The following is a 57,671-nucleotide window of genomic DNA, read 5'->3' on the forward strand; positions in this document are numbered from 1 at the left end:
TGGTCTCCGTGATCTCGATCTCCAGGCCGGCCGGCGGCAGTTCGAGCGAGCGCAGGACGTGGCGCACCTCGGTCACCAGCCGGCTTTCGGCCAGTTGGGCCGCGAACAGGTTGATGGCCACGCGCGGCGCCTGCGGCAGCGTCAGCGACCAGGCACGCGCCTGCGCGCAGGCGGTCTGCAGCAGCCACATGCCGACGTCGCTGGCCACGCTGCTGGCCGCCAGGGCATCGATAAAACTGGCCGGCGCGAGCAGGCCGCGGGTCGGATGGCGCCAGCGCAGCAGCGCCTCGGCTCCGTGGATATGGCCGGTGCGCAGATCGACCTGAGGCTGGTAGTGCAGTTCGAACTGCCGCTGCGCATACGCTTCGTGCAGGGCCTGGACCAGCGACAGCCGCGTGGTCACGTCCTGCCGCATCTGCGGCTTGAAAAACCGGATGGTGCGTCCGCCGTCATGCTTGGCGCGGGCCAGCGCCAGGCTGGCGGCCGCGAGCGCGTCCGACGCAAGATCGCCGGCCGCCGGCATCACGCATGCGCCGACGCTGGCGAGCACGTGGTGGCGGCGCCCGCTGTGCTCGTGCGGCGCGGTCAGCATGGAAAGGATGGCGGCGCCGACGTGCCGCACCAGGGTCGGATCGGAAATGGACGGCAGCAACACCGAGAACTCGTCGCTGCCGATACGGCCGATCACGGCATCGCGCGGGGAAGCATCGCGCAGCCGGCGTGCCACGCCCTGCAGGATCAGATCGCCCTCGGCATGGCCGTGCATGTCGTTGAAGGCGCGGAAATCGTCAATGCCGATCAGCAGCAATGCGCAGCGGGGCACTGCCTCGCTATGCAGGCGTGCCTCCAGCCGTTTTAGGAATCCCAGGCGATTCCCGACCCCGGTCAGCGGATCGGTCTCCCCGTCTGGCGAAGCGCCAGCCGCCTTCGCCCCCGACTTGGCCACCATCCCTGCCTCATTTGCGATTATCGACATTGTTACCAGATCTGCGATTCTGGAAGTGTGACGAAAACCATAAAAAAAGCAAGCGCTTCCGGCAAACCGGCCCGCGCACCAATGCAGCCTAGCAACGCCCGGCGTTCGACCGGCCCCCGGCGTTGAAACGCCTCCGGCGTTACAGTACCCTACCGCGCATCGCCACGCAGCCGGCGATGAGGCCGTCGCGGCTGCCTTTGAAAAAGAACGGAAACGGGAACCGAACCTTGAACCACTGGACTATCCGAACGCGCATCCTGGCAAGCTTTACCTTCATCCTGCTGGTCATGGCGCTGATGGGAGTAGTGGCCTACAACCGGCTGTCGGCAATCGAACGGGAAACCAATCTGATGCTCAAGGACGCCTTGCCGGGCCTGAACTACAGCACCGGCATCCGCGGCGCCTGGGGCGAGGTCTATGTCCTCGCCTGGGAGACGGTCAAAGCCGGCACCGAGAGCCAGCGCCAGGGGTACCAGCAGCAAAGCGCCGAAGTCCGCCAGCGGCTGGACCGGCTCGAGCAGCAATACGAGAGCACCATCACGCGTGACAACGACCGCGCCACCTTCAACCAGTACAAGGCGGCGCGCAGCCGGTACGACCAGCTGGCGCTGCCGCTCACGCAATCCGCGAGCTGGAAGGGTGGCGAGGCAGCCGAAGCGCTGCTGCGCGGCGAGGCGAACCAGCACTGGGCGGAAGTGCGCAGGCTCGCCCAGACCCTGGTGGATGACAACAACGCGGTGAACGAGAAGGCCGCGCACGGCATCAATGCGGCCGTCAGTTCGGCCAAGATCGGCATCGAAGTCGCCCTGCTCGTGGCAGTCGCCATGTCGGCCATCTGCGGCTACCTGCTGCTGCGCGCTATTACCGTGCCGATGCGCTCCATCGTCGGCCTGCTGGCCGGCATCCGCGGCGGCGACCTGCGCCTGCGCATGGCGCTGGGCCGCGGCGACGAGTTCCAGGACGTCGAACAAGGCTTCAACCAGATGACGGGCGAGTTGACCTCGCTGGTCGGCCAGGCACAGCGCTCGGCAATCCAGGTCACCACCTCGGTCAACGAGATTGCGGCGACCGCCCGCCAGCAGCAGGCCACGGCCACCGAAACCGCCGCCACCACGACGCAGATCGGCGCCACGTCGCGCGAGATCTCCGCCACCGCGCGCGACCTGGTCCGCACCATCAACGAGGTGTCTAACGCGGCCGAGCAGACCGCCGGGCTGGCGGGTACCGGCCAGGTCGGACTGTCGCGCATGGAAGCCACCATGCAGCACGTGATGGACGCGGCTGGCTCGGTCAATGCCAAGCTCGCCACGCTCAACGAAAAGGCCGGCAATATCAACCAGGTGGTCACGACGATCGCCAAGGTGGCGGACCAGACTAACCTGCTTTCGCTCAACGCCGCCATCGAGGCCGAAAAGGCCGGCGAATACGGGCGCGGCTTTTCGGTGGTCGCCACCGAAATCCGCCGGCTGGCCGACCAGACTGCTGTTGCCACCTACGACATCGAACAGATGGTGCGCGAGATCCAGTCCGCCGTCGCCGCGGGCGTGATGGGCATGGACAAGTTTTCGGAAGAGGTGCGCCGCGGCATGTCCGACGTGACCCAGGTCGGCGACCAGCTGTCGCAGATCATCGGGCAGGTGCAGTCGCTCGCGCCCCGCGTGCTGATGGTCAATGAAGGCATGCAGGCACAGGCTGGCGGCGCCGAGCAGATCAACCAGGCGCTCATGCAGCTTTCCGAAGCCGCGCAGCAGACGGTCGAGTCGCTGCGCCAGTCGAGCCAGGCCATCGACGAGCTGACGCTGGTGGCCAACGAGCTGCGCAGCGGCGTGTCGCGCTTCAAGGTCTAGCGCCGTGGAGCGGGAGGCCACGCGCCGATGAAACTGTTCCTGCTGTTCCGGCTGGGCCATGACCACTATGCGCTGGATGCGACCGAGGTCGCCGAGGTCCTGCCCCTGACCGCGCTCAAGCAGATTCCCGGCAGCCCCACATGGGTGGCGGGGGTGCTGTCGCGCCAGGGTCAATCCGTGCCGGTGATCGACCTGCGCGCGCTCGCCACGGGCGTGCCCGCGGCACTGCGCACGAGTACGCGCACCGTGCTGGTCCACTACCGCCGCACACCTGGTGACGCGCCACGCCTGCTCGGGCTGCGCCTCGAGCACGCCACCGAGACCCTGCGTTGCGAGCCGGAGTCGTTCGTCGACACCGGCATCGATGCCGGCACGGCGCGCTACCTCGGGCCGGTACGCCACGACGAACAGCGCGGCCTGGTGCAATGGGTGCGGGTCAACGCCTTGCTGCCCGATGACGTCCACGCCAATCTGTTCGATGCGGCGCGCGACGTCTGCCAGGCATCCGCGCCATGAGCACGGCCACCCATATCGAAGCACTGCTCAGGGCCCGCATCGGACTTGACGCGCGGTCCATCGGACCCGGCGCGCTCGAACGCGCACTGCGCGAGCGCCAGGCCGCGCTGCAGGCGCACGACGAGGCGGCCTACTGGAACCTGCTCCACAGCCAGCCGGACGAGTTCCAGGCGCTGATCGAAGCCGTGGTGGTTCCGGAAACCTGGTTCTTCCGGCACAGAGAAGCATTGATGGCCCTTGGCCGCTTTGCCGCCGAGCGCGTGTTTGGCGACCACGCGCGGCACTTACGCGTGCTGAGCCTGCCCTGCGCCAGCGGTGAGGAGCCGTATTCCATCGCGATGGCCCTGCTCGATGCTGGCATTCCGGCGGCGCGCTTTCGCATCGACGCGCTGGATATCAGCGCGCGCGCGCTGGCCCGCGCGCGCGCCGGCATTTTCGGCAGCAACGCGTTTCGCGGCGCGCCGCTCGATTTCCGCGAGCGCTACTTCACGCCGTGTCCGGGAGGATATGCGCTGGATGCGCGCGTGCGCGAGCTGGTGCAGCTGCGGCTCGGCAACATCGTCGACGCAAACCTGCTGGCCGGCGAGGCACCGTACGATTTCGTGTTCTGCCGCAACCTGCTGATCTATTTCGATGCCGACGTGCAGCGGCGTGCCGTGCAAACGCTGGCGCGGCTGACCGCGAGCGACGGCATGATCTTCGTCGGCCCTGCTGAAGCGAGCCTGCTGAGCGCGCAAGGGTTGCCCTCCGCCGGCGTGCCGCTGGCCTTTGCGTTTCGCAAGGCAACGCCTGGCGAAGCACGGAGCGAGCAACCGCTGCAAGCCAGCGCCGCACCGGCGCCTGCCGGCATGCCGCCGCGCCCGGTTTCGCTGCGTGTGCAACCAGCGCCGGCCGTGCGCGAGCCTGCGCCGGTTCGCGCGCCGCGCGCCGCTGCCCCGACGCCTACCCCGCTCGCTCGCATCTCGGCGCTTGCCGACCGCGGCGACCTCGCAGCCGCCACCGCTGCGTGCGAAGCACTGATTGCCATCCAGGGCCCGAGCGCCGATGCCTGCTGCATGCTCGGCGTGCTCCACGACGCGGCCGGCCTCACGTCGAGCGCGCGCGACGCATATCGCCGCGCGATCTACCTTGACCCGGGCCATCAGGAAGCCCTCCATCATCTGGCCGCGCTGCTCGATACCGAGGGCGACCACGCCGGCGCCGCGCGCCTGCGCCAGCGCGCGCAGCGCCATACCCGTACCGCCTAGCCATGGCCGACGCTCAAACCCTTCCCGCCAACGTGCAGATCGACGATTGCTGGCGCCGCATCGGCGTCCGTGGCGACGGCAGTTGCACGCTGCTCGCGACGCATATCCATTGCCGCAACTGCCCGACCTATTCGCGCGCCGCCACGGCGCTGCTCGATGGGCAGGCGATGACCGGGCTTCCCGTCGCCCGCCCGCACAGCGAGCCGGACGCCGAGCCTGCAGGGTCGGGCTTGTCCTGCCTGATCTTCCGCGTCGGAGAAGAATGGCTGGCCCTGCCCACAGAGGCCATTGGCGAAGTCACAGCGCCATGCCCCGTGCACTCGCTCCCGCACCGCCGCGACGCCGCCGTGCTGGGCGTGGCGAGCGTGCGCGGCAGCCTGTTGGCCTGTCTGTCGCTGGCTCGGTTGTTCGGCACCGGGGAGGAATCCGATACGCAGGCAGGCGCCCGGCAAGGGCAGCGCTTCCTGGTGCTGGGGCAAGGCCGCGGTGCCATTGCACTGCCAGTGGCCGAAGTCAGTGGCGTACGCCGCTTGCGCAACAACGCGCTGCTGCCGCTGCCGGCCACGCTGGCCAGGGCGTCCACGCGCTACAGCCAGGCGTTGTTCGAAGACCAGGGCCGCAACGTGGGCCTGCTTGACGCCGCGCTGGTGCGCCAGGCACTGACACGGAGCCTTGCATGAATGCCGACCAGTTGCGCGACGCCTCGCTGCTGGAACTGTTTGCGCTAGAGGCCGAGTCCCAGGCCGAAGTCCTCAATGCAGGCCTGCTCGCGCTGGAGCGCGACCCCGCTGCGGCAAGCCATCTCGATGCCTGCATGCGTGCGGCGCATTCCATCAAGGGCGCGGCGCGCATTGTCGGGCTCGACGGCGGTGTGCGCCTTGCTCATGCGATGGAAGACTGCCTGGTAGCCGCGCAGGGCGGCATGCCGCTGAGCGCCGCGCATATCGACGCCTTGCTGCAAGGCACCGACCTGCTGCAGCGCATCGGCCAGCCACCCGATGGCGATCCGGCCTGGGCGGATCGTCAAGGACGTACCCAGATCGATGCCGTGGTGCAACGCCTGCAGGCGCTGCCGGGCGGAAACTTGCCCACAGCACCCGTTGCTCCGCCCGTATCCGTCGCAGAGCCTGAACCGCCGTCGCTTCCTGTGCTTCCTGTGGCCGACGCGCTGGCACCCTCGCCGCCATCGATGCCATCGGCGGCAACCGGCCCCGAGCAACAGGAGCGCATGCTGCGCGTCGGCGCCGAATCGCTCGACCAGTTGCTCGCGTTGTCCGGTGAAGCCATGGTCGAATCGCACTGGCTGCGCCCGTTCGCCAAGGCCATGCTGCAGGCGCGTCGCCAACAGGCGCGCGCGCTGCAGGCACTCGACACACTGCGCGATGCGCTGGCCGGCAGCGGCGCCGATGCAGGCGCCATGGCGGCCTTGTCCGATGCACGGCAGTTGCTCGAAGACGGCGCGCAACACTTGTCGCAACGGCAGGAAGAACTGGACCAGTACGAGCACCGCACCGCGCGCCTCGCGCGGCGGCTCTATGACACCGCTCTCGCCTGCCGCATGCGGCCGCTGTCCGATGGGCTGGCCGGCTATGCGCGCATGGTGCGCGACCTCGCGCGTTCGCTCGGCAAGGCGGCGCACCTCGAACTGGTCGGCGCCGGCACGCAGGTCGACCGCGACATCCTTGAAGCACTGGATGCGCCGCTGGCGCACCTGCTGCGCAACGCTGTCGACCATGGCATCGAGCCATCCGATGTCCGTGTCGCGCAGGGCAAGCCCGCCGAGGGGCGCATCCTGCTGCAGGCGCGCCACAATGCAGGCCGGCTGGTGATCGAAATTGGCGACGACGGTGCCGGCGTCGATCTCGCCGCCCTGCGCCAGGCCATCGTGCGCAGGCGCCTGGCCAGCGAGGACACCGCGGCGCGGCTGTCAGAGGCTGAACTTCTTGAGTTCCTGCTGCTGCCCGGCTTCAGCATGCGCGAGACCGTGTCCGAAGTATCGGGACGCGGCGTCGGACTGGATGCCGTGCAGGAAATGGTGCGCCGCGTTCGCGGCAGCCTGCGGCTGGCGCAGTCGCCGGGCGGCGGCCTGCAGTTTCACCTCGAACTGCCGCTTACGCTGTCAGTCGTGCGCGCCTTGCTCGTGGAAGTGGCCGGCGAAGCGTATGCGTTTCCGCTCGGCCATGTGCTGAGCGCGGCATCGGTACCCCGGCACGACGTGGCGCAGACCGAAAGCCACCAGCATTTCCAGTACACCGGCCGCGCGGTAGGGCTGGTCAGCGCCGCGCAGGTGCTGCAGCGTCCGGAACATCCGCTCGATGGCGACCACATCCCCGTCGTCATCATCGGCGAACAGGAGCGCGTCTATGGCATTGCCGTGGACCGCATGCTCGGCGAGCGCCTGCTGGTGGTCCAGCCGCTTGCGCCGGCGCTTGGCAAGATCAAGGACATCGCCGCTGGTGCGCTGACCGACGACGGCACGCCAGTGCTGATCTTCGATGTGGACGATCTCGTACGCTCGGTGGAGAAACTCGTCACCGACGGGCGCATCGAGCACGTACGCCAGACCGGCACGGCAATCGCGCAAGTTCGGCGCAAGCGCGTGCTGGTCGTCGACGACTCGCTCACCGTGCGCGAGCTGGAGCGCAAGCTGCTGGCCAGCCGCGGCTATGACGTCGCGGTCGCCGTCGATGGCATGGACGGCTGGAACGTGCTGCGCGCCGAGCCATTCGATCTCGTCATTACGGACATCGACATGCCGCGTATGGACGGCATCGAGCTTGTCACACTGATCCGCAAGGAACCCCGCATGCAGCAGTTGCCGGTTATGGTCGTGTCGTACAAGGACCGCGAACAGGACCGCCAGCGCGGCCTGGAAGCCGGCGCGGATTACTACCTGGCCAAAGGCAGTTTCCACGACGCTGCGCTGCTCGACGCAGTGCACGACCTGATCGGCGAGGCAAGCACATGAAAGTCGGCATCGTCAACGATTCGGCACTGGCTGTCGCCGCGCTGCGCCGCGCGATTGCGCTGGACCCGGCGTTCGAGATCGTCTGGGTCGCCGGCGATGGCGAGCAGGCGGTACAGCTCGCCGCCTCCCATACGCCCGACGTGATCCTGATGGACCTGCTGATGCCGGTGATGGACGGCGTCGAAGCCACGCGCCGCATCATGGCGGCCACGCCGTGCCCCATCGTCGTGGTCACGACCGACCTCGGCCGCAACGCCACGCAGGTGTTCGACGCCATGGGCCACGGCGCGATCGACGCCGTGGACACCCCCACGCTGACCGAGTCCGACGCCAAGCTGACCGCGGGGCCGCTGCTGCGCAAGATGCGCAATATCGGGCGCTTGGTCGCCGGCCGTGCGGCACCGCGCCCTGCCATCACGGAAATGCCGGGCACATTGGCGGCATCGCGCCTGGTAGCCATCGGCGCCTCGGCAGGCGGGCCGGCGGCGCTGGCCAAGCTGCTTGGCGCCCTGCCCGCCGACTTTTGCGCGGCGGTGGTCGCCGTCCAGCACGTCGATGAAGCGTTCGCTCCCGGCATGGCCGACTGGCTCGACAGCCAGTGCGCGCTGCCGGTACGCGTGGCGGCGCCGGGCGAAACTCCACAGGCCGGCACGGTACTCATCGCGGGCACCAACAATCATCTGCGGCTGCTAGGGTCAAACCGCATGGCCTATACCGAACAGCCCAGCGAATATCTGTATCGGCCGTCCATCGACGTGTTCTTCGAAAGCGTGGTGGAGTACTGGCGCGGACAGGCCATCGGCGTACTGCTGACCGGCATGGGCCGCGACGGCGCCAGCGGCCTCAAGGCCATGCGCGACCATGGTTGCCTGACCATCGCGCAGGACCAGGCCACCAGCGCCGTCTATGGCATGCCCAAGGCAGCCGCAGCGATGGGCGCCGCCAGCGAGATCCTGCCGCTCACGGCCATTGCGCCGCGCCTGGTGCAGGCCTGCTGCAGCGTGCGCCCGCCGCCGGGCTGACAGGCGCAGCAAGAAAACCGATATCAACGAGACGACACAGATCGCCGATGCTCAACCAGGACGTTTGGGGCCGAGCCATCAAGGAAGCCAGCATGCAACAACCCGATAACACTGCCATCACCGCTATCACCGACACCCCCGCAGCCAACAGCTATCCCGTCATGGTGCTGCTGGTGGACGACCAGGCGATGATTGGCGAGGCCGTACGCCGCGCACTGGCCTCAGAGCCGGACATCGATTTCCACTACTGTGCGACGCCGGACGATGCTGTCGCCGTCGCCGAGCGCACCCGCCCGACCGTGATCCTGCAGGATCTGGTCATGCCAGGCGTGGACGGCCTGACACTGGTGCGCCGCTACCGCGACAACGCGGCCACGCGCGACATCCCGATCATCGTGCTATCCACCAAGGAAGAAGCGGCGATGAAAAGCGCGGCGTTTTCCGCTGGCGCCAACGACTATCTGGTGAAACTGCCGGACAGCATCGAACTGGTTGCGCGCATCCGCTATCACTCGCGCTCGTACCTGAACCTGCTGCAGCGTGACGAGGCCTATCGCGCGTTGCGGCAAAGCCAGCAGCAACTGCTCGAAACCAATCTCGAACTGCAGCGGCTCACCAACTCGGACGGGCTCACGGGGCTGTCCAACCGGCGCTATTTCGACGAGTACCTGAACGCGGAATGGAAGCGAGCCCAGCGCGAGCAGAGCCAGCTCGCGCTGCTGATGATCGACGTGGACGCGTTCAAAGCCTACAACGATACGTACGGGCATGTAGCCGGCGACGAAGTCCTGCGGCGCGTGGCCGCTGTGCTGCGCGACAATTGTTCGCGCCCGGCCGACCTGCCTGCGCGCTTTGGTGGCGAGGAATTTTCGATGGTCCTTCCGTCCACGTCGCCAGGCGGTGCGCGACTGTTTGCGGAGAAAGTCAGGCGCGCGATTGAATCGCTCGGCATCGCGCACAGCGGCGCGGACACCGGCGGCTTCCTGACCGTCAGCATCGGCGCCGCGGTGCTCGTGCCGGAAGACGGCCAACCGAGCAGCCGGCTGGTGGAAGTTGCGGATGCGGGGCTGTACGAAGCCAAGCGGAACGGGCGCAACCAGGTGGTCATGGCGTGGCCCAGAGCATAGCGGGACGCTGAGCCGTTTATTGATTCGCTGTTCCTGTCGCCCGGCAGGAACACCGCTAGCCGATCCTCCTGTCGGAATCCTCCGACACCGATTTCGGAGGTCCGCGCCTGCCTCCTCCCAAAGTTCCTTCCTATCGTTGCAATAAGGCCACACGCATTAAGCAAAAGTCTCATCGGCCTGTTGGCACGCCCTGCCTCCTGCAGCCGCCGCATTGGCGCGGCCGTGCTGCCTCTCGCTCCTGATACAACGCAACGGAAGAGGTGACACTATGTTCCGCTTAAAGACCAGTATTGTTCTCAGCCTCGCGATTGCCGCTACGGCAGCCCTCTCGGCTTGCGGTGGAGGCGGCGATGATGGTGTGGCCGCCCGCGTTGGCCTCAGCAAGCCGACTGTGCGAGTGATCCATGCCATACCGGGAGGCCCGAATGTCGACGTTCTGCAGAACGGCGCGAAGACCAATCTGCTGAACGAGCCCTACAAGTTCGTGTCGACCTACCGCAGCGTTGACGAAGGGAACCAGCTCTTTTCGTTCAACGTGGCCGGCACGAGCACTGAACTCGGCCGGGCAACCATCAACACCCATACGGGCCACAAGTACACTGCGGTAGCCATGCCGGGCAGCGAAAGCGCCGCGGACGTCGTGCAGATCGATGATCCGTTCGAGAAAGGACTCTTTTCGGACAAGGCACGAGTACGCGCGCTCAACGCATCGTTCAATGCGCAGAACGTGGATATCTACCTGACGACACCGGCTGTCGACCTGAACTCGGTAACGCCGACGTTCGCGGCTGTCGCGTTCAAGTCTGCCGTGCCGGCATCCGGCCAGGACTCCATCGACCTGAACGGTGGCACCTACCGTCTGCGTATCACGACGGCGGGCAGCAAGACGGTGATCTTCGATTCCGGCACGCTGACGCTGGCTAACAATGCCGACTGGCTGATTACCACGCTTCCGGTGGACGGCATCAAGGCCACGCTGCCGAACCGCATCAAGGTGCTGGTTGCACGCGGTGATGATGAGTCGCAGGCTGGGTTGGAACTGGTGACGCAGCCATCGCAGTGATGTTGTTGACTTGAAAAGCAAGAGGCCCGCGAATGCGGGCCTCTTTTTTGTGGTGCCTCGCCGAACTGCGGGTCGGATCAATCATTCCACCCCACCATCCCTCTTAAGAACATCCAGATGCGACAGATAGCGATCAAGCTCGTCGCGACCGCTGTCAGTGATGCAATACACCCGGCCACTGCCTTCCACCAACTCAGCCGTAATCGCACGCGCGATCATCAGGCTGCGCAGGATCGGCCGCAGCGAGCGGATGTTCAGTTCGATCCCATACTCACGCAAGCGGTCGACCAGGTTCATCACGGTCGACGGGCTCGCATGTACGAGCTTGAGGATAAAAATCCGGGAAAAGACCCGGTCAAGGGAAGGCGATTTCATGGGCGCTGGCGAAGCTCCCACCCCGTCACGGAGCGGAGTCACTGTTCATCTTGCGCGGCCCATGACTGCAACCGCAGTCGGGCACTCTCTTCTTGGTCCATCGTCGCGGAGACTTGCTCCGCTGCAAGAAAAAACGGGGTGCACGAAGGCACCCCGAATGCTTGCGTATGCACGCCACCGTCGGGCGGCGCGGCTCCGGAGCGCTTGGGGGGCTACTCCTCCTGGAACGCTTCCTCGCGCTTGGCCTTGATCGACGGCAGGGCCACCACAGCGACCAGTGCCGCAGCAGCGATCAGCAGGCCCATCGACAGCGGACGGGTTACGAACACGGTGAAGTCACCACGCGACAACAGCAGCGAACGGCGGAAGTTCTCTTCCATCATCGGTCCCAGCACGAAACCCAGCAGCAGCGGAGCGGGTTCGCACTTGAGCTTCAGGAACAGGTAGCCGATCACGCCGAAGCCGGCAGCCATGAACACATCGAAGGTCTGGTTGTTGACCGAGTACACGCCAATGCCGCAGAACACGAGAATGGCCGGGTACAGGAAGCGATACGGCACGGTCAGCAGCTTCACCCAGATGCCGATCATCGGCAGGTTCAGGACGATGAGCATCAGGTTGCCGATCCACATCGAGGCGATCAGGCCCCAGAACAGCGCCGGGTTGCTGGTCATCACCTGCGGGCCGGGCTGGATGTTGTGGATGGTCATGGCACCAACCATCAGCGCCATCACCGCGTTCGGCGGAATGCCCAGCGTCAGCAGCGGGATAAACGAGGTCTGTGCCGCGGCGTTGTTGGCCGATTCCGGACCTGCCACGCCTTCAATGGCGCCCTTGCCGAACTCGTGCGAGTACTTCGAGGTCTTCTTCTCCAGCGAGTAAGCCGCGAACGAAGCCAGCGCCGCACCACCGCCTGGCAGGATACCCAGTGCCGAGCCCAGCAGCGTGCCGCGCAGCACGGCAGGCGCCATGCGCTTGAAGTCGTCCTTGGTCGGCCAGAGATTGGTCACCGCGTCGGTGAAGGTTTCGCGGGCTTCCTTCTGCTCGAGGTTTGCGATGATTTCCGCGAAACCGAACATACCCATTGCCAGCGCGACGAAGTCGATGCCGTCAGTCAGTTCGGGCACGTCGAACGAGAAGCGCGCCGCGCCCGAGTTCACGTCGGTACCGATCAGGCCCATCAGCAGGCCCAGCACGATCATCGCGACCGCCTTGGGCAGCGAGCCCGAAGCCAGCACCACGGCACCGATCAGGCCCAGCACCATCAGCGAGAAGTACTCGGCGGGGCCGAACTTGAAGGCCAGTTCCGACAGCGGCGTGGCGAACGCGGCCAGGATCAGCGTGGCCACGCAGCCGGCGAAGAACGAGCCGAGGCCGGATGTGGCCAGCGCCACCCCTGCTCGTCCTCGTCGTGCCATCTGGTAGCCATCGATGGTGGTCACCACCGACGACGATTCACCGGGCAGGTTCACCAGAATCGCGGTGGTCGAGCCACCGTACTGTGCGCCGTAATAAATACCGGCCAGCATGATCAGTGCGGCCACCGGCGGCAGCGTGTACGTCACCGGCAGCAGCATGGCGATGGTGGCCAGCGGCCCCAGGCCCGGCAGCACGCCGATCAGCGTCCCGAGCACGCAGCCCAGGAACGCATAGGCGAGATTCTGCAGCGACAGCGCCGTCGAGAATCCCAGTGAAAGGTGTTCAATCAATTCCATCTCGGCGCTCCCTTAACCGGTGATGAATGCAGGCCACACCGGCATCTGCAGGTTGATGCCGTACACGAAGGCACCGAGGCTGATCAGGACCAGCACGACGCTGTTGAGCAGCGCCCCCTTCCAGCTGAACTCGTGGCTGGCCATCGACGACACCAGCACCAGCACGAACACGGAAAGCACCATGCCGAGCGGCTTGAGCAGCAGGCCGAACAGCACGACCGAGCCGAGAATCCACAGCAGCGTCTTCAGGTCCCAGCGTGCGAGGTGGTCTTGCTCGCCCTTGCTCGACAGCGACGAGATCAGCACCAGCGCGCCGAGCACGGCCAGGACCAGCCCGAGCAGGAATGGAAAGTATCCGGGCCCCATTTTCGCGGCGGTTCCCATGGAATAGCCGCGTGCGACCCAGGAAAAGCCCAGACCGACCAGAATAAACATCAGGCCGGAGGCAAAGTCCTTTTGGCTACGTATGCGCAAAACGATTCTCCTCAAAGTTCACAAAATGCCGTGCCGGTGCCGCGCCTTGGCTCAGTCGCGGAGTGCTGCATGCAAACGCATGCCCCGACGGTTGATCGGAACCTTAAAGACGGGATCTTTCAGCCTCCTTTCATTTGTGTTGGATTAGGGGTATTCACCGATGCGCCACGATGAAACCAACCAGGCATGCGAGTTCGCACACGAATACATCACGCCATGATGCATTCGTGTGGCAGCAGAAACAGCGAAGAAGGAAGACAGGAACAACAACAGACGCGCGCCGTTGCCATGCGGCATCGGCGCGGTATCAGGAAGGAAAACGTGTAGGTGCGAATGCCACCGGCGGACCAGCGAACGAGTGCATCCGTGCCGCGGAAAACGGCAGCGGACGCAACGATGCCATGCCGATCTTTCGATTCCCTTTCAACGTACGGTTTCCACGGTTCGGGGCGGCATGTCGTCCGCTTCGGATACCGGGCCGGCGTCCTCGCACGGCGTGCCCATGCTGGTATCAGGCGCCTGCCCCACTGCCTCAGGCGCATGGGCCGGCACGGGCAGGATATGGCTCGCGCGCCAGTTGCCTAAGCGATAGTAGCCAGCCGCCAGCGCGACCGACACGACGGAACCCAGCGGAAAACTCCACCAGATCGCATCGGCACCCCAGTTCTTGCCAACGCTCCATGCAAACGGCAATCGGATCACCCACATCGACAGGAACAGGATGACCAGCGGCGCCATGACGGCACCCGTGGCGCGCACCGTGCCGAAGATCACGATGGTGAAGCCGAACAGGATGAACGACCACAGCACAATGAGGTTGATATGCTGCGCGATGCCGATGGCCACGCTGTCCGTGCCGAGAAACAGGCCGAGCGAGTTGCGGTCGAACAGGTAGACGAGACCGACCAGCGCACCAGTCATTGCCAGGTTGAACAGCAGACCCACGCGCGTGATGCGCGTGACGCGATGCCACAGGCCCGCGCCGACGTTTTGCGCGACCATGGATGAAACACTCGCACCGACCGCCAGCGCTGGCATCTGCACGTACGTCCAAAGCTGGGATGCCACACCGTATGCAGCAGTCGTCTGCGACCCGTAGGCATTGACCAGCGACATCATCACGATCGCCGACGACGAGATCACCACCATCTGCAAACCCATCGGCAAGCCCTTGGCCACCAGCGCGCGGATGATGGCCGGGTCCGGCTTCAGCAGCGCCAGTTGTTCGCGGTGCAGCAGCAGGAAATGGCGGCGGCGATAAAGCAACGCAATCATCGCGACAAGGCTCGTGAGCTGCGCGATCAGCGTGGCCAGCGCCGAGCCCGCGATGCCGAGCGCAGGCAGCGGTCCCACGCCGAAAATCAGCAACGGATTGAGCACCACGTCGAGCACCGCCGACAACAGCATGAAGTAGAACGGCGTGCGCGAATCGCCGGCGCCACGCAGCGTCATCATGACGAAGTTGTAGAAGTACATGAACGGCAGCGCAACGAAGATAATGCGCAGGTACGTCACGGCCAGCGGCGCGGCATCGTGCGGGGTCTGCATCGCCGCCAGGATGTCCGGGGTGAAGATGAAGCCGAAGATCGATGCGGCCACGGACAACAGCACGAAGAACGTGGTGCTGGTGCCGACGATCGCACGCGCCTCACCCAGGTCGCGCGCGCCGACCGCCTGCCCGATCATGATGGTGTTGGCCATGCTGATGCCGAACACCACGCCCAGCAGGAAGAACAGGATGATGTTGGCGTTTGATGTGGCGGTGAGCGCGGCTTCGCCAAGATAGCGCCCGACCCAGACGGAATTGATCGAAGCATTGAGCGACTGCAGGATGTTGCTGCCAAGCACCGGCAGCGAAAACATCAGCAGGGTCCGGCCGATAGGGCCGGTGGTGAGTCTGGCATCAGGCTTCATAGCGTCCTTGCGCAAACAGGTTAGCCTGCCAGCATACGCGATCCCGACGGCTCGCGTTGCGTGCCTTGCCAACCGCCCGGATCGCGCGTCTAATGGATAAAGCCGGGCTCGGGCAGACCAGGGCGGCAGGAGGCTATATGCGCTGCACAAATTGCGGGTTCGAGAACCTCGCAAAGGCCAACTTCTGCGAGGAGTGCGGTGCCGGGCTGCCACGGACCTGCCCGCAATGCGGCGAGCCCGCCGGCCCGACTGCAAAATTCTGCCGCGGCTGCGGCGCCGCGCTGGCCGGCCTGGCCGCCTCGCAGCCTTCCGCTTCTGCCCAGGTTGCCGCCCCGGTCCAATACACCCCACCCCACCTTGCCGAGCGCATTCTTGCCGAACGCGCGGCCATGGAAGCGCGCGGGGAAGCCGCGGGCGAACGCAAGACGATCACGGCGCTGTTCGCCGACATGGCTGGTTCCACGGCACTCACGCAAGACCTGGACCCGGAGGAAGCCCGGCGCCTGATCGACCCGGTCGCCACGCTGATGATGGAGGCCGTGCACCACTATGAGGGCTACGTCGCCAAGTTTCTCGGCGACGGCATCCTCGCGCTGTTCGGCGCGCCGATTGCTCACGAGGACCACGCGCTGCGAGCCCTGTATGCGGCACTGCGCATGCAGGAGGCGATGCGTCGCCACAGCGACCGTGTCCGGCTCGAGCTGGGCATCCCTTTGCAAATCCGGGTTGGCATTCATACCGGCGAAGTCGTGGTGCGCTCGATCCGCAAGGACGACCTGCACACCGACTACGACCCGGTGGGGCATACCATCCACATCGCCTCGCGCATGGAAGGCGTGGCCACGCCGGCGTCGATCCTGATCAGCGAGTCGACCCACAAGCTCACCGAGGGTTACTTCGAGTTCAAGGCGCTCGGCACCACACATGTCAAGGGCGTGCGCGAGCCCTTGCCAGTCTACGAGGTACTGGGACTCGGCCCGTTGCGCACGCGCCTGCAGGTGGCCGCGCACCGCGGGCTGGCCCGGTTCGTGGGCCGCCAGGCAGAGCTGGAGCAATTGCACGCCGCGCTCGACCTGGCGAAGGCCGGCAGCGGGCAGATCGTCGGCGTGGTCGGAGAGGCCGGCGTAGGCAAGTCGCGGCTCTTCCACGAATTCAAGGCTAGATCGCGGCAAGGCTGCCTGGTGCTGGAAACGTTCTCGGTCTCGCACGGCAAGGCCTTTGCCTACCTGCCGCTAATCGAACTGCTGAAGAACTATTTTCAGGTCGCGGCACAGGACAACGACCGCGTCTGCCGCGAGAAGGTCACAGGCAGGCTGCTGACGCTGGATCGTTCGCTGGAACCGCATCTGCCTTACCTGCTCTACCTGCTCGGCAGCAGCGATCCCGACTCGACGCTGCCGACCATGGATGCCACGATCCGGCGCCAGCGCACCTTCGAAGCCATCGCGCAGCTGCTGGTGCGCGAAAGCCAGAACCAGCCGCTCGCCCTGATCTTCGAGGACCTGCAGTGGCTCGATAGCGAGACCGAAGGCTTCCTCAATATCCTCGTCGATCATGTGCCAGCCGCCAGCATCCTGCTGCAGGTGAACTACCGACCCGAGTATGCGCACGAGTGGCACGGCCGGGGCGCCTATACGCAGCTTCATCTCGAACCACTGGGCCCCGCCGAGGCACAGGGACTGCTGACTGCGCTGCTCGGCGACGATCGCAGCCTGGTGCCGCTCAAGCGGCTGATCCTCGACAAGACCGAAGGCAACCCGTTCTTCATGGAGGAAGTGGTCCAGACGCTGACCGAGGAAGGGGTACTGCTGGGCGTGTCCGGCAGTTTCCGCATCGAACAGGCGCCCGCGCTGCTGCATATTCCTACTACCGTGCAGGGCGTGCTGGCCGCGCGTATCGACCGCTTGCCCGTGGCGCAGAAGGAATTGCTGCAGACGCTCGCGGTCATCGGCAAGGAATTCTCGCTGAGCCTCATTCGCCATGTCACCGGTGCAGACGACAACGCGCTGCGGCCATTACTGACCGCACTGCAGGCGGCGGACTTCATCTACGAGCAACCGGCCTTCCCCGATGTGGAATACGCGTTCAAGCATGGGCTGACGCAGGAAGTCGCTGGCCACAGCCTGCTGACCGAGCGGCGCAGCGCACTGCACGAGCGCACCGCGCATGCGATCGAGTCGCTGTTTCCGGGCCGGCTCAAGGATTACTGCGGCGAGCTCGCCCACCACTACAGCCTCAGCGGCAATGTGCCGAAGGCGATCGAATACCTGCACTACGCCGGCCAGCAGGCGCTGGAACGCTCTGCCCTGCCCGAAGCCATCGGCCACCTTGGCGATGCCATTGCGCTGCTCAAGCGGCTGCCCGACACGCCCGAGCGCTTGCGGCAGGAACTCTCGCTGCTGCTGACGCTGGGACCGGCGCTGATCGCGACACGCGGGCAGGCCGCCACCGAGGTCGAAGCCAACTACCGGCGCGCGCTGGCACTGTGCGAACAGGGCGAGCCCACGCCACAGGTCTTTTCCGCGCAGCTCGGGTTATGGGCGTTCTACCAGCTGCGCGCGCAGTACAACGTGTCGCTGCCGCTCGGCAGACGGCTGCTCGGCATGGCCATACGCTCGCAGAAGCCCGATCAGCTCGCCGAAGGGCATCGCGTGCAGGGATCGACGACCTTCCGCCTGGGCCAGATCAGCGCTGCGCGCGACCACATGGAACAGGTGCTGACCGTACAGCGGCCGGACCAGTCCTCCTATGATTTCCTGCTGGGCTATGGGCGCGACCCGGCCGTGCATGCCATGGCCACGCTGGGGTGGATCCTGTGGTACCAGGGTCTGCCGGACCTGGCGCGCGCACGCTCGCTGGAAGCCCTGGCGCTGTCGCGGCAGCGCCCTGACGCATTCAACCTTGCCCTTTGCCTGATCTTTGCGGCCGAGGTGCACGTGTGCCGGCGTGAGGTGCAGCAGGTACGCGAGTTCGCCGAAGCCGCCACCGACATTTCCGGCGAGCAGGGCTTTCCGATCTACCTGGCATGGGGCAAAGTGCTGCAGGGCTGGGCGATGGCCGAGCGCGGAATCCACCAGGCGGGCATCGCCCTGATGCTGGAGGGACTGGACGCCTACGCCGCCACCGGCGCGTCGCTGGCCAGACCCAGCCTGTTGGGGCTGTTGGCCGATGCGCATAGCATGGCCGGCGACTTCCGGACCGGCCTGGCGCTGGTGGATGAAGCCATGTCGATCACCGAACAGACCGGCGAACGGCTCGACGCTTCCGGCCTGCTGCGCCAGAAGGGAGAACTGGTCCTGGCCGAGTCCGGCGACGGCACGCTGGCCTGCGAGGAGGCGGAAGACTGCTTCCACAAGGCCATCGCCACGGCGCGCCAGCAGGGCGCCAGGTCGCTCGAACTGCGCGCGGCGCTAAGCCTCGCGCGGCTGTGGCGCCGCAAGGGAAAGGCCGATGCCGCGCGCCAGGTGCTAGCCGGCATCTATGGCGTGTTCCGCGAAGGCTTCGATACGCTCGATCTGAAACAGGCCCGGGCCTTTCTGGACGAGGTCGGCTGAACGGCAGCCGCCGCGGAGAACGCGCATGAACCGGATCCAGACCCGCTTCGAATCATTGTGGTCGCGCTGCGGCGGCCGCCGCGCGCAGGATACGTACCAAGAGCTGGCACAGTATTACGAGGGACCGGGAAGGTATTACCACACCCTGTACCACGTGCGCCGCTGCCTGCGCGACCTCGACTGGGGACACACGCGGATTCCGGACGTCGACACGGTGGAGCTGGCACTCTGGTGCCATGACGTGATCTATGTACCGGGTGCATCCGACAACGAGGCGCGCAGCGCGCAATGGTTCCTGGGCCGGGCCGACGGCCAGATCGCCGAGGCGGATCGCATTGCCGCCATGATCCTGGACACCACGCACATGCGCGTACCGTCCGACCCTGCCGGCTGCTTTACGGTGGACATCGACCTGGCGACCCTGGGCAGCCACAACGCCCGCTTTCGCCGCAACGCGAAGCTGCTGCGCGCCGAACGTCCCGACCTGGACGACACCGCTTACGACAAGGCCGAGCGCAAGTACCTGAGCAGGCTGCTGACGCGCCCTCGCCTCTACCACACCGACCTGTTCCACGACCGCTACGAGGCGGCGGCGCGGCGCAATCTTGCGTTGCGGCTGGCGCAGCCCGCGCCGGGCTGAGCAGTGCAAACGCACCGAGGCAAACGCTCAGAGAAATTCTCCGCTGATGTCCACGCTGGACCGCTGCCCGACGTGCTCGTAATTGTGCTCGAGCCACGTGCCGGCATGGTCGCGCCCCTTGTCGCGCAGCGAGCACAGGAACTTCCAGTCCGCGTTGTACTTGCTCGAAACGCTGAGCGCGGCCATGGTCTCGTCATTGCGGACCGAATGGATGCGCATCTCCTTCATCTCGGCCCGGTCGACCTTGCCCTGCTGGATCAGCGACGTCACGAAGGCAATGGCGCGCATCTCGCGCATCAGCGACGAATTGAAGCTGACCTCGTTGACGCGGTTGAGGATATCAGCGGCGCTGCGCGGCACGCCCGGACGCACGATCGGATTGATATGGACGATCACGACATCGTGCGTCTTGCACTGGTAGATCAGCGGAAAAATGGCCGGATTGCCGACGTAGCCGCCGTCCCAGTAGTGCTGGCCATCCACGGTCACGGACTGGAACAGCGTGGGCAGGCAGGTGGACGCCAGCACGGCCTCGATGGACAGTTCCGGGCCGGTGAAGAGGCGTATCTTCCCCGTCTCCACATTGGTCGCGCACAGGAACAGATGGCACGGGCACTGGCGGCGCAATGCTTCGAAATCCACTTGGCTGGCCAGTACGTCCCGCAGCGGGTTCATGTTGTGCGGGTTGAACTGGTATGGCGACATGATGCGCAGCACCATGTCCGCCATCGCATACAGCGGCGAACTGTCCAGGCCGAAGCTATGGCCGCCCTTCATCCACGACGGCACCCAGCGAAACGGACTGTAGCGTTCGGCCGAACTCGCGATGGCCTCCCAGAAGTCATGTAGCGCCTGGCGGCCGCCGTCTGGCCCCCCTTTTAGCATGCCGTAGGCGAGCACGGCGGCATTCATGGCGCCGGCACTTGTGGCGCTGATGCCTTCGATCTCGAGCCTGCCATCCTCCAGGAGCCGGTCAATCACGCCCCAGGTGAACGCACCGTGCATGCCACCGCCCTGCAGAGCCAGTGCGATCGGTTTCCGTTCGCCGCCGGCACGACTGCCCGTGTTTCCATCCATGGCGTGGCTCCTGGTATGCGGCCGGGGCACGGAGGTACCCTGCTGCCCTGCCTCGCCCCGGGGTTCCGGCAATGCGCCGGAGGACGTGGCTCCGACGCGACCCGTTTTCGTAGAGTGTAGTGAAGATGTGGCCCTGTCGCCGTATGTTTGCGGGCGCTCCTGCACCCTTGCGGCTTGTGCCACCCCCGTGCCGACATCGGTGGTCAGCACGTTCCGCGCCGACGCGTTAAGCTAGCGGACTTGGCCGCGCGTACCGACGCGCGGCCGGAACGTCAGACACGACTACCAGGAGAACACGCATGTACCAGGATCTTGCCCTCTATATCGACGGGGAATTCATCAAGGGCGGCGACCGGAAAGAGCAGGACGTGCTCAACCCCGCCACCCAGGAAGTCCTGGGCAAGCTGCCGCACGCCAGCCGCGCCGACCTGGACCGTGCGCTGGCCGCCGCTCAGCGTGCCTTTGAAAGCTGGAAGAAAACCTCGCCGCTGGAGCGCTCGAAGATCCTGCGCCGCGTCGGCGAACTGGCGCGCGAGCGCGCCAAGGACATCGGCCGCAATATCACGCTCGACCAGGGCAAGCCGCTGGCCGAAGCGGTCGGCGAAGTGCTGGTCTGCGCCGAGCATGCCGACTGGCACGCCGAGGAATGCCGCCGCATCTACGGCCGCGTGATTCCGCCGCGCCAGCCCAATGTGCGCCAGATCGTCGTGCGCGAGCCGATCGGCGTGTGCGCGGCCTTTACGCCGTGGAACTTCCCGTTCAACCAGGCCATCCGCAAGATCGTGTCGGCTGTGGGCGCGGGCTGTACGCTGATCCTCAAGGGACCGGAAGACTCACCGAGCGCCGTGGTCGCGCTGGCGCAGCTGTTCCATGATGCCGGCCTGCCTCCGGGCGTGCTGAACATCGTCTGGGGCGTGCCGAGCGAGGTCTCGACCTACCTGATCGAATCGCCAATCGTGCGAAAGATCTCGTTCACGGGTTCGGTGCCGGTGGGCAAGCAGCTGGCCGCACTGGCCGGCGCGCACATGAAGCGCGTGACGATGGAGCTGGGCGGCCACTCGCCGGTGCTGGTGTTCGATGATGCCGATATCGAACCCGCCGCCGAAATGCTGGCGCGCTTCAAGCTGCGCAACGCGGGCCAGGTGTGCGTGTCCCCGACCCGCTTCTACGTGCAGGAAAAGGCCTATGACAAGTTCCTGGCACGCTTCACCGAGGTGATCGGCTCGATCAAGGTCGGCAACGGGCTGGAAGACGGCACGCAGATGGGCCCGCTCGCGCATGAGCGCCGGGTGTTCTCGATGGAGCAATTCCTGGACGACGCAAACCAGCGCGGCGGCAAGGTCGTGGCCGGTGGTTCGCGCATTGGCGACAAAGGCTACTTCTTCGCTCCGACCGTGGTGACCGACCTGCCGGATGACGCAAAGCTGATGGTCGACGAGCCGTTCGGCCCGGTCGCGCCAGTCACGCGATTCAAGGACACGGCCGAGGTGCTGCGCCGCGCCAACAGCCTGCCGTTCGGTCTGGCTTCGTACGTCTTCACCAATTCGCTGAAGACGGCTACCGAGGTGTCCAACGGCCTGGAAGCCGGCATGGTCAACATCAACCATTTCGGCATGGCGCTGGCCGAAACGCCGTTCGGCGGCATCAAGGACTCGGGCATTGGCAGCGAAGGCGGCCAGGAGACGTTCGACGGCTACCTGGTCACCAAGTTCATCACTCAGGTCTGACGCCCCGCCCGCGACCTACTGCGCGCCGCCCGCCGACTCCGGGGCGGCGCCGCTGATGGCCTTGCGATAGTCCTCCGCATAGGCCTTCCATTGGGCCAGCGACACCGCATGGCCATGCCGCGCCAGTCGCAGCACCGACTTGCGCCAGCGGGCTCCCGCGGCAAATTCCTGAAGTTGCTCGATACGATCGGCAGCGTGGTGCCCGCACCCGCGCAGGTGTGCCCAGGCCGCGGCATGGGCCATGGTTTCCAGTACTTCGCGCAGCGCCGCAGCGCTGTCGCAGTGCGCCAGGTTGACCCGGTCCGCAGTCGGCTGCAGGCTCTTCACGAGGTACGACGCCTTCCCCATTTCCACCGGCGATAGCAATGCTGGCGATGCGGCCTGCATGATCTGCTGCACAGTCGCCACGCGTTGTGCATCACTGCTCCAGCGTGGCTGCGCGCGGTTGGGCAAGTTATCCCAAGCAGATGGCGCGGCACGCTTGATGTCGATCAGGCGCGGCATGCCGCCCGCACGTTCGTCATGCGCGAGCACTACGTAGCGCTCCAGTCCCAGGCTGCCAATGCCGGCCACGCGCCGCGCGACGTCCTCGGCGCGGAAACGGTGGCCATGTGCCTGCCCCGAATAGGCAGACAGGATTTGCAGAGCCCGCTGACGCGCCGCCTTGTCGGCTGGCAGCGCGTGCCGCCCATCGCAGACCAGCCGCTGCCGCCCCTTTCGCATCTGCGCGCGTTCCGCCACCAGTTCGCCGCGCCGTCGCCGCTTGACCCGGCGCAGTAGCGTCGCCACCATGCCGATGGCCGTGGCACGTTCGAGCCAGCGCGGCTTGCCTCGCTGCAGGACCGCCGCATACTCGGCCAGCATCGCCTCGCTGGCCCGCTGCGCATCCTCGTCAGACAAGCCGATCTGCCCGGCCGCGACCATCACGCTGGACAGCACGCGGACCACATCCACGGTCAGTGGCGCCAGCAGCGCGTCATCAAAGTCGTTGAGGTCGAAGTAGACCAGGCCGTTGTCGCCTTTGAAGCTGCCGAAGTTCTCCAGGTGCAGGTCGCCGCAAACGTAGGTGGTCGGCGCGTCCAGCAGCGCGTCCTCATTGCGCAGCGACGCGACGTACAGGTGGTTGGTGCCGCGAAAGAATGCGAACGGGTCGGCGGCGATGGCGGCGAGCTTGCGCGTGAAGCGCTCAGGGTCCCTGCCCTGGTTGAAACGCAGGATGGCTTCGGTGGCAGGATGCATGCGTGATGGTCAGTGGAAGAAGATACCGCGCGTCAGGAACGTGTAGTTTGCCTCTTCCGCCATCAGCCACACAAGGATCAGCAGGCACAGCGGCGGCACCAGGATCGCGCAGATCAGCGCCATGCGCTCCCAGGCCATATGCATGAAGACGGCGACGATTAGCCCTGCCTTCAACACCATGAGCAGCAGGATCAGCGTCCAGCGCAGGTAGCCGGTGAAACCGACATAGTCCACCATGTAGGAGAGCGTGGACAGCACGAACAACAGCAGCCAGATTTTCAGGTAGAGGCCGATTGGATGCTGCTGGCCGGTGTGCGCGGTGTCTTCGTGGCCGTGTGCGGGAGCCGGGGCGGCGGAAGTCGGAGTCGAAGCCATGGCAAGCCTCACCAGAGGTAGAACAATGCAAAGATGAACACCCAGACCAGGTCCACGAAGTGCCAGTACAGGCCCGCGATCTCGACGATCTGGTAATTGCCGGTGACTTCATACCGGCCACGCAGCACCTTGGTTGCCACGATCAGCAGGTAGATCACACCGCAGCTCACATGCAGTCCATGGAAGCCGGTGATCATGAAGAAGGTGGAACCGAACTGCGGCGCGCCCATCGGGTTGCCCCAGGGGCGCACGCCTTCCTCGACGATCAGCTTGGTCCATTCGAAGGCCTGCATGCAGACAAAGGTGGCGCCGAACAGCGCGGTCACCAGCATCAGCAGCGCGCATTGCCGCCGCTGCCGCCGGTACGCGAAGTTGACCGCCATGGCCATGGTGCCGCTGCTGGTGATCAGCACGAACGTCATGATTGCGATCAGCAGCAGCGGCACGTCGTGCCCGCCGATACGCAGGCCAAAGACCTCGCTGGGGTTGGGCCACGGCACCGTGGTCGCCATGCGCACCGTCATGTAGCCCGTGAGGAAGCAGCTGAACACGAAGGTGTCGGACAGCAGGAAGATCCACATCATCGCCTTGCCCCACGACACCTTGAAGGCGCGCTGGTCCGACGACCAGTCCGCCACCAGGCCGCGCAGGCCCGTGGCCACGGCACCTGGCGCGTCGGGCTGTGTCGAGACGTTCGATGACATGAGAATCCTCCTCGGCACCGGGAGCTACGCGGTACCGCAGATATAGCGCACGATCTCGGGCGTGAGCCAGCCCAGCGCGGCCAGCAGCACCACCCACACGGCGAGCAGGAAATGCCAGTAGCGCGCGCACAGCGTCATGCGGAGCACGGCACCTTCACCGCTGCCGCGGAATCCCGCCGCATAGGCCCAGCCCGCCAGGCCGCCGAGCACGTGCAGCCCGTGCATGGCGGTCAGCAGGTAAAAAAAGCTGCCTGCGGGGTTGCTCGCCGGACCGACATGGACCGCGTGCAGCGCCAGCCACGCCCATAACTGGGACGCAACAAAAGCTGCCGCACCGAGTCCGCCCAGACGCATCGCCTGCCGCGCCCCGGCCATGCGGCCCGCGCGTGCCAGGCGTACTGCAGCCTGCATGGCCACGCTGCCGGCGGTCAGCAGCGCGGTGGACAGCCATACTTGCCACGGCAGTGCAATGCGCTGCCAGTCCGGACTGTCCATGCGCATCGCATACGCCGTCAGGAACAGTGCGAATAAGACCGTGACCACGCCCATGAAGACCCACAGGCCAATGCTCGCGGGCGCGCCGCCTGCCTGCCCGTTGCGGGTATGTCCGCCTCCCGACGGATTGCCGCCGAAATCATCGCGGCTGACCTTGTAGACGGCTTCGGCGTTCATGCCACGGCTCCACGGCTTGCATGCGGTTCAGGCTCGGCGCCGCCCGCTTCGGGCGGCGCGTTCTGCGCGATGAAGTCCTCTTTCGCACCCGGCACGCTGTAGGCATAAGCCCAACGGTACGCCACCGGCAGGTGCGGACCCCAGTTTCCATGCGCAGGCGGCGTCTCGGGCGTCTGCCATTCGAGCGACGCCGCGCGCCACGGATTGCCATCGGCCTTGCGCCCATGCCACAGGCTCCACGCAAGGTTGAAGACGAACAGCAATTGGGCAGCTGCCACGATGAAGGCGGCAATCGAGATATACATGTTCATCACGTGCGCCGATTCGGGAATGAAGGCGTAGTTCTCGTACGCGTAATAGCGCCGCGGCATGCCTAGCACGCCGAGGTAGTGCATCGGGAAGAAGATCGCGTAGGTGCCGATGAACGTCGTCCAGAAGTGAACGCGGCCCATGGTGTCGTCGAGCATGCGGCCCGTCACCTTCGGATACCAATGGTAGATACCGCCGAACACCACCAGGATTGGCGACACGCCCATCACCATGTGGAAGTGTGCGACCACGAAATACGTGTTCGACAGCGGGATATCGACGCTCACGTTGCCGAGGAACAGTCCGGTCAATCCGCCGATGACGAAGGTGCTGATAAACGCAATCGCGAACAGCATCGGCACCGTGAAATGGATATCGCCGCGCCACAGCGTGAGCACCCAGTTGTAGACCTTGATGGCGGTCGGAATCGCAATGATCAGCGTGGTCGTCGCGAAGAAGAAACCGAAGTACGGGTTCATGCCGCTCACGAACATATGGTGCGCCCACACCACCACCGACAGCACTCCGATCGCCAGGATGGCCCACACCATGGTGCGGTAGCCGAAGATGCTCTTGCGCGCATGCACGCTGACCAGGTCCGAGACGATGCCAAACGCCGGCAGCGCGACGATATACACCTCCGGGTGCCCGAAGAACCAGAACAGGTGCTGGAACAGCAGCGGGCTGCCGCCCTTGTAGTTCAGCTGCTGGCCCATCGAGACCATTGCCGGCATGAAGAAGCTCGTGCCGAGCGTCCTGTCGAGCAGCATCATCACGGCCGAGACGAACAGCGCCGGAAATGCCAGCAGCGCCAGGATGGTCGCCATGAAGATGCCCCATACCGACAACGGCATGCGCAGCAGCGTCATGCCTTCGGTGCGGGCCTGCAGCACGGTGGTGACGTAGTTGAGGCCGCCCATCGTCGCCGCGACGATAAAGATGCCCAGCGACACCAGCATCAGGATGATGCCCCACTCGTAGCCCGGCGTGCCGGGCAGGATGGCCTGCGGCGGATACAGCGTCCAGCCCGCGCCGGTGGGCCCGCCCGGCACGAAGAAGCTCGCCAGCAGCACGATCACCGACAACAGGTAGACCCAGTAGCTGAGCATGTTCAGGAACGGGAATACCATGTCGCGCGCCCCGACCATCAGCGGGATCAGGTAGTTGCCGAAGCCGCCAAGGAACAGCGCCGTCAGGAGGTAGATCACCATGATCATGCCGTGCATGGTGACGAACTGGTAGTAGCGGTTGGCGTCGATGAAATCGAACTTGCCGGGGAACCCGAGCTGCATGCGCATCAGGTTGGACAGCGCCACGCCCACCAGCCCCACCACGATGGCCGTGATGGTGTACTGCACGGCGATCACCTTGTGGTCCTGGCTCCAGACGTAGCGGGTCCAGAAGCTCTGCGGTGCGTGGTGGTCGGCATCGTCGGCGTAAGCCATGCGTCTCTCCTCACTTCGTCGCCGCCTTGGGCGAGGCCGACGGCGGCACCACGGCGGCATTGGATGTCGTGTAGGTGCCCGATGCCGACGACGCTGCCTGCGAACTGGTCTCGGCCGCGGCGGTGGCCCCGGTGGGCGCCCCAGCCGACGCGGACTCCGGCGGCGCGGCGCCTGTGTCCGCTCCACTGCCCTGCGAACGGATATACGCCATCAGGGCGCCAATTTCATCGTCAGTCAGCGCTATCTTGGGCATGACCGGGCCGAAGCCCTTGACCAGCCGAGCCTGCGGATTGGTGATTTCCTCTTTCAGGAAGTCATCGTTGACCGGGGCGGTGCTACCGTCGGCAAACGTCTCGGTCCTGCCATACAGGCCTTTCCACGTCGGACCCACGCCGGGGTTGCCGTCAATGCTGTGGCACCCCGCGCATCCCTTGCTCTGTGCCAGCGCACGGCCCCTCTCCAGCAGCGCGGGATCCACGCCGGCAGCGGCACCAGCCGCCGGCACCGGCGCAGTTGCCGGCGGTGCGGCGGCCTTGGCGAGCGTCAGCGCAAACGTCGGCTGCTTCGCCAGCCATGCGTCGAACGCAGCCGGCTCTTCCACCACCACCATGCCGCGCATGTTGTAGTGGCCCACGCCGCAAAGCTGCGCACACAGGATTTCGAAGCGCCCGGCCTGCGTCGGCGTGAACCAGAACGACGTCACCATGCCCGGCACCATGTTCATGCGCGCGCGGAACGGCGGCACGTAGAAGTCGTGCAGCACATCGCGCGAGCGCAGCAGCACCTTGACCGGCCGGTTCAGCGGCAGGTGCACTTCGGGTCCGCTGATGACAATGTTGTCCTGGCCGCGCGGATCATCGGGGTTGAGGCCAAGCGGGTTGGTGCCGCTGATGAAGCGCGGGTCGGATGTACCGAGCTGGCCGCTCTTGCCAGGAAAGCGGAAGGCCCACTGCCATTGCTGACCGATCACTTCGAGCACCATCGCCTCCCGCGGCGGGCGCACGTAGTCCGCATAGACGAACAGGCCCGGCGCGAGCAGCGCCATCACGCCGAGCGCCGTGCCGATGGTCAGCCAGATTTCGAGCTTCCTGTTCTCGGGATGGTAGTCGGCACGATGCCCGGGCTGCGCGTCATGCCGCGGCGCATCATGGCGAAAGCGCCAGACCATATAGGCGAGGAACAGGTTGATGACGATGAAGAAGACGCCCGTGATGACCAGCGTAATGGTCAGCGTGTCGTCCATCTGCTTCCAGTTGGACGCCAGCGGGGTCGCCCACCACGGGCTCATGAAATGAAAGAGCACCGAAGCGACGACGATGACTACGAGTACGATGGCCATCGCCATATCCACCCTCCTCCTCGCGCGCGGCGAGGGATGCGGAAGTCACGCAGGGTTGAGATAAGACTAGTGCATGCCGTCAGGTCACTGCAAGGCGACATCGGGACGAGACCGACGCCAGACAGGTGCGCGGGCTTGCCGCATTGCACAAGCACTGCCGCGCCGGAAAAAACGGCGGATGGGGCGTCGTTGCCCATCCGCCGTTGTCGTCGCACGCGGCCCGTGTAGTAGCAAAGCGCGCGGCAAAACCGCCCTGTTGCAAAGCGGCGCGGTTCAGGCGGCGCGAAGCGCCCGCTCCGCACCGGCAGCGCTCAATGCGATACGTCCTTGCTTTCCAGCTTCCAGTAGCAAACCGCCGCCACCATGCCGAAGATCAGGTGCCCGACCAGCGTGTGCCAGCCACGTGCGTCGGCGAACCATGTGAAGAAGCGTGTCATGACATGGAAGTCGAACAGGTAGACCGCCAGGCCGAACACGGCGCCGGCGAGCAGGATCATGCGAATGCTCGAATCCAGCTGGAACGGCGCGATGATTACGGCGAGCACCATTCCCAGCACGGCGCCCAGCACGAAGTGGATCAGCAGTGCTGCAGCCACGGTGCCTACGCTGAACAGCGACGTCTGCAAGACGTCACGGCCCATCAGGATAGCGGCGATCATGCGTGTGGTCCCCCACGGATTCACGCCCGACACCATCGTTGACCAGAACAGCTCCACCACCAGCAGCAATGCGCCGGCCGCCAACCCGGACACCGCGGCAGCAGTCCAGTCCGGTGAGCGTCGCACGTAATGGTGCGAATGCATGTGAAGTTCCATAGCCACCTCCGCCTCTCTGTATTACGCCATAGGCCACGCGATAGGCCCGCGTATTTGCTCAGCATAGGACACGCGGGTTGCAGAATTGGACTGGGTGGGCCGAAAAAGATGCCGGAGTCCGCGCAGCGCCACACATTGCATGGCACGAGGTGACACGCACGGTACGCGATTTGCCAGGCCTGGCATGCGGGTCAATCCCGATGCATGCGGCCGTTCATCCGCCACACACTGTCTATACTGGAATCACAAGACAGAGAGACAGGAGACCGCCATGTGGCATTTCCAGGCGCACGATCTTGTATTCCTGATCCCGATGGCACTGGTAGGCGTGATCGCAATGGGCTCGATCCCGGTGACCGCCAGATACCTGCGTATCAGCTGCCGCACCATGGGCGCACTGATTGGCGCGCTCGTGGCGGTGCTGGTACTTGAGGCATTGCCGTTGCTGATCTGAGCCGCAAGGCCCGGTTGGTATTTCGAGAGAGAGGAGGGCCGCCCAATGTCGATCGGCCTGCTTGCTACCGTCATGGCAACGCTGCTGTGCATGACCGTTGCGGTCGCACTGTGGCGATGCAGCCACCCCTACCGCATGCGCTACCGTCGTTGCGCGCGACACCGGCAACGTATCGGCATCTGCCGGCAGGCAGTGCGCCACTGATTACTGCTGCCGCGAATGACGCCACCGGCACAAGCCGATGACGTTACAGTTCGATCATCGCGAACTCAGCCTTGCCCACGTCACATTCGGGGCAACGCCAGTCATCAGGAATATCTTCCCAGCGGGTACCCGGCGCGATGCCGTCATCGGGCCAGCCCTGCTCTTCGTCGTACACCCAGCCGCAGATCACACAAACCCAGGTCTTGTAGGCGACTGCTTCTTCCAGCTGATCCTGCAACACGTTCTCCTGTAACGCCGCCCGCTGGCGGCCCGATAGTTTCACCGGGCCGAATCATACGCGGTTTTTGCGACAGGCAAACGAAAGCGGCCGCCGGCGCCCCGGTGGTGCCCGGTCGGCGCCAGCCTCTTTGCTAACAGCCCTGATGGCCTATTGCCGGACCGAGAAATCGACGCGATTCGGCGCCCCCTTGTCCTTGATGCCATCGGCATTCAGATGTGGTGCGGTCAGGAACAGCCGGTCTTCCGGCACTTTGCCGTCGCGCTCGAGCGCCTGCTTGACGACCAGCGCGCGCTGGTCGGCCAGGTGCCTGAGGTCGGTTTCCGACACCGTGGCATTCTCCATCAGCAGCCGTTCCATTTCCTCGGGCGGCAGCGACTTGGCCATGCCGATGAAGTTGCGCGGCTTCTTCACGGAGGCGCGCTTGTAGACCTCTTCAAGGTACTTCGGATATTCCTGCTTCGACACCTTCACGTCGGCGCCCTGCTCCCCAGCCTCGCTATCGCTGGCTTCGTCGCCTTCCTGCGCGCTCTTGCGCAGGTCGCGCCGCTTCTGCTCGGCCACGCGGGCGTCGAGCCATGCGCGGCGGGCACCGGCTTCGTCGGTGGCCGGGTCGATGCGGCCGCTGATTTCGAGCTTCAGCGAAGGCCGATCGTTGAGTGCCTTGGCAACCGTGGCAATCTTCTCCTTCGCAGCGGGCGCCAGTGTCGACGTGCCCGGCGCAAATTCGACGTAGCCAAGCTCTTCGCCGCTGCCACCGCCGAATGCCGATCCGATCAGCGCGAACGGCGAGGTGATCGCCTTGGCCAGCAGGTTCACGATCACGCGCACGATCACGCCGCCGATGCTGAACTCCGGATCCGACAGTGAGCCGGACACCGGCAGGTTCACGTCGATCACGCCGTGGCGGTCCTTGAGCAGCGATACGGCCAGCAGCACAGGCAGCTTGGTGGCGTCGGGGCTGTCGACCTTGTCGCCGAACGTAAGCTGGTCCAGGTACAGGTGATTGCTCGCGTCGAGCTTGCCGTGGTCGATCTTGTAGGCCACGTCCACGGTGAGTTTGCCCTTGGTGATCGGATACCCCGCGTACTTGGCCGCATACGGCGTCAGGCGCGTAAGCTCCACGCCCGATGCCTTGGCTGCGATATCGAGATAAAGCTGCTCGCCGAGCGGATTGATCTTTCCGCTGATGCTGACCGGCGCATCATCATCAAGCCGGCCATTGAGCACGAGATCGGCCGGCGTCGGATCTCCCGAGGAGACCTTCGACACCGAGCCCTTCATACCGGTCAGATTGGCGCTGTAATTCGGCTTGACGAAAAAGTCCGAGAAATTGATGTTGCCTTTATTCACCGACACGCCGCCGATCAGCACCTGCGGCTTGGGGCCCGCAGCAGCCTGCGGCGGCGGCGAAGCAGCCGGCGCGGAGGCCGCCGCCGGCGCCGAAGCCGGGTTCGCCTGCGTCAGGCTGGTGGCCGGCTGCGCCTCGCCCTTGGCCGCGCCGCCCGCCATCACGTCCTGCAGGTTCAGGCGCCCGTTCGCGTTCAGGATCACGCGCGCATAGAAATCCGACAGCGCGATGTTATTCAACGCCACGCGCATCGGACCCTTGCTGTCGTCCATGTTGAAATCGATGCCCGACACCGCGAGCGTGCGCCAGCGCAGGAAGTCGTCGCCAGTGACGCGGTCTACCGTGCGCACGTTGGCCACCTGCGCATTGCCCGTAAAGCGCGCGGCAGTCGGCTTGCCCGGGGGCGCGCTGTAGGCCACCTTGCCCTTGACGGTCAGCGTGCCGCTGCGCAGCGCGGCATTGAGGCGATCCCCCACATAGGGCTGCACGGGTGCAAGGTCGACATCGCGCAGGTCGAGCTGAAGCTGCCCGGCGGGAGCGGCGGGCAGCACATTGCCTTCGATGCCGACCACACCGCGCTTGCCCGTTTCGGCATGCAGCTTGACGGGCACAGCCGCCGTGGTAAGCGGCCATGTAATGGCGCCCGTGCTCAATCCGATATTGCGGTACTGATGAATAACGGGGCGGCCACGGTTGACTTCGGCTGGCGCATAGTCAGCGAGCCGTGCCCAACCGCCTTCGAGCCCCACCTTGCCGAGCCGCACTTTCCAGCCCCCGGCGGCAGGAGGAGGCGTGGTCCCGTTTTCCGCCGTGGTTCCCGCGGTCGCCTGCCTGCTGCGTTGGACCTTGGCCTGCTCTTTCGACTCGGTTGCCCAGATGCGGGCCATTTCCAGGAGTTGCCCGCGGTAATCGCGCGTCGCCGCTATCTGCGGGCTGGTGACCGCTAGCTGGCCTGCTTCGAACGTCTGCTTTGCCAGGTCCAGGCCAATGTCATCAAGTACGACCTTTTCCGCCTGCAGCAAGGGCAGGTTCGCCCCTTCGATGTCGGTCTCGCGCGCACGTCGGGCGCGGCTGGCGCGCTCGGTACGTTCCGCAAGCACCTTGCGCGCGGCCGGCTGGCTGGCAGGCACCGCAACCGTCGGCATGACCACCGGTTCGCGCGTGGCGACCCGGACATTGGCCAGTTCCAGCCGCGACTTTTCCAGCACGAACTGGAACACGGGCTGCGCCCACGACATCCGGTAATGGAGTTCCGCATTGATTGCGGTGTTGCCGAACTGCGCCCTCAGCTCACGCGGCCACCATGATGCAAACCCCTGCGGTTGCAGTCCTGCAGTTTCCAGCGTGCCGGCCAGCGTACTCTGGCGCATCGACAGTTCGCCCATATGCGTGAGCGTCTGGCCATTGGCGACCGTGATCGTGGCTTGCAGCTTGGTCGCCTTGTCGGCTTCGGCACTGACCAGGCCATTCACTTGGGCGTCGATCGGGCCCACAGCAAGCTTGCCAGGGCCGGAAAGCGCCAGCGCGTCTTCAAAGCCGATGTGGGCCTGCCTGAGCGTGATGCGATCGACGGCATAGCGCCAGGCGGCCTCTTTTGCCGGCGCGGACGCGGCCGGTGCAGACGCCGGGGCCGCCGGCGCAGATTTGGCGGCAGGAGCCGCCTGCGGCACGAAAGCCGTGGCGAGATTCAGCGAGCCATCCGCGCGTCGCACAGCCGCGACGTTCAGCCCATCGATGTCGACGCTGCGCAGATGCGCCTGCCGCGCGAGCGGCTCGACGCGGTCGATGTCGAACGCGAGCTTGCCGTTGCTGATGAGCGGTGCGCCGGCGAGCGTGCGCACGTCCAGTTCGCGCAGCGCCGCCGTGCCGGACACGAAGATGTCCTGTTTGTCCTTCTGCTGCCGGAAACCGAGCGTCAGGCGCGTATCGAGCAGCCCATGCTTGACGTCTGCGTCCTTGAGCTTCGGCGCAAACGGCATGAAGCGGGCCACATCGAGCCCGTCGAAGTTGACGTTCAGGTGCGTTTCGCGCGAATCGGCAAACGGCAGCACCGTGCCATCGAGCGCAAGCGGCGTCCCGTTGACATGCGCGCTGAGCGTCGGCCGCGTGACGATCTCCACGTCATGCGGCAGGTTGGACAGGAACGGCAGCGTCAGGGTCAGGTTGTCGACCCGCACGTTCGAGCCGGCGACCTTGTCCTCGTAGGCCACCGAGCTGCCGGTCACGGCGATGTTATTGACCGAAAAGCGGGCCGGCTTGGCATCGGGTGGCTTCGGCGGCTGCGCGGCCAGCTTGTCCTGGATATCGGCAAAGCTCAAGCGGCCATCGGCCTCGCGCACCACATGGACGGCCAGCCGGTCGATATGCAGCGAATCCACCACCGGCGCAAGGTGCCAGACCGAGGCCAGCGAGGTGTCGGCCTCCAGCTCGCCCAGCGTCACCGCCGGCGTCTTGCCGTCGCGCTCGTAAATGGTGAAATCGGTCAGCGTCGCTGCCAGTTCGAACGGGCGCACATGCGCTTCGCCCAGCGTCACCTTGCGGCCAAGCGCTTCCGTCGCGTTCTTCTCGATCAGCGATTTGATGAGCGGCGGACCGCCGAAATATCCTGCCAGGCCAAACATCGCCAAAGCGGCCACCACGCCGCCGGCCACGCGCAAGGCCAGCTTTCGCCGCGGCGTCGCCGTGGCGAACTGTATGGAACTCTTGATTTCCATGTCATTCCCGATGAATCTAACCCCGCCACCCGTAATGCACGATACTTTGTGCCCCGGATTTCACTTTTTTTTGACATTATGGCCATGGCTCGCAGCAAAGCAAGTGAATCGTCCTTTGTCTTATCAACGAGACAACGCGTGGGCCAAGGGCTGGATCTGATATCTTTACGCCTTTGCGAAGCGTTTCGTCGCAAGCCTGCGGCTTACCCGCCACGTAGTGCCTGCTTCTCCCGCGCTGTACCCTCCGGCCACACCCTCCACGCAATCCGTGTTGTGCGCTTCGCATGAGATGCCATTCATGCGAGTCAACTCATGTCCACCACCAGCAGTACCGCCCCGATCACGGGTGCGCCGGCCCAGCCCGCGCGATCTCTGACGGGCCAGGATTACAAGACCCTTTCCCTCGCCGCACTGGGCGGCGCCCTCGAGTTCTACGACTTCATCATCTTCGTGTTCTTCGCGACGGTGATCGGCCAGCTGTTCTTCCCGCCGTCCGTACCAGACTGGCTGCGCCAGCTCCAGACCTTCGGCATCTTTGCCGCGGGCTACCTGGCTCGCCCGCTCGGCGGCATCATCATGGCTCACTTCGGCGACCTGCTGGGCCGCAAGAAGATGTTCACGCTGTCGATCCTGCTGATGTCGGTCCCCACGCTGCTGATGGGCCTGATGCCGACCTACCAGACCATCGGCCTGCTGGCTCCCATGCTGCTACTGGTGCTGCGTATCCTGCAAGGGGCCGCCGTAGGTGGCGAAGTGCCGGGCGCCTGGGTGTTCGTCTCGGAGCACGTGCCGGAGCGCCACGTCGGCTATGCGTGCGGCACGCTGACCTGCGGCCTGACGGCCGGGATCCTGCTCGGCTCGCTCGTGGCTACCGGCATCAATTCGGTCTTTACGCCTGCCGAACTCGCGGACTGGGGTTGGCGCGTGCCGTTCCTGATCGGCGGCGTGTTCGGCATTGCGTCGATGTACCTGCGCCGCTGGCTGCACGAAACGCCGGTCTTCGCCGAATTGCAGAAGCGCAAGGCTCTGGCGGCGGAAATGCCGCTGAAGTCAGTGGTGCGCGACCATCGCGGCGCGGTCGTCGTGTCGATGCTGCTGACGTGGATGCTGTCGGCGGGCATTGTCGTGGTGATCCTGATGACCCCGACCTTCCTGCAGAAGCTGTACGGCTTTGACGCGCGCACTGCGCTGATCGCCAACAGCGTGGCAACGCTGTGCCTGACCTTCGGCTGCGTGATATCAGGAGCGCTGGCCGACCGCATCGGCGCGCGCCGCACGCTGTTCTTCGGCGGCCTGCTGCTGGCCGCCAGCGCCTACGCGCTCTACACCACCGTCCAGACCCGGCCCGACCTGCTGGTACCGCTGTATGCGCTCGCCGGCTTCCTGGTCGGCACCATCGGCGCCGTGCCGTTCGTGCTGGTCAACGCGTTCCCTGCCCAGGTGCGTTTTTCGGGCCTGTCGTTCTCGTACAACCTCTCGTATGCGATCTTCGGCGGCCTGACTCCGATGGTCGTCACGTTGATGCTCAAGAACGATCCGCTGGCGCCGGCGCACTATGTGGTCGCCATCTGCGCGCTCGGCATGGTGACGGCGTTGTTCGTCAAGGATCGCCCGCGCGGCTGATGCGCAGCGGCGAGTTGCCAGGCACTGCGGCAAGTTGCCACAACATCAAGGAGGGCTGCCTGCCCTCCTTTTTCATGGTCGCCGGCTACCGGCTGTGTTCGCGAAAGAATTCCCACATCATCGCGCTGGCATCGGGACCGGTGGCGCTGTGATAGCTGTAGTCGCCATCCCCTCCGCTCCACGCGTGTCCCAGCCCTTCGACTTCGACGAGTGTGACAAGGTCGCGGCTCCAGCGCCCGAAGCGCGCCTCGTGAAAGTGGCCGGCCGGCAACTCGATGTCGGCCTCTTCGATACCGCGCAGCCGGTCTTCCAGGCGGTTGTAGGCCAGGAACTGCCGTGCCAGCAGGCGCCCGTTGACCGGATGCACCGCGTCGTCGTCAAGCCCGTGCACGACGATTGCCGGCAGTTCGGGACCGCCGGGCGTGGCGCCAACCGCGTCGACCAGCCACGCCGGATCGGCCTCCGACCCATGGAGCATCGCCCGGAGGCCCGCCCCCGGATTATCGGCCGCTCCCACCACCACCCCGGAGTGCAGGCCGACTGCCGCCACGCGCTCCGGATAGCGCAGCGCAACCACGGCGGCCATGGCAGCGCCAGCTGACATCCCAGCAAGGTAGACCTGGTCCTCACGCACGTCGTGGCGCCGTGCCAGCGCATCGATCAGCGCGGCAACCGCCTGTGCTTCACGGCCGCCTTCACCGGCGGCAAGGTCGAACCACTGCCAGCAGCGCTGGAGTTGGCGCCGCAGCGGCTGCTGCGGATAGGCCACGATAAATCCCTCTCGCTCGGCCAGCGCATTCATGCGTGTGCCCGCGGCGAGGTCGTCGGGAGTCTGGCGGCAGCCATGCAGCATCACCACCACGGGCAATGGGCCGCGAAAGCGGTGTTTGGCGCTGGCCGGTACGTAAAGGTGATAGGAAAGCTGCGGCACCAGTTCGCCGGGCTGCGGCGCCAGGCGCAGCCGGTGCGATTCCCAGCTGCCCGGCAATTGCGGCACAGGGTACCGCGGAGAAAGCGGGACACCATGCGGTGTCCGGATCCGGCGCCGTGGCGCCAGCGGGCTCAACGATTCAATGCGTTCCAGCCACGATTTCACTTGTGCTTCGGTCTGGGCCTGCGCCCGGCTCATTCGCCGGAATTGCGCCTGCCAGTCCGTGGCGAGGCTCTTGGCCATGAGAACTCCTGGTCATCTGAGACGTGTCTCCCCGGGTGCTTCATGTTGTTGCAATGCAGCATATCACAAGCCACTGCAGGCTTGCCCCGCAGCGTGGCTTTTTCGCATCGCCTCAGATCTGCCGATCAGCCGGACAGAGTCGAAAACATTCAATTAGTCCAACAAAAGAATACAGATCACGGAGAGATAGCTACCGTTGTTGCGCATTTATACTAGGCTATCGCCCCTAGGCGCTCCCACTTCTCCATGTCGGATCCCGCCTCGCCCTCTTGCTCCTTGTGCCTGTTCCGCCACGTCTGCCGTCATGCCCCGGCGGCCGGCACGCGGCCCGACGCCGAGAAACCGCTGCAACCGGCGCACCTGATCGTGCCGGCAGGGGATGCTATTTTTCGCCAGGGCCGGCCCGTGACAGCGGTGTTTCCGCTTCGGCAAGGCAGCGCCAAGCAGGTCTATGAATCGCCACTGGGCTGGCGGCAGGTGACGGGCTTTTCGCTGTCCGGAGACGTCCTCGGGCTCGAACCAAATGAGGCGCCGGCGCACAGCGTGAGCGCCCTCGCCTTGCAGGACACTGAGTGTTGCGTGGTGCCGGTCGAAGCGCTGCGCGCGCACATGGCCAATGCGGGATTCCGCGATTCGGTGCAGGCAGTGATGCGCCACCAGGCGGAGCGCGAACGCATTCTGCTCGTCGCAGTGGGCTCGATGAAAGCCGCGCAGCGGCTCGCAATGCTGCTGCTGGATCTGGACGCCGAACACCGGCGCCGCGGCGGCGCCGATAGCGCGCTCACGCTGGCCATGTCGCGGACCGATATCGCCAGCCTGCTCGGCCTGACGCTGGAAACGGTATCGCGCCTGCTGTCGCGTTTCGCCTCGGTGGGTCTGATCTCGGTGCGTCAGCGTCGCCTGCGGCTGATCGACCGCGACGGCCTGGCTGCCGTCTATGCGGATCTGGACCCGATGCCGCGACCGGGGCCGGCCACAATCGGCTCGCTGGCCGGGACTGGCAACGAGCCCCGCCCGTTCTAGCCGACATCCCAGAGGGCGGCCGGCCTGCCGTCTAGCGTTGAGTTCTACCGTTCAGCGATGCGACACACGCTGCCACCCGTCCGGGGAGAAGCTCCGGATGGTCTTGGCACGCGTTGCTGTCCCGGCGCCCAGGTCACGCTCGTAGAACGTCTTATCGCTGCCGAGCAGAAACGTGTGGATGCCACTCTGGCCATACTGCGCGGGCCAGGCCACGAAGGCGTATTTGGCATTGCTGCCCTTGGGTGGCGCGATCGCCCGGTAGTGGTAGCCGTAAAACGCGGAATCGACAGGCGTCTCCGGCACCATTGCAAGCGCGTCCGGCCCAAGCGGGCTGGCATTCTCCTGGCTTGTCGACGGCCAATACAGACCATTTGTCTTGCCGGGGCTGCTCACGAGTTGGGTCGCGTAGCGCCCGCCCCCCACCTGTTGCGCGTAGCGCTCCTGCGCATCGGCGAGTTGCAGCAGCGTCTCCATGGCCACCAGCTCATTGCGCCCCAGGCGCCGACGCAGGACTTCACGTTCTCCGGCCTGCAGATCGAAGTGCCAGCCGTTCTTCTGTTCGACCAGCGGCGCGGGAAACGTCCAGCCACTTTCACCAACGGTCAGCAGCGCACGGCGCTCGCCATCAGGCTGGATCGCGTGATGCCGGGCCCAGGCAGCCAGGAATTCGTAGACGTCATCGCTGTCCACGCCGCTCGGCGGCAGCAGCTTGTGAAAGTCGTTGCCAAGTACGTGCCTTAGCGCATCGTCGTCGCTGCGCGAGATGGCGTCGCCGAGCGCTTCCGCTGCGGCATCGGGCGTTGCATACATCTGCTGCGCCAGCACCGGTGCCCCCGCCGACAACGCAACGACGGCCACCAGCGCGCGCATCGCTGACATGGTTTTACGCATCATGATTACCTCCGGCCATGTCCGAGATGTCCGCCTCCACCACCGCCGCCGTGGACGCCCCCGCCCTGCCGTCCTCCGCCACCATGAAAGCCACCGCCCTCGCCACCAAAGCCCTGGCGTTGCGGAGTGCCACGTGCCGGCTGTGCCGCGACGCGTTGCGACTGCTGCCGAACGCGGTCGCCATTGCCGGCATCGCGCAGCGCGCTGTTGCGGTTGGCATTGCGCGCGCGGTCGCGCGCCTGGGCCTGGTCGGCACGCTGCCGATCGGCACCGGCCGGGCGCGGGTTCTGCACGCCGCCACCGTTCGCGCCGGGCCTGTTTTCGGCGCCCTGGCGGCCGCGGTCCGCGACGCCACCGCCGCCGTGTCCCGGCATCGATTGCCCGGTGCGGCTCTGGAACGATTGGGCGGCACGCTCGCGTGCCTGTTCGCGTGCATCCGCCTGTCCGCCAGCACCCGGGCGCTGCACACCACCACCGCCCGCGCCAGGGCGCGGCGTACCGAACTGACCGACTTGCGGACGGTTGGCGATACCGGCCTGCCGTTGCTGGTCGAACCGGTTGCGCACGTTTGCGTTGTTGTAGGGCACGTTGCCGCGATTGGCGGGATTGTGCTGCCAGTTGACGTTGGACCGGTTCACGTCGAGACGGTTGTTCACGTTGATGTTGTTGTAGCGGTTCACGTTGATGTTGACGTCGTGCGATCCCCAGTTGAAACCGCCCCACAGCGAATTGACTGCCGCCACACCAAGGCCAAAGCCAATGCCTGCCACCAGCGACGTTGCGAACACCGATCCCGGCGGCGGTGGATAGTAGGCCGGCGGATATGCCGGATACGGCCACGCGCCATAAACAACCGTGGGGTTGTACGCAGGCACGTAGACCACCTGAGGATTGACCGGTTCGATCTGCACCACGGTGGTCGCGCCGGTGGTCTGCGTGACCACTCTCTGCTGCTCCGTGGTCTTGAGAGATCCGGCCTGCTGAGCCTGCCGTCGCAAGCGCTGCACCGAGTCCATGACATCATTGGGTTGCGCAAGGAAGGCATCACCGAGGGACTGCACCCATTGGGGCTCGCGCCCCATCATGTCCATCACCGACGGGAATGCCACGAGCGATTGCACACTCGGGTCCCACGGCTGGTTGCTGACTGCCTTGGTGGCTGCATCGCCGGACAGGCTCGCATTGGCCTTCGACCATTGCGCGGCAGACGCAACGTCGGCCGGGTAGGTCGCAGCCATCAACACCTGCGACAGCAACGCATCGGGATAGAGCGCGACCGGCGCGGTGAGCTGGTCGAGTTGCGCGTGGCTGAGCGGAGCCTGCGCCATCGGCCCGCCAAACGGCGCCAGCAGCATCAACCCCAGACACCAGGCAAAAATATGACGGAAGCGGTGCATGTTCGCTCTCCACAGGAATGCAGTCGGACACATCGCGTCCAGCCATGACCGCGACAGCGGTTTGGCAAGTCCGCCAGTTGCGTGGGCGGGCGCAGGGCGCGCCGCCGCTACCGGCTCTGTTGCGTGCATTCCTGGCGATACGCCTCCTCAAGGCGCTTGCGATCCGCTTGCCGCTCCAGCGTCGGATACGTGCGGCCGTCGGCCGTGGTCACCGACGGCTTGCCCGTCGACCACTGCTCACCGACGGGCAGCGCGTTGATCTGGTCGAGCAGAGACTGGCAGCGCTGGCGCTGCGGTACCGACAAGGTGCCGTCTGGCGATTCGACCGTTGAAGTGGCACTGTCGAGCATGCGCGGCGGCGGTGGCGCGACCATCGGCGCCGGTCGCGCCACGTCCGCCGCAGCCCAGACCTGGGCGGCCAGCAACCCTGTACCCGCCAACATGCAAACCTTGCGACAAATCACAATACTCAAGCTAACACTCCGGGACTGCGCCCGGTTCGCACGTGCGCAGCCCGGGACGCCTGCTGGACCGCATGGGTCCGGAATTAGTAAATGAAGGTCAGCGGTCTTTCCCGCTGCCATTGCGGCCGGTACGGTTGCGCAGCAATTCGAGTTTAAGCAGTGCATCGGCCAGCATGCTCTTGAGCCTGGCGTTCTCCTCCTGCAACTCACGAAGCTTGCGCCCGTCGCGCGCATCGCCCTGCCCGGGCTGACCATAGCGCGCGCGCCAGCCATAGAAAGACGCGTCGCTGAAGCCGTACCGCGCGCACAACTCGCGCACCGGCACGCCGCTGGCGGCCTCGGCCAGATAGGTGCGGATCTGCTCTTCCGAATACCGTCTGTTCACCGATTTTCTCCGCTACGCAACCATCCCCATGCGCGCCGGTAAGCGTGCCCGACCCTGCCCGTACGTTAGCCCACCGCCGCGCCAAAAGGCAATTCAACGTCTTTGCTGCGCGAGTTAAGCAAATTGTGCGACCCTGACAGCAAGCGGCTGTCAGATGGACATAGCGCCAGCATCAAGCCACCACGCGCCCTCGCAGCCATAACAATGTCGTGGCGGGGTATGCGTGTGTCAGCCACCATCCTGGTTTTTCCAAATTGGAATCCAATTTCACTGCAAGGCGCGACGGCGCGCTTTTCCCATTTCGCACGACATCGACAACAGCCATTTCGTCCGCCGCCTTTGCTGCGAAGCGCACAACCTTCCTTGTGTCCTGTAGAGGCTTTCAGCACGTTTCCGGCGGCTTTTGACCATGTTCCGATGTCTGGACAATCAATCTTGACAGTCGCCGCACGGCATACCCCAATGCAGTTACTTCCTAGGAACTTTCTGGATGTTGTATTAAGATTCCTCGGCATCAACTAAATTTCGTACGCCCGCAAACGGCGCTCCACGGAGCCCGTACAGACGGGCGGCCCGCCAGTTCTTCACCGGTACGGACACATCGGTGACACACAAAGAACTGCCGGCAAGCACGGGCCTGAAGGATTGATGAGTCACTGCGCCATTTGTCGACGCGAGTCGGACATTTAGGAGTTGTGCCATGCTTCTTAGCAGCCAGATCCGCCGCCAACATCGCTTGCCGGTTCCCGTTCCCACTGCCACGGTAATTTCTTTCTCTACCCGCGAACCCGATTGCTGAGGTTCGCGGCGCGCGGCGCTCGCCCTCGGGCTGCATATCGCCGTCGCATTGCCGGGCAATTGAACACAAGAAAAAACAAAAACAGAAGTCCATGGATCGGGAGAAGTCAGAATGCGTCATGTCAGCACGAAGTTGTTGCATGTTTTCGTCTTAGTCATGGAGTACCGCGACCTCAGCGCGGTAGCGGCCTGCACGCAAGGGCGTGTCCCGACGGTCGCCTACAGCCTGGCGCGGCTGCGCGAAATCACGGGCGATCCGCTCTTCGTCAAGCGCAACGGCACGCTGGAGCCGACGCCGCACGCGCTGCGTCTGGAGCAAACCGCCCGGCAGATCCTGGCGAAATGGAACCAGCTTGTGCGCCCCAATGACCTGGTCACGGAGAAGAGCCATCAGGGCCGACGCCTGTCGATCGGGTTTTCCTCGTCCATTGGCGACCCGGTAATCACTGAAATCCTGACCACACTGTGCGAGCGATTCCCGCATGACAGCTTCGTGACGCGGCCCGTCATTGCCGATGCCACGCTGGCCGAAAGCCTGGACAGTGGCGAACTGGACTGCGCTTTCGTGGTGGATGGCGGCCACAACCCGGCGAAAGTATTGCCGCACAACATCCTCGCAACGCCGCGCCGGCTCGTCAGCGCAATGCGCGCCGGCAGCGCCGACGATACGGAAAGCGACTGGATCCTGCTGCAGGAAGACTGCGAAGCCGGTAGTCCGCTGCGCAGCTTCCTTGCGCGGCAGGCGAGCACCCCGGGACACCGCGAGACCGTGGTGCCATCGTGGCACACACAAATCACGCTGCTGCATTCGGCCGGTGGCATCTGCCCTGTGCTCGATTTCAACGTGCCCCTGGTCACGCGCGATCGCAAGACGCGCCTGCTCGCGCCCCCGAGCAGCTTCCCGGAATGGGCCGCCCTGCATTTCTGGGCGCCCGAGCGGGCACGCGACAAGGGCGCGCTGCGCGACATCATGGACGTAGGCAGTGCTGTCCTACGCGACCCCCTCAAGGCGATCGACAACCGCCGCAAGGTCCGGCAGGAACCGCCTCGGCACGCTGCAGCGGCCTGAGCCGCGGCAAGCGGGCAGTTCGCCCTCTTAGCCACTTCGATCGATTGCGGTAGCGCAAGCGTTAGTCACGCATATTCCGTGGGGGACGATGCCGTTTCCGCTCTGGCCCGCCCCTTCGGCCATTTCGGAAAAATCGCGCCATCGGCGCCGTTACATTTAGCTGCACGTATTTGCGAAGTTTCCTAGTCCGCCGGGACCGCGACATCAGTATTCTGGGTGCGCACTGTCGTGTCGCGGCCGCCTCCCGTTTGGCTCGAGATCCGGCATGTGCGCCGATGTTGATGCGTCTTTCGCGCCGCACGCTATACACGCGTGCGGCGATTTTTTGGGACGCAATCACGACGTCTATTCCCCCACGAGAAGGAACCGCGCCATGACCTTGAGAATCCTGCTGGCCGACGACCACCCCCTTGTCTCCACCGCGGCCCGGGACCAATTGCAGACGCAGGCGGGATGGGAGGTGTGCGGCATGGCCACCAGCGCGACAGATTTGCTGTGCTGCGCCCAGGCACTGCGGCCCGATGTGGTAATCACCGACTACCACATGCCGGGACCGGGAGATTCCGATGGCATACGGTTGATTTCCACGCTGCGGCGGCACTATCCGGCAATGGCAGTCATTGTGCTGACGATGATCACCAATCCCATGATCCTGCGCTCGATCCTCAAGTCGCGCGTGCACGGGCTGCTGCTCAAAGATGCGCCTCCGAGCGAGCTGGTCACCGCGGTCGTCCGCATACAACGGGGCTTCGACTACGTTGGCAAATCAGCACTGGAAATCCTGACGCGATCGGACCCGGATAGCCTGATAGAACCCGGCCAGCCCGTTCCCCAACGCATGTCGGTCCGTGAAACGGAAGTCATCCGCCTCTACCTGAGCGGGCGCTCGGTCAGCGAGATTGCCGGCATCATGTGCCGCAGCGTCAAGACGATCAGCCGCCAGAAAAATTGCGCCATGCAGAAGCTCGGGGCCAACAATGACCGCGATCTGTTCGAATGCGCTGCGCGCCAGGGCATCCTTCTGCCCAGCTAGCGCAAATGATCGTGCCGGACGCTTAGTCCGCGTCCGCCATCTCCGCGGCACGCGCCACGGCATCGGCAATGCCGGCCTCCAATTGGGCAAGGCCTCTCGAGAGTTCGCCCATGGTCGACTCGGGAACGTTTTCCAGCACATCCTGTAGAAAGGCCGAGCGCAGCGGCATCTTGCCTTCGACCACGTCCCGGCCAGTTGCGGACAGCGTCACGTGGGTCACACGGTTGTCGCGCTCCGAGGTATTGCGCAGGACCCAGCCAAGCTCCTCCAAGGCCTTGAGCTGCCTGGTCAGTGCACCGGGATCCATGCCCACGCGCTCAGCCAGGGCTTTCTGGGCGATAGCATCTTCCTGGAGGTGCAGCGCAAACAGGATGCGCCATCGCGGCAACGGAAGCCCGATACGCTGCTCGAAAGCCGCTGCATAGGCGCGGTAAGTCCGCCCGAACTGCTGCAGTACCGCAAGGCTTTGTCGCTCCAGTTCCATCCAATCTCCCGTATCCAATGACACGGCATGCCAAGCACGCCGTGCAGCCAGTGCTCTAGTCAGCCGCCATGGCCGGCTGCTGGCCGGCTCGCACGAGCCTGACCGGCGGCACGCGCCGCGCGCGCCACAGGCCTATCAACGCTGCCGCTGCGGCAATTGCCAGCCCGAAATGAATTGCAGTCACCAGGGACACACGCGCCTGCTCCAGCAGCAAGGCGCCATTGTGCCCTGCCTGCTGCAGTTCGGTCAGCAATCCTGCCTGCGCGGCCTTATCGATCAGCACCTGCGGATCGGCCATGCGCGTGAGCCAGCCCTGCGCATTGACGGCCGCAAGCGACTGCTCCACACCTGCGGTATAGGAGCGCGATACCATCGTGCCGACCATCGCCGTACCGATCATGCCCCCTACCATCCGTAGCGACTGCAGCATCGCGGTAGCGATACCAAGATGTTCCCGGCCCACTGTCTGCTGCGCAAACACCGTGAGGTTTGGCATGATGAAGCCAAGCCCGAAACCGGCAACCAACATGATCGCGAGCAGCAGCGAATGGGGCATGCCGCGCGTGGCCTGAGACAGGGCCAGGCATCCGGCGGCCAGCATGCCAAAGCCGGCGAACAACATCGCGTTAGGATGGCGGATGCGCGTGATGATGCGACCGTTCACGATACTGCCGACCGTGATGCACACCACCAGCGGCGTTACCAACAGCCCAGCATCGCGCGGCGAATAGCCAAAGCCCCCCTGCAGCAGCAGCGGTGCATAGATCAGCACCGCAAACATCGTGAACCCGACCAGCACGGCGAGCTGGAGCAGCGGCGCCACGCCGGGGTTGCGGAACATGTCCAGCGGTAGGATCGGATTGGCACAGCGGCGTTCCCATTGCCACAACCCGACCAGCGCCGCGACAGCGACGGCAAGCAGCCCTGCGGTCAGCCAATCGACGCCACGCTGCGGTAGCAGCTCGACACTCATCTGCATGCAGCCGAGCCCCACGCCGATCAGCAAGGCACCCAGCCAGTCGACCCGGATCGGGCCGGAATGCGATTGCTGGCGCAGGTGCGGCAGGTAGCGCCACACGAACCACAGGCTCAGCACCCCCACCGGCAGGTTGACATAGAACACGGCGCGCCAGCCGTACCACTCCGTGAGTATGCCGCCCAGCGACGGCCCGATTGCATTCGCCACGCCAAACGCCGCACTCATCAGAACCTGCCAGCGCAGCCTCACGTGCGAATCCGGAAACAGATCTGGGATGCACGCGAACGCCGTGCCGACCAGCATGCCGCCCCCGATTCCTTGCAGTCCGCGCGCAGCCACGAGGAAGGGCATGCTCGTCGCCATGCCGCACAGCGCGGACGCCACCGAGAACACGACGATGGAAGCCAGCACGAAAGGCTTGCGGCCATAGTAATCGCCGAGGCGCCCGAAGATCGGCACGGTAATCACCGACAGCAGCAGGTAAGACGTCGCTACCCACGCGTAGTACTCGAAGCCCTGGAGCTCGGCGACAACCGTTGGCAGTGCCGTACCGACCACGGTCTGGTCAAGGGCCACCAGCATCGACACAAAGGCCACCCCCAACATGGCAAGCAGCGATTCGCGGAATGGGAGAACCTGTCCGCTGCCATGCCCGGATTGTGCCGTCGACGTCATTTTATTGCCCGATCAATCGTTGTAATGTCAATCATTATAGGTCGGGTTGGCGGAATATTCTGACGATAAAAACGAGCAGGATTACGAAGGGCCGTACACCGCCAGAACCTTCTCAGGGTCGCCGCTTTCTCCACTCATAGTCTGGCGGTGGATCTGCCGCCCCCGCACGTCCCACTGAGTTGGGGTTTTCCGAGCAAAGCGTGACAAAACTCACGGGCTCCCCCGCAAGCTGGCGCTGGCGTAGCGTTTCGGTTAGCCGGAGCGCGTCACGCATCGCATCGCTAGGAAACGACTGGGCATGTGGGGTGAGTCCGGTGTCATGGGCTTCGGACCAGTAGACCATGTACATAAGCATCCCTTTGATTGCGCCACACCCCTGATGGTGGGAGCAACCTCCGTTCCCACACGAAGCCATGTTGCCAGAATGCATCTTTTTCCGACATACATGGAAGGTGGCAAGCGTGCAAGCATCTTCCTTCGGGACATATCGCCATTCGTGCGAGGAGACAGAAATGCCTGTGGGAAGAATTTGTGTCCGTCCGGCCGCGGTGGGATGGTCACTGCAAAAGGAGGGCCTTCGAGAGCCTTTGCATTTCGCCACGCTGGAGGCTGCAATTGCCGCCGGGTGGCAATACGCGCGCCGGGAGAACGGAGAGTTGGAGATCCGGCAGCAAGACGGTCTGATTCGGTTGCGGAGTGCCGTTCCTGCAGAGGACCACGTCGAACGCACAGTGACTGCCCGCGTCGCAGAGGCGGTATGAACTGATCCCCGTCCCGCGGAGTCCAGATGGGTGCACGCAACCGCGACTTGAAGGCATCGCGACACGCAAACACGTGTTCCAAAAAGCAAAAACCCCTCAGCTCGAATGAGCTGAGGGGTTCTGCATTATAAGAGCCTGGCGATGACCTACTTTCACACGGGTATCCGCACTATCATCGGCGCGGAGCTGTTTCACGGACCTGTTCGGGATGGGAAGGGGTGGTTCCAGCTCGCTATGGTCACCAGGCATGAGGGGTTGTGAGGCTGACGCGGTCAACCTCACCAATTCGGGATGTAGTTTTGTAGCGTTGGGTTGTGCTGTATCGGCACAAGGCGATTGACTCACCAGGCTAAAACACACTGGTTATAGGATCAAGCCTTACGGGCAATTAGTACTGGTTAGCTTAACGCATTACTGCGCTTCCACACCCAGCCTATCAACGTCCTGGTCTCGAACGACCCTTCAAGGAGGTCAAGCCTCCAGGGAATCCTCATCTTCAGGCGAGTTTCCCGCTTAGATGCTTTCAGCGGTTATCTCTTCCGTACATAGCTACCCTGCGATGCCTCTGGCGAGACAACAGGTACACCAGCGGTACGTCCACTCCGGTCCTCTCGTACTAGGAGCAGCCCCCGTCAAGATTCCAACGCCCACGGCAGATAGGGACCAAACTGTCTCACGACGTTTTAAACCCAGCTCACGTACCTCTTTAAATGGCGAACAGCCATACCCTTGGGACCGGCTACAGCCCCAGGATGAGATGAGCCGACATCGAGGTGCCAAACACCGCCGTCGATATGAACTCTTGGGCGGTATCAGCCTGTTATCCCCAGAGTACCTTTTATCCGTTGAGCGATGGCCCTTCCATTCAGAACCACCGGATCACTATGTCCTGCTTTCGCACCTGCTCGACTTGTCGGTCTCGCAGTTAAGCACGCTTTTGCCATTGCACTTTAGGTACGATGTCCGACCGTACCAAGCGTACCTTCGAACTCCTCCGTTACACTTTGGGAGGAGACCGCCCCAGTCAAACTGCCTACCATGCACTGTCCCCGACCCGGATTCACGGGCCAAGGTTAGAACCTCAAACAAACCAGGGTGGTATTTCAAGGACGGCTCCACGTGAACTAGCGTCCACGCTTCAAAGCCTCCCACCTATCCTACACAGATCGGTTCAAAGTCCAATGCAAAGCTACAGTAAAGGTTCATGGGGTCTTTCCGTCTAGCCGCGGGGAGATTGCATCATCACAAACACTTCAACTTCGCTGAGTCTCGGGAGGAGACAGTGTGGCCATCGTTACGCCATTCGTGCAGGTCGGAACTTACCCGACAAGGAATTTCGCTACCTTAGGACCGTTATAGTTACGGCCGCCGTTTACCGGGACTTCAATCAAGAGCTTGCACCCCATCATTTAATCTTCCGGCACCGGGCAGGCGTCACACCCTATACGTCCACTTTCGTGTTTGCAGAGTGCTGTGTTTTTATTAAACAGTCGCAGCCACCATTTTATTGCAACCCCTTCACCCTTCTGGCGCAGGCCAGTCAAGCTACCAGGGCGTACCTTATCCCGAAGTTACGGTACCAATTTGCCGAGTTCCTTCTCCCGAGTTCTCTCAAGCGCCTTAGAATACTCATCTCGCCCACCTGTGTCGGTTTGCGGTACGGTCTCGTATGACTGAAGCTTAGAGGCTTTTCTTGGAACCACTTCCAATTGCTTCGCGAGCCTAGCTCGCTCGCCCCACAGCCTTGAATTACGCGCCCGGATTTGCCTAAGCGCCTTCTCCACTGCAGGGACCGGGACTTCCAACACCCGGACAACCTTCCGCGATCCGTCCCCCCATCGCATCATACGACGGTGCAGGAATATTAACCTGCTTCCCATCAGCTACGCATCTCTGCCTCGCCTTAGGGGCCGACTCACCCTACGCCGATGAACGTTGCGTAGGAAACCTTGGGCTTACGGCGAGGGGGCCTTTCACCCCCTTTATCGCTACTCATGTCAGCATTCGCACTTCCGATACCTCCAGCATCCTTTACAAGACACCTTCACAGGCTTACGGAACGCTCTCCTACCACGCACATTGCTGTGCGTCCGCAGCTTCGGTATATGGCTTAGCCCCGTTACATCTTCCGCGCAGGACGACTCGATCAGTGAGCTATTACGCTTTCTTTAAAGGGTGGCTGCTTCTAAGCCAACCTCCTGACTGTTTTAGCCTTCCCACTTCGTTTCCCACTTAGCCATATTTGGGGACCTTAGCTGGCGGTCTGGGTTGTTTCCCTCTTGACACCGGACGTTAGCACCCGATGTCTGTCTCCCGTGATTGCACTCTTCGGTATTCGGAGTTTGCTATGGCGGGGTAATCAGCAATAGACCCCCCAACCATGACAGTGCTCTACCCCCGAAGGTGACACACGAGGCACTACCTAAATAGTTTTCGGAGAGAACCAGCTATTTCCAGATTTGTTTAGCCTTTCACCCCTATCCACAGCTCATCCCCTAACTTTTCAACGTTAGTGGGTTCGGTCCTCCAGTACGTGTTACCGCACCTTCAACCTGGCCATGGATAGATCATCTGGTTTCGGGTCTACACCCAGCGACTAATCGCCCTGTTCGGACTCGCTTTCGCTACGCCTGCCCTAATCGGTTAAGCTCGCCACTGAATGTAAGTCGCTGACCCATTATACAAAAGGTACGCCGTCACCCCTTACGAGGCTCCGACTGTTTGTATGCATGCGGTTTCAGGATCTATTTCACTCCCCTCCCGGGGTTCTTTTCGCCTTTCCCTCACGGTACTGGTTCACTATCGGTCGATCACGAGTATTTAGCCTTGGAGGATGGTCCCCCCATCTTCAGACAGGATTTCACGTGTCCCGCCCTACTTGTCGTACACCTAGTTCCACAACGCTGTTTTCGCATACAGGGCTATCACCTGCTACGGCCGGGCTTTCCATCCCGTTCTGCTAACAACACTGCTAAAGAGTACAAGGCTCTTCCCATTTCGTTCGCCACTACTTTGGGAATCTCGGTTGATTTCTGTTCCTGCAGCTACTTAGATGTTTCAGTTCGCCGCGTTCGCTTCCCACACCTATGAATTCAGTGTGGGATGACCCATTCGGGCCGGGTTTCCCCATTCGGACATCTCCGGATCAAAGCTCGTTTGCCAGCTCCCCGAAGCTTTTCGCAGGCTACCGCGTCCTTCATCGCCTGTGATCGCCAAGGCATCCACCACATGCACTTGTTCGCTTGACCCTATAACAAGTGTGTCTCAAGGACACCGTCTCGCTACAGGTTGAGTTCTCGCATTTGTGCCGTATTCCAAGTCATCTTTCGATCACTTAAATACTTTGGTTGATACAATCACAACCCGGTATCGCGTTATACAACTGAGCGTCTCATCAACGCTCGCGCGACACCTTTACTACATCCCATATTGTTAAAGAACAGCCGATCTTGCGATCGCTTGGCAATGCCAAATGCAAACACTCTTCTGCAGAGCGCTTGCATTTGGCCAACCAAACCAAGGTACTTCCGTCCCGCTCGTAAGCGGTGGTGGAGGATGACGGGATCGAACCGACGACCCCCTGCTTGCAAAGCAGGTGCTCTCCCAGCTGAGCTAATCCCCCCTCGGATAACTTGGTGGGTCTGGTAGGACTTGAACCTACGACCCCCGCCTTATCAAGACGGTGCTCTAACCACCTGAGCTACAGACCCTTGGCTGTAACAGCAAACAAACCGATAAGTGTGGACACTGAGCACGCAGAACGCGCGCCTCTGGAAAGGAGGTGATCCAGCCGCACCTTCCGATACGGCTACCTTGTTACGACTTCACCCCAGTCATGAACCCTGCCGTGGTAATCGCCCTCCTTGCGGTTAGGCTAACTACTTCTGGCAAAACCCACTCCCATGGTGTGACGGGCGGTGTGTACAAGACCCGGGAACGTATTCACCGCGGCATGCTGATCCGCGATTACTAGCGATTCCAGCTTCACGTAGTCGAGTTGCAGACTACGATCCGGACTACGATGCGTTTTCTGGGATTGGCTCCCCCTCGCGGGTTGGCAACCCTCTGTACGCACCATTGTATGACGTGTGAAGCCCTACCCATAAGGGCCATGAGGACTTGACGTCATCCCCACCTTCCTCCGGTTTGTCACCGGCAGTCTCTCTAGAGTGCCCTTTCGTAGCAACTAGAGACAAGGGTTGCGCTCGTTGCGGGACTTAACCCAACATCTCACGACACGAGCTGACGACAGCCATGCAGCACCTGTGTCCACTTTCCCTTTCGGGCACCTAATGCATCTCTGCTTCGTTAGTGGCATGTCAAGGGTAGGTAAGGTTTTTCGCGTTGCATCGAATTAATCCACATCATCCACCGCTTGTGCGGGTCCCCGTCAATTCCTTTGAGTTTTAATCTTGCGACCGTACTCCCCAGGCGGTCAACTTCACGCGTTAGCTACGTTACTGAAGAAATGAATCCCCAACAACTAGTTGACATCGTTTAGGGCGTGGACTACCAGGGTATCTAATCCTGTTTGCTCCCCACGCTTTCGTGCATGAGCGTCAGTCATGTCCCAGGGGGCTGCCTTCGCCATCGGTATTCCTCCACATCTCTACGCATTTCACTGCTACACGTGGAATTCTACCCCCCTCTGACACACTCTAGCCTTGCAGTCACAAGCGCCATTCCCAGGTTAAGCCCGGGGATTTCACGCCTGTCTTACAAAACCGCCTGCGCACGCTTTACGCCCAGTAATTCCGATTAACGCTCGCACCCTACGTATTACCGCGGCTGCTGGCACGTAGTTAGCCGGTGCTTATTCTTCCGGTACCGTCATCCCCCCACCGTATTAGGGCAAGGGTTTTCTTTCCGGACAAAAGTGCTTTACAACCCGAAGGCCTTCTTCACACACGCGGCATTGCTGGATCAGGGTTGCCCCCATTGTCCAAAATTCCCCACTGCTGCCTCCCGTAGGAGTCTGGGCCGTGTCTCAGTCCCAGTGTGGCTGATCGTCCTCTCAGACCAGCTACTGATCGTCGCCTTGGTGGGCTCTTACCCCACCAACTAGCTAATCAGACATCGGCCGCTCCTATCGCGCGAGGCCTTTCGGTCCCCCGCTTTCACCCTCAGGTCGTATGCGGTATTAGCTAATCTTTCGACTAGTTATCCCCCACGACAGGGCACGTTCCGATGTATTACTCACCCGTTCGCCACTCGCCACCAGGCCGAAGCCCGTGCTGCCGTTCGACTTGCATGTGTAAGGCATGCCGCCAGCGTTCAATCTGAGCCAGGATCAAACTCTTCAGTTCAATCTCTGTGTGGTGCCGAAGCACCTCGCTCTTTCGAGCGGTCGCTCACTCTCAGAAAACTGACTGACCAGATCCGTAGACCCAGTCACGTTTTGCTGTGCGAGCACTGATAACTTTTGAAGCTCCGAAGTCCGAAGACCTCGTGCGTCCGCTACCCAGCGCCCACACTTATCGGTTGTTTGGTTGTTAAAGAACCCGCCCTTTCGGGCCCGCACCGGCTTTGCCGTTTGCGTCGCTGCGTCAGCAGCAGAGAAACGAGATTATGCAGAGCTTTCTTCGTTTCGTCAACCGGGTCAGCACTTTTTTTGCTTCGGTTCGTCGCGCTAACCCCTCGCTCCGAACCACCCAGTCGCCCCGCAACCCTTGTCAGCCCTGCCTTGCAGCGCCGCGTTGTGTTGCGAGGGGGCGAATATTACGGCAGCAAGTCAGGCTTGGCAAGCGCTTTTTGAGAACTGTCTCACATCACCCTGCCAGCCCACTTAGAATCTGCCCATGCAGGACATTTTCCCTCCCCCCTCTGATCGCCACTCAGGAAAGGCCCGCTTCGCCGACGCCCATGCACTGGCGGCTGCGCTGTCGCGCCCCATAGTGTTCGTGGATCTGGAAACCACCGGCGCCGATGCCCAGCACGACCGGATCACCGAGATCGGCGTTGTCGAAGTCGGCCCCGAAGGCATCCAGGAATGGGATACGTTGCTTGATCCCGGCGTAAGCATCCCACCATTCATCCAGCGGCTGACGGGCATCACCGACGAGACCGTACAAGGCCAGCCCACCTTTGCCTCGATCGCTGAAGCCCTTGCCGAGCGCCTGCAGGGACGCCTTTTCGTCGCCCACAACGCGCGCTTTGACTATGGATTCCTGAAGAACGAGTTCCGCCGCGCCGGATTGACTTTCCGCGCCGACGTACTGTGCACGGTCAGGCTGTCACGCTCGCTGTTCCCTTCAGCGGCACGGCATGGCCTTGATGCGATCATCGCGCGGTTCGACTTGCAACCCCGGGCGCGCCATCGGGCACTGGCCGATGCCGAGTTGCTGTGGCAGTTCTGGCAGAAGATCCATGCGCTCTATTCCGTGGAACTGATCGATGCGGCAACGGGAGCCCTGGTCAAGCGTGCCAGCCTGCCTGCAGGCCTCGAAGAAACCGCGCTCGACGATGTGCCCGATACCGCCGGTGTCTATCTGTTCTACGGCGATAACGACGCCCCGCTCTATATAGGTAAGAGCGTGCATCTGCGGCAACGGATCGGCGCACATTTCTCGGGCGACTACCGGCTAGGCAAGGACATGCGCCTCGCCCGCCTGGTGCGACGCGTGGAATGGCGTGAGACCGGAGGAGAAATCGGTGCCCTGTTGCTCGAGGCAAGTCTGGTAAAAAACATGCAGCCGCTCCACAACCAGATGCTGCGCGGAAGCGCTCGGCTGTACACCTGGGAACTGCCGCCCGAATTGCCTGTGCCGCGCCTGCGCTCGGACGCCGATACCGATTTCAGCCGACGGGGCAATCTGTATGGCGCGTTCGCGAGCCGTGGCGCAGCGCAAGCCTGGCTGCGCCGGCTGGCCGATGAGCATCGGCTTTGCCAGGCGACCCTAACCCTGGAGAAGACCGCGCGCGCGGGCAATCCCTGCTTCGCGCGGCAGCTCCACCGCTGCGAGGGCGCCTGTGTGGGCGAAGAGGCGTCGCCAAGCCACCGGGCGAGAATCGCGACAGCCATGGCTGAGGCGCGGCTCAAACGCTGGCCATTTGACGGTCCGGCCGCCTGGCCGGAAGTCTCGGGCACGCAAACCTGGTGGCACGTTGCAGAGGACTGGTGCTATCTGGGGTCGGTGCAAACACTTGAAGACGTCACCACCCTGCTTGCCGCGCCGGCACGCTTCGATCTGGATACTTACCAGATCCTTGCTTCGCGGCTGCAGCAGTGGATGCCCAATGCGGTGCCGCTGACATCCACACGCAGCTTCGAGCTTGCCTTGTGCGAAGCGCCTGCGCCTGATGACCGAAGCCCGCCGAACCTGCCACAGGGGCCCGGACGAAGCAAGGCGCCGGTGCGGCGCCAGCCGTCGCCTGGCTTGTTTGATGACTGATGGGTCTAAGTTCCCGGACTTGAGTGCGCCACCACGCATAGCTGGCTTGCACCGGCCGAAGCGGCTCCGCTAGCCTTCACTGAGGGGCCTGGCGCCCTGATGTGCAGCTGCGGAGTCGCCCATGCCGGCCTCATGTTTCGTTCCTCTTGTCCGGCGCGCCCGCCGGGCTGCGATCGTTCGCAAAGCACCCGCAGCGGCGGCGGCGTTTGCCATGGCATTGACAGGTGCATGCGCAAGCATTGAAAGCAGCACGATGCGGGATCTGCTCGACTCATGGAAAGGCATACCGATCGACGATGCCAAAGCTCAGTGGGGACCGCCGCAGGCTGTCCAGGCGGTCCCGGGCGGAACGGCGTACGTCTGGCAAGACATTGTGCCGCAGCCTGCCAAGCCGCCGACCACGGAAGCGCACGATGCAGGCGTGGAAGCCCCGCGGCCGCCGGGCCGCTGCGAACGCCGTCTGGTGGCAGGGCCCGACGACGCTGTCATGTGGGGAGAATGGCGCGGCGACGCTTGCTGCGTCACCACGCTCGTCGGCTATTGCGCCGGGCTCAAGCACCGCACCCGCCAGTGACAGGGCTCACTCGCGCAAACCCGGGCGCAACCTGGCTCAATCGATCTTGGCGCCCGACACCTTCACAGCCTGTCCCCAGCGCTTCTGCTCCGCAACGATCGTTGCCGTGAAGGCCTCGGGCGATTGCCAGGCAGGCTCGGCACCCTGCTGCTCCAGCTTTGCCTTGGTATCCGGATCGGACAACACCTTGTGCAAAGCGTCCGACAGGCGTGTCACGATTTCCTTGGGTGTGCCTGCGGGCGCCAGCATGCCGTAGAAGCCCACCACCTCGAACCCCTTCAGGCCGCCTTCCTCCATGGTCGGTACGTCAGGCAGCGCAGGGGAACGCTGCTTCGAAGTCACGGCCAGGGCCCGTACCTTGCCGGCCTTGATGTACTGCGTGAACAGCGGGATCGAATCGGCCATCATCTGCGCCTGCCCACCCATCACGTCGGTCAGTGCCGGTGCACTGCCCTTGTACGGGATATGTACGATGAACGTGCCGGAAGCCTGCTTGAACATTTCCGGCATCAGGTGAGAAATGCCGCCGTTGCCGCCCGAGGCAAAGTTCAGCTTGCCCGGATTGGCCTTAGCAAAGGAAATGAATTCCTTGAGGCTGCGCGCCGGCACATTGTTATTCACCACCATTACCAGTGGGATCAGTGCGGTGCGCGCCACGGGGGTGAAATCCTTCGGCATGCTGTATTGAAGCCGCGGATACAGCGAATTATTGATCGCCATTTGCCCGGTGTTGGCCAGCAACAGGGTGTAGCCGTCCGGGGCCGACTTGGCGACGTTGTCCGACCCGATATTGCCTGCAGCGCCGGCCTTGTAGTCGAGCACGATCGTCTGCCCCAGAAGCGGCTGCAGCTTTTCTGCAAGCAGGCGCGCATGCGTATCGACCGGACCGCCCGGAGGAAAGGCGACGACGAGCCGGATCGGCTTCTCAGGCCACGCCGCGTGCACTGTCCCGGCGGCAATGGCCAGCGGCGCCGCTGCCAAGGCGATCAGCGCGCGCCGGATACGATTCGGACGGAATTGTGGCTCGTTCTTCGACGTCTTCATGTCTTGTTTCTCCTTGTCTGAGCCTGACCGACCCCCCTGAGCATGGAGGCATTCGACCATAGCCATCCCCATTGTGACGTTTTTATGACATTTATGTGTCTTCCCGTATGTGTTGCCCCTTGCCGGCACTGCCGCAAAGGTCAATCTCCCGCCATCAACACACACCGGGTCGGTGATATAGCCGCCGCCATGGCAAGTGACGCGGCCGGCCAAAATGCAAGGAACGCTTGACGTCCCGCCCACCGAGCCCGTATGGTTCAAAACCGAATCATAATTCGAATTATTCAAGTACAAACTATGCGAGACATGACAACAGGAGACGCATTTCCCTCTTCTTCCTTCCCCCGCGTGGAGACCCCCTCGATCCTGCAACCGCCGCGCCAGCGCCGCGCACGCGAAACCGAACAGGCACTGCTCAGCGCTGGCCGCGAATTGCTCGCGCAGCGTGACTTTGCTGCGGTATCCGTGGCACAGATCGCCGCGGCGTGCCAGGTGTCCGTCGGCGCCTTCTATGGGCGCTTCCGCGACAAGATGGCCTACTTCGAAGCGCTGCGCACGCTGGTGATCGAAGAAACTGCCGACTCGGTCGACCGCTACCTGGTGCAGCAGCGCTGGGAGGACGTACCGACGCGCATTGTGCTGGAAAAAGCCATGCGCTTTCTGGTGCTCGGGGTCATTGGAAATCGCGGCGTCATTCGCGCGTCGCTCCGGCACGCTTCGACGCGGCCGGAAGAATGGCTGCCGCACCGCCAGAACGGCGATGCCGTGGTCGAACGCATGGTGCTGCTGCTCGTGCCCCGCCTGTCCTTGCCCGCGGCTGAAGCCGAACAGCGTGTGCGCTTTGCCATGCAGGCAGTGTTCAGCATGCTCGTCAACGCAGTGCTGAACGACACCGGCCCGTTTCATCTTGAAGACGAGCGCCTCCCCGGCGAAATGAGCCGGATGCTCATGGGCTACCTGGGCGTGGAAGACACGCCGGCCTGACGATCCGGATGCGGATACATACCGCCGGCCGCAGGTAATGCAGGCCGGCGATAGCCGCTATGAATTTGCCCGTGCCTTGCTTTGACGGCGCGTGCATGGCCTCTAGAATCCGCTGACACACTTGCCGCGCCGCAGGGCGCGCCGCGCCCGTCCAGTAATGGATCCGCGGTTTTGCGGCAAACCGAACCGAGACCATCCATGGCAACCCTTTTCCTTGTCCGGCACGGACAGGCCTCGTTTGGCGCGGCCAACTATGACTGTCTCTCCGAGACAGGCCGGCAGCAGGCGCGCTGGCTGGGCGAGTATTTCCGCGATCGCGGCATTGGCCTGAAGCGCGTCGTCGCCGGCACGCTGGTGCGCCAGCGAGACACGGCTTCAGAGATTCTCTCCGCCATGGGTGCCGCCGCCTCCAGCATTGAATCGCATCCCGGTCTCAATGAATACGACGGCGAAGCGCTCTACCGGTCCTACACGGGCGGCGCCGACCATCGCGCCCACCAGAACGGCGACTACAACGACTACTGGCGCACGTTTCGCGCCGCCTACCACGCATGGACCCAGGACAGCCTGGCCGATATGCCGGAATCGTGGACGGAGTTCGGCACGCGCATTCATGGCGCGTTGACGCATGCATGCGAAGGCACCGCGCGTGAGGATGCCATCCTCGTGGTCAGTTCGGGCGGCGCCATTGGCCGCGCTGCCGCGGACTTGCTGGGTGCTCCCGCGCAGACGGCCATCGAACTGAACCTTCAGTTCCGCAATACCGGGTTCTGTGAAATCATCGTCGGCCGCGGCACGCGGCGCCTGCTGAGCTTCAACAG

General features: G+C 63.9%; 46 protein-coding genes, 2 tRNA genes and 3 rRNA genes (2 of these 51 running past the window's edge). 22 read left to right on the forward strand and 29 right to left on the reverse strand.

Translation table 11 applies throughout. The annotated features are described in order from the left end of the window. Positions 1–949, reverse strand: partial view of a putative bifunctional diguanylate cyclase/phosphodiesterase gene (locus tag K2O51_RS03095; protein WP_011299779.1) — the 5' portion only. It extends 380 nt beyond the left edge of the window; the window shows 949 of its 1,329 coding nt (coding positions 1–949); its start codon is at positions 947–949; its stop codon lies off the left edge, out of view. A gap of 203 nt (positions 950–1,152) precedes the next feature. On the opposite strand from K2O51_RS03095, the gene K2O51_RS03100 reads away from it, so the two are divergent. From K2O51_RS03100 to K2O51_RS03135, 8 genes are all read left to right on the forward strand, one after another. After that, positions 1,153–2,823, forward strand: a complete 1,671-nt coding sequence (locus K2O51_RS03100) for a methyl-accepting chemotaxis protein (protein WP_181184397.1) — start codon at positions 1,153–1,155, stop codon at positions 2,821–2,823. A 27-nt stretch (positions 2,824–2,850) separates the two neighbouring features. Further along, positions 2,851–3,339 carry a chemotaxis protein CheW gene (locus tag K2O51_RS03105; protein ID WP_220630477.1) on the forward strand — a complete coding sequence of 163 codons (489 nt, stop codon included), beginning with the start codon at positions 2,851–2,853 and terminating at the stop codon, positions 3,337–3,339. Then, positions 3,336–4,586, forward strand: a complete 1,251-nt coding sequence (locus K2O51_RS03110) for a CheR family methyltransferase (RefSeq protein ID WP_220630478.1) — start codon at positions 3,336–3,338, stop codon at positions 4,584–4,586. The genes K2O51_RS03105 and K2O51_RS03110 overlap by 4 nt, the downstream gene beginning before the upstream one ends. A 2-nt stretch (positions 4,587–4,588) precedes the next feature. Further along, on the forward strand, positions 4,589–5,266 hold the full coding sequence (locus K2O51_RS03115; RefSeq protein ID WP_011299775.1) for a chemotaxis protein CheW: 678 nt from the start codon (positions 4,589–4,591) through the stop codon (positions 5,264–5,266). Further along, positions 5,263–7,554, forward strand: a complete 2,292-nt coding sequence (locus K2O51_RS03120) for a hybrid sensor histidine kinase/response regulator (RefSeq protein ID WP_011299774.1) — start codon at positions 5,263–5,265, stop codon at positions 7,552–7,554. Before K2O51_RS03115 ends, K2O51_RS03120 begins: the two co-directional genes overlap by 4 nt. Then, positions 7,551–8,576: a chemotaxis response regulator protein-glutamate methylesterase gene (gene cheB / locus K2O51_RS03125; protein ID WP_011299773.1), complete on the forward strand. Its 1,026-nt coding sequence runs from the start codon at positions 7,551–7,553 to the stop codon at positions 8,574–8,576. The genes K2O51_RS03120 and cheB overlap by 4 nt, the downstream gene beginning before the upstream one ends. Positions 8,577–8,668: 92 nt before the next feature. Then, on the forward strand, positions 8,669–9,703 hold the full coding sequence (locus K2O51_RS03130; RefSeq protein ID WP_041680394.1) for a response regulator: 1,035 nt from the start codon (positions 8,669–8,671) through the stop codon (positions 9,701–9,703). A gap of 268 nt (positions 9,704–9,971) precedes the next feature. Then, positions 9,972–10,766 carry a DUF4397 domain-containing protein gene (locus tag K2O51_RS03135; RefSeq protein WP_011299771.1) on the forward strand — a complete coding sequence of 265 codons (795 nt, stop codon included), beginning with the start codon at positions 9,972–9,974 and terminating at the stop codon, positions 10,764–10,766. An 81-nt stretch (positions 10,767–10,847) separates the two neighbouring features. Here the strand turns inward: K2O51_RS03135 and K2O51_RS03140 are convergent, their stop codons facing one another. From K2O51_RS03140 to K2O51_RS03155, 4 genes are all read right to left on the reverse strand, one after another. Beyond that, positions 10,848–11,141, reverse strand: coding sequence for a helix-turn-helix transcriptional regulator (locus tag K2O51_RS03140; protein ID WP_011299770.1), 294 nt, complete (start codon positions 11,139–11,141; stop codon positions 10,848–10,850). A gap of 212 nt (positions 11,142–11,353) precedes the next feature. After that, entirely contained in the window at positions 11,354–12,856 is a 1,503-nt protein-coding gene (locus K2O51_RS03145) for a tripartite tricarboxylate transporter permease (RefSeq protein ID WP_011299769.1), read from the reverse strand. Between the two features lie 12 nt (positions 12,857–12,868). Further along, positions 12,869–13,330 (reverse strand): tripartite tricarboxylate transporter TctB family protein, encoded by a 462-nt coding sequence (locus K2O51_RS03150; protein ID WP_011299768.1) that lies wholly within the window; start codon positions 13,328–13,330, stop codon positions 12,869–12,871. A 423-nt stretch (positions 13,331–13,753) separates the two neighbouring features. Continuing rightward, positions 13,754–15,244: an MATE family efflux transporter gene (locus K2O51_RS03155; protein WP_140949640.1), complete on the reverse strand. Its 1,491-nt coding sequence runs from the start codon at positions 15,242–15,244 to the stop codon at positions 13,754–13,756. A 137-nt stretch (positions 15,245–15,381) separates the two neighbouring features. Between K2O51_RS03155 and K2O51_RS03160 the strand changes: the two genes are divergently transcribed. Together K2O51_RS03160 and K2O51_RS03165 are read left to right on the forward strand one after the other, a co-directional pair. After that, positions 15,382–18,798 (forward strand): adenylate/guanylate cyclase domain-containing protein, encoded by a 3,417-nt coding sequence (locus K2O51_RS03160; RefSeq protein WP_140949641.1) that lies wholly within the window; start codon positions 15,382–15,384, stop codon positions 18,796–18,798. A 25-nt stretch (positions 18,799–18,823) separates the two neighbouring features. After that, positions 18,824–19,438 carry an HD domain-containing protein gene (locus K2O51_RS03165; RefSeq protein WP_011299765.1) on the forward strand — a complete coding sequence of 205 codons (615 nt, stop codon included), beginning with the start codon at positions 18,824–18,826 and terminating at the stop codon, positions 19,436–19,438. 27 nt (positions 19,439–19,465) lie between these two features. On the opposite strand, the gene K2O51_RS03170 is transcribed toward K2O51_RS03165, so the two are convergent. Continuing rightward, positions 19,466–20,515: a patatin-like phospholipase family protein gene (locus K2O51_RS03170; RefSeq protein WP_140949642.1), complete on the reverse strand. Its 1,050-nt coding sequence runs from the start codon at positions 20,513–20,515 to the stop codon at positions 19,466–19,468. 299 nt (positions 20,516–20,814) lie between these two features. On the opposite strand from K2O51_RS03170, the gene K2O51_RS03175 reads away from it, so the two are divergent. Then, positions 20,815–22,242, forward strand: a complete 1,428-nt coding sequence (locus K2O51_RS03175; RefSeq protein WP_011299763.1) for an NAD-dependent succinate-semialdehyde dehydrogenase — start codon at positions 20,815–20,817, stop codon at positions 22,240–22,242. A 15-nt stretch (positions 22,243–22,257) separates the two neighbouring features. On the opposite strand, the gene K2O51_RS03180 is transcribed toward K2O51_RS03175, so the two are convergent. From K2O51_RS03180 to K2O51_RS03210, 7 genes are all read right to left on the reverse strand, one after another. Then, a complete protein-coding gene (locus K2O51_RS03180; protein ID WP_011299762.1) occupies positions 22,258–23,481 on the reverse strand; it encodes a DUF2252 domain-containing protein in 1,224 nt (407 codons plus the stop codon). Between the two features lie 9 nt (positions 23,482–23,490). Continuing rightward, on the reverse strand, positions 23,491–23,856 hold the full coding sequence (locus K2O51_RS03185; RefSeq protein ID WP_011299761.1) for a cytochrome C oxidase subunit IV family protein: 366 nt from the start codon (positions 23,854–23,856) through the stop codon (positions 23,491–23,493). Between the two features lie 8 nt (positions 23,857–23,864). Beyond that, complete coding sequence (locus tag K2O51_RS03190) at positions 23,865–24,560, reverse strand: heme-copper oxidase subunit III family protein (RefSeq protein ID WP_011299760.1); 696 nt, start codon at positions 24,558–24,560, stop codon at positions 23,865–23,867. Between the two features lie 24 nt (positions 24,561–24,584). Next, positions 24,585–25,232 (reverse strand): cytochrome c oxidase subunit 3 family protein, encoded by a 648-nt coding sequence (locus K2O51_RS03195; RefSeq protein WP_011299759.1) that lies wholly within the window; start codon positions 25,230–25,232, stop codon positions 24,585–24,587. Beyond that, a complete protein-coding gene (gene ctaD, locus K2O51_RS03200) occupies positions 25,229–26,986 on the reverse strand; it encodes a cytochrome c oxidase subunit I (RefSeq protein WP_011299758.1) in 1,758 nt (585 codons plus the stop codon). The genes K2O51_RS03195 and ctaD overlap by 4 nt, the downstream gene beginning before the upstream one ends. Before the next feature lie 10 nt (positions 26,987–26,996). After that, on the reverse strand, positions 26,997–28,331 hold the full coding sequence (locus tag K2O51_RS03205) for a cytochrome c oxidase subunit II (protein ID WP_011299757.1): 1,335 nt from the start codon (positions 28,329–28,331) through the stop codon (positions 26,997–26,999). 305 nt (positions 28,332–28,636) lie between these two features. Continuing rightward, on the reverse strand, positions 28,637–29,140 hold the full coding sequence (locus K2O51_RS03210; protein ID WP_011299756.1) for a hypothetical protein: 504 nt from the start codon (positions 29,138–29,140) through the stop codon (positions 28,637–28,639). 271 nt (positions 29,141–29,411) lie between these two features. Here K2O51_RS03210 and K2O51_RS03215 point away from each other — a divergent pair, with 271 nt between their 5' ends. Both K2O51_RS03215 and K2O51_RS03220 read left to right on the forward strand, forming a co-directional pair. Further along, positions 29,412–29,594: a hypothetical protein gene (locus K2O51_RS03215; protein WP_011299755.1), complete on the forward strand. Its 183-nt coding sequence runs from the start codon at positions 29,412–29,414 to the stop codon at positions 29,592–29,594. 45 nt (positions 29,595–29,639) lie between these two features. Continuing rightward, entirely contained in the window at positions 29,640–29,798 is a 159-nt protein-coding gene (locus tag K2O51_RS03220) for a hypothetical protein (RefSeq protein ID WP_166487066.1), read from the forward strand. Between the two features lie 43 nt (positions 29,799–29,841). Here K2O51_RS03220 and K2O51_RS03225 read toward each other — a convergent pair whose 3' ends face one another. Both K2O51_RS03225 and K2O51_RS03230 read right to left on the reverse strand, forming a co-directional pair. Further along, complete coding sequence (locus K2O51_RS03225) at positions 29,842–30,039, reverse strand: rubredoxin (RefSeq protein ID WP_084791939.1); 198 nt, start codon at positions 30,037–30,039, stop codon at positions 29,842–29,844. A gap of 147 nt (positions 30,040–30,186) precedes the next feature. After that, positions 30,187–34,101 (reverse strand): DUF748 domain-containing protein, encoded by a 3,915-nt coding sequence (locus tag K2O51_RS03230; RefSeq protein WP_011299753.1) that lies wholly within the window; start codon positions 34,099–34,101, stop codon positions 30,187–30,189. Positions 34,102–34,413: 312 nt separating this feature from the next. On the opposite strand from K2O51_RS03230, the gene K2O51_RS03235 reads away from it, so the two are divergent. Then, the gene (locus tag K2O51_RS03235; protein ID WP_140949643.1) at positions 34,414–35,724 is read left to right on the forward strand and encodes an MFS transporter; all 1,311 of its coding nucleotides are present in this window, start codon (positions 34,414–34,416) and stop codon (positions 35,722–35,724) included. A gap of 85 nt (positions 35,725–35,809) precedes the next feature. Here K2O51_RS03235 and K2O51_RS03240 read toward each other — a convergent pair whose 3' ends face one another. Beyond that, positions 35,810–36,898, reverse strand: a complete 1,089-nt coding sequence (locus tag K2O51_RS03240; protein ID WP_220630479.1) for an extracellular catalytic domain type 1 short-chain-length polyhydroxyalkanoate depolymerase — start codon at positions 36,896–36,898, stop codon at positions 35,810–35,812. A 246-nt stretch (positions 36,899–37,144) separates the two neighbouring features. Here K2O51_RS03240 and K2O51_RS03245 point away from each other — a divergent pair, with 246 nt between their 5' ends. Further along, complete coding sequence (locus tag K2O51_RS03245) at positions 37,145–37,921, forward strand: Crp/Fnr family transcriptional regulator (RefSeq protein ID WP_011299750.1); 777 nt, start codon at positions 37,145–37,147, stop codon at positions 37,919–37,921. A gap of 51 nt (positions 37,922–37,972) precedes the next feature. Here K2O51_RS03245 and K2O51_RS03250 read toward each other — a convergent pair whose 3' ends face one another. The 4 genes from K2O51_RS03250 to K2O51_RS03265 all read right to left on the reverse strand — a co-directional run bounded on the left by K2O51_RS03250 (position 37,973) and on the right by K2O51_RS03265 (position 41,058). Beyond that, complete coding sequence (locus tag K2O51_RS03250; protein WP_220630480.1) at positions 37,973–38,815, reverse strand: DUF2950 family protein; 843 nt, start codon at positions 38,813–38,815, stop codon at positions 37,973–37,975. A gap of 2 nt (positions 38,816–38,817) precedes the next feature. After that, complete coding sequence (locus tag K2O51_RS03255) at positions 38,818–40,209, reverse strand: DUF3300 domain-containing protein (RefSeq protein WP_140949646.1); 1,392 nt, start codon at positions 40,207–40,209, stop codon at positions 38,818–38,820. Positions 40,210–40,316: 107 nt separating this feature from the next. After that, complete coding sequence (locus tag K2O51_RS03260; protein WP_041680119.1) at positions 40,317–40,652, reverse strand: hypothetical protein; 336 nt, start codon at positions 40,650–40,652, stop codon at positions 40,317–40,319. Between the two features lie 118 nt (positions 40,653–40,770). Then, positions 40,771–41,058, reverse strand: coding sequence for a transposase (locus K2O51_RS03265; protein ID WP_011299746.1), 288 nt, complete (start codon positions 41,056–41,058; stop codon positions 40,771–40,773). Between the two features lie 910 nt (positions 41,059–41,968). On the opposite strand from K2O51_RS03265, the gene K2O51_RS03270 reads away from it, so the two are divergent. Both K2O51_RS03270 and K2O51_RS03275 read left to right on the forward strand, forming a co-directional pair. Continuing rightward, positions 41,969–42,925 (forward strand): LysR family transcriptional regulator, encoded by a 957-nt coding sequence (locus K2O51_RS03270; RefSeq protein ID WP_011299745.1) that lies wholly within the window; start codon positions 41,969–41,971, stop codon positions 42,923–42,925. 373 nt (positions 42,926–43,298) lie between these two features. Next, on the forward strand, positions 43,299–43,958 hold the full coding sequence (locus tag K2O51_RS03275) for a response regulator (protein WP_140949655.1): 660 nt from the start codon (positions 43,299–43,301) through the stop codon (positions 43,956–43,958). Between the two features lie 22 nt (positions 43,959–43,980). On the opposite strand, the gene K2O51_RS03280 is transcribed toward K2O51_RS03275, so the two are convergent. The 3 genes from K2O51_RS03280 to K2O51_RS35065 form a co-directional block, all read right to left on the reverse strand. Then, positions 43,981–44,442: a MarR family winged helix-turn-helix transcriptional regulator gene (locus K2O51_RS03280; RefSeq protein ID WP_011299743.1), complete on the reverse strand. Its 462-nt coding sequence runs from the start codon at positions 44,440–44,442 to the stop codon at positions 43,981–43,983. A 55-nt stretch (positions 44,443–44,497) separates the two neighbouring features. Then, on the reverse strand, positions 44,498–46,096 hold the full coding sequence (locus K2O51_RS03285) for an MFS transporter (RefSeq protein ID WP_140949648.1): 1,599 nt from the start codon (positions 46,094–46,096) through the stop codon (positions 44,498–44,500). A 112-nt stretch (positions 46,097–46,208) separates the two neighbouring features. Then, on the reverse strand, positions 46,209–46,445 hold the full coding sequence (locus tag K2O51_RS35065) for a hypothetical protein (RefSeq protein WP_049796535.1): 237 nt from the start codon (positions 46,443–46,445) through the stop codon (positions 46,209–46,211). A gap of 163 nt (positions 46,446–46,608) precedes the next feature. On the opposite strand from K2O51_RS35065, the gene K2O51_RS03290 reads away from it, so the two are divergent. Then, the gene (locus tag K2O51_RS03290) at positions 46,609–46,857 is read left to right on the forward strand and encodes a DUF2188 domain-containing protein (protein ID WP_140949649.1); all 249 of its coding nucleotides are present in this window, start codon (positions 46,609–46,611) and stop codon (positions 46,855–46,857) included. Between the two features lie 133 nt (positions 46,858–46,990). Here the strand turns inward: K2O51_RS03290 and rrf are convergent. From rrf to K2O51_RS03315, 5 genes are all read right to left on the reverse strand, one after another. Next, positions 46,991–47,103, reverse strand: a 5S ribosomal RNA gene (gene rrf, locus K2O51_RS03295). Positions 47,104–47,224: 121 nt separating this feature from the next. Further along, a 23S ribosomal RNA gene (locus K2O51_RS03300) occupies positions 47,225–50,105 on the reverse strand. 298 nt (positions 50,106–50,403) lie between these two features. Beyond that, a tRNA-Ala gene (locus K2O51_RS03305) sits at positions 50,404–50,479 on the reverse strand. 11 nt (positions 50,480–50,490) lie between these two features. After that, a tRNA-Ile gene (locus K2O51_RS03310) sits at positions 50,491–50,567 on the reverse strand. A gap of 64 nt (positions 50,568–50,631) precedes the next feature. Next, positions 50,632–52,163, reverse strand: a 16S ribosomal RNA gene (locus K2O51_RS03315). The 16S, 23S and 5S rRNA genes sit together here with 2 tRNA genes alongside, the layout of an rRNA operon. Positions 52,164–52,655: 492 nt before the next feature. Here K2O51_RS03315 and K2O51_RS03320 point away from each other — a divergent pair. Together K2O51_RS03320 and K2O51_RS03325 are read left to right on the forward strand one after the other, a co-directional pair. Further along, positions 52,656–54,248, forward strand: coding sequence for a 3'-5' exonuclease family protein (locus tag K2O51_RS03320; RefSeq protein WP_220630481.1), 1,593 nt, complete (start codon positions 52,656–52,658; stop codon positions 54,246–54,248). Between the two features lie 121 nt (positions 54,249–54,369). Next, positions 54,370–54,822 (forward strand): hypothetical protein, encoded by a 453-nt coding sequence (locus K2O51_RS03325; RefSeq protein ID WP_140948770.1) that lies wholly within the window; start codon positions 54,370–54,372, stop codon positions 54,820–54,822. A gap of 36 nt (positions 54,823–54,858) precedes the next feature. Here K2O51_RS03325 and K2O51_RS03330 read toward each other — a convergent pair whose 3' ends face one another. Next, positions 54,859–55,866 carry a Bug family tripartite tricarboxylate transporter substrate binding protein gene (locus K2O51_RS03330; RefSeq protein ID WP_140948769.1) on the reverse strand — a complete coding sequence of 336 codons (1,008 nt, stop codon included), beginning with the start codon at positions 55,864–55,866 and terminating at the stop codon, positions 54,859–54,861. A gap of 306 nt (positions 55,867–56,172) precedes the next feature. On the opposite strand from K2O51_RS03330, the gene K2O51_RS03335 reads away from it, so the two are divergent. Continuing rightward, the gene (locus K2O51_RS03335; RefSeq protein WP_140948768.1) at positions 56,173–56,850 is read left to right on the forward strand and encodes a TetR/AcrR family transcriptional regulator; all 678 of its coding nucleotides are present in this window, start codon (positions 56,173–56,175) and stop codon (positions 56,848–56,850) included. Between the two features lie 198 nt (positions 56,851–57,048). After that, positions 57,049–57,671 carry the 5' portion of a histidine phosphatase family protein gene (locus K2O51_RS03340; protein ID WP_011299737.1) on the forward strand. Its footprint extends 52 nt past the window's final position, so only the first 623 of its 675 coding nucleotides appear in the window; the start codon lies at positions 57,049–57,051; the stop codon falls past the right edge of the window.

It is taken from the genome of Cupriavidus pinatubonensis (genome assembly GCF_019602855.1).
GTDB lineage: Bacteria > Pseudomonadota > Gammaproteobacteria > Burkholderiales > Burkholderiaceae > Cupriavidus > Cupriavidus pinatubonensis.

Coding starts and splice junctions, on each gene's coding strand:
- K2O51_RS03175 (WP_011299763.1), top strand. CDS start 20,815: ATGTACCAGGATCTTGCCCTCTATATCGACGGGGAATTCATCAAGGGC.
- K2O51_RS03250 (WP_220630480.1), bottom strand. CDS start 38,815: ATGATGCGTAAAACCATGTCAGCGATGCGCGCGCTGGTGGCCGTCGTT.
- K2O51_RS03100 (WP_181184397.1), top strand. CDS start 1,153: ATGAGGCCGTCGCGGCTGCCTTTGAAAAAGAACGGAAACGGGAACCGA.
- K2O51_RS03135 (WP_011299771.1), top strand. CDS start 9,972: ATGTTCCGCTTAAAGACCAGTATTGTTCTCAGCCTCGCGATTGCCGCT.
- K2O51_RS03155 (WP_140949640.1), bottom strand. CDS start 15,244: ATGAAGCCTGATGCCAGACTCACCACCGGCCCTATCGGCCGGACCCTG.
- K2O51_RS03170 (WP_140949642.1), bottom strand. CDS start 20,515: ATGGATGGAAACACGGGCAGTCGTGCCGGCGGCGAACGGAAACCGATC.
- K2O51_RS03220 (WP_166487066.1), top strand. CDS start 29,640: ATGTCGATCGGCCTGCTTGCTACCGTCATGGCAACGCTGCTGTGCATG.
- K2O51_RS03120 (WP_011299774.1), top strand. CDS start 5,263: ATGAATGCCGACCAGTTGCGCGACGCCTCGCTGCTGGAACTGTTTGCG.
- K2O51_RS03110 (WP_220630478.1), top strand. CDS start 3,336: ATGAGCACGGCCACCCATATCGAAGCACTGCTCAGGGCCCGCATCGGA.
- K2O51_RS03235 (WP_140949643.1), top strand. CDS start 34,414: ATGTCCACCACCAGCAGTACCGCCCCGATCACGGGTGCGCCGGCCCAG.
- K2O51_RS03130 (WP_041680394.1), top strand. CDS start 8,669: ATGCAACAACCCGATAACACTGCCATCACCGCTATCACCGACACCCCC.
- K2O51_RS03275 (WP_140949655.1), top strand. CDS start 43,299: ATGACCTTGAGAATCCTGCTGGCCGACGACCACCCCCTTGTCTCCACC.
- K2O51_RS03165 (WP_011299765.1), top strand. CDS start 18,824: ATGAACCGGATCCAGACCCGCTTCGAATCATTGTGGTCGCGCTGCGGC.
- K2O51_RS03290 (WP_140949649.1), top strand. CDS start 46,609: ATGCCTGTGGGAAGAATTTGTGTCCGTCCGGCCGCGGTGGGATGGTCA.
- K2O51_RS03210 (WP_011299756.1), bottom strand. CDS start 29,140: ATGGAACTTCACATGCATTCGCACCATTACGTGCGACGCTCACCGGAC.
- cheB (WP_011299773.1), top strand. CDS start 7,551: ATGAAAGTCGGCATCGTCAACGATTCGGCACTGGCTGTCGCCGCGCTG.
- K2O51_RS03105 (WP_220630477.1), top strand. CDS start 2,851: ATGAAACTGTTCCTGCTGTTCCGGCTGGGCCATGACCACTATGCGCTG.
- K2O51_RS03285 (WP_140949648.1), bottom strand. CDS start 46,096: ATGACGTCGACGGCACAATCCGGGCATGGCAGCGGACAGGTTCTCCCA.
- K2O51_RS03255 (WP_140949646.1), bottom strand. CDS start 40,209: ATGCACCGCTTCCGTCATATTTTTGCCTGGTGTCTGGGGTTGATGCTG.
- K2O51_RS03245 (WP_011299750.1), top strand. CDS start 37,145: ATGTCGGATCCCGCCTCGCCCTCTTGCTCCTTGTGCCTGTTCCGCCAC.
- K2O51_RS03205 (WP_011299757.1), bottom strand. CDS start 28,331: ATGGCGATGGCCATCGTACTCGTAGTCATCGTCGTCGCTTCGGTGCTC.
- K2O51_RS03330 (WP_140948769.1), bottom strand. CDS start 55,866: ATGAAGACGTCGAAGAACGAGCCACAATTCCGTCCGAATCGTATCCGG.
- K2O51_RS03270 (WP_011299745.1), top strand. CDS start 41,969: ATGCGTCATGTCAGCACGAAGTTGTTGCATGTTTTCGTCTTAGTCATG.
- K2O51_RS35065 (WP_049796535.1), bottom strand. CDS start 46,445: ATGTACATGGTCTACTGGTCCGAAGCCCATGACACCGGACTCACCCCA.
- K2O51_RS03185 (WP_011299761.1), bottom strand. CDS start 23,856: ATGGCTTCGACTCCGACTTCCGCCGCCCCGGCTCCCGCACACGGCCAC.
- K2O51_RS03180 (WP_011299762.1), bottom strand. CDS start 23,481: ATGCATCCTGCCACCGAAGCCATCCTGCGTTTCAACCAGGGCAGGGAC.
- K2O51_RS03320 (WP_220630481.1), top strand. CDS start 52,656: ATGCAGGACATTTTCCCTCCCCCCTCTGATCGCCACTCAGGAAAGGCC.
- K2O51_RS03230 (WP_011299753.1), bottom strand. CDS start 34,101: ATGGAAATCAAGAGTTCCATACAGTTCGCCACGGCGACGCCGCGGCGA.
- K2O51_RS03325 (WP_140948770.1), top strand. CDS start 54,370: ATGCCGGCCTCATGTTTCGTTCCTCTTGTCCGGCGCGCCCGCCGGGCT.
- K2O51_RS03115 (WP_011299775.1), top strand. CDS start 4,589: ATGGCCGACGCTCAAACCCTTCCCGCCAACGTGCAGATCGACGATTGC.
- ctaD (WP_011299758.1), bottom strand. CDS start 26,986: ATGGCTTACGCCGACGATGCCGACCACCACGCACCGCAGAGCTTCTGG.
- K2O51_RS03335 (WP_140948768.1), top strand. CDS start 56,173: ATGACAACAGGAGACGCATTTCCCTCTTCTTCCTTCCCCCGCGTGGAG.
- K2O51_RS03140 (WP_011299770.1), bottom strand. CDS start 11,141: ATGAAATCGCCTTCCCTTGACCGGGTCTTTTCCCGGATTTTTATCCTC.
- K2O51_RS03280 (WP_011299743.1), bottom strand. CDS start 44,442: ATGGAACTGGAGCGACAAAGCCTTGCGGTACTGCAGCAGTTCGGGCGG.
- K2O51_RS03145 (WP_011299769.1), bottom strand. CDS start 12,856: ATGGAATTGATTGAACACCTTTCACTGGGATTCTCGACGGCGCTGTCG.
- K2O51_RS03260 (WP_041680119.1), bottom strand. CDS start 40,652: ATGTTGGCGGGTACAGGGTTGCTGGCCGCCCAGGTCTGGGCTGCGGCG.
- K2O51_RS03160 (WP_140949641.1), top strand. CDS start 15,382: ATGCGCTGCACAAATTGCGGGTTCGAGAACCTCGCAAAGGCCAACTTC.
- K2O51_RS03240 (WP_220630479.1), bottom strand. CDS start 36,898: ATGGCCAAGAGCCTCGCCACGGACTGGCAGGCGCAATTCCGGCGAATG.
- K2O51_RS03190 (WP_011299760.1), bottom strand. CDS start 24,560: ATGTCATCGAACGTCTCGACACAGCCCGACGCGCCAGGTGCCGTGGCC.
- K2O51_RS03215 (WP_011299755.1), top strand. CDS start 29,412: ATGTGGCATTTCCAGGCGCACGATCTTGTATTCCTGATCCCGATGGCA.
- K2O51_RS03195 (WP_011299759.1), bottom strand. CDS start 25,232: ATGAACGCCGAAGCCGTCTACAAGGTCAGCCGCGATGATTTCGGCGGC.